50 protein-coding genes (1 of these 50 only partly in view) are annotated in these 57,156 nt (G+C 67.4%); 21 read left to right on the plus strand and 29 right to left on the minus strand.

All coding sequences use genetic code 11. From position 1 onward, the window contains the following. Positions 1-174 precede the first annotated feature (174 nt). The 6 genes from Pla123a_RS20490 to rimO form a co-directional block, all read right to left on the minus strand. Complete coding sequence (locus Pla123a_RS20490) at positions 175-3,570, minus strand: efflux RND transporter permease subunit (RefSeq protein WP_146590481.1); 3,396 nt, start codon at positions 3,568-3,570, stop codon at positions 175-177. 42 nt (positions 3,571-3,612) lie between these two features. Further along, positions 3,613-4,938, minus strand: coding sequence for an efflux RND transporter periplasmic adaptor subunit (locus tag Pla123a_RS20495; RefSeq protein ID WP_146590483.1), 1,326 nt, complete (start codon positions 4,936-4,938; stop codon positions 3,613-3,615). Between the two features lie 149 nt (positions 4,939-5,087). Beyond that, a complete protein-coding gene (locus Pla123a_RS20500) occupies positions 5,088-5,396 on the minus strand; it encodes a DUF167 domain-containing protein (protein ID WP_197528154.1) in 309 nt (102 codons plus the stop codon). Positions 5,397-5,408: 12 nt separating this feature from the next. Then, positions 5,409-6,452, minus strand: coding sequence for a CPBP family intramembrane glutamic endopeptidase (locus Pla123a_RS20505; RefSeq protein WP_146590485.1), 1,044 nt, complete (start codon positions 6,450-6,452; stop codon positions 5,409-5,411). A 23-nt stretch (positions 6,453-6,475) separates the two neighbouring features. Continuing rightward, the gene (gene pgsA, locus Pla123a_RS20510) at positions 6,476-7,054 is read right to left on the minus strand and encodes a CDP-diacylglycerol--glycerol-3-phosphate 3-phosphatidyltransferase (protein WP_146590487.1); all 579 of its coding nucleotides are present in this window, start codon (positions 7,052-7,054) and stop codon (positions 6,476-6,478) included. 30 nt (positions 7,055-7,084) lie between these two features. Continuing rightward, complete coding sequence (gene rimO, locus Pla123a_RS20515; RefSeq protein ID WP_197528155.1) at positions 7,085-8,473, minus strand: 30S ribosomal protein S12 methylthiotransferase RimO; 1,389 nt, start codon at positions 8,471-8,473, stop codon at positions 7,085-7,087. Positions 8,474-8,605: 132 nt separating this feature from the next. On the opposite strand from rimO, the gene Pla123a_RS20520 reads away from it, so the two are divergent. Together Pla123a_RS20520 and Pla123a_RS20525 are read left to right on the plus strand one after the other, a co-directional pair. Further along, a complete protein-coding gene (locus tag Pla123a_RS20520) occupies positions 8,606-9,376 on the plus strand; it encodes an ImmA/IrrE family metallo-endopeptidase (RefSeq protein WP_146590492.1) in 771 nt (256 codons plus the stop codon). Between the two features lie 54 nt (positions 9,377-9,430). Continuing rightward, positions 9,431-9,844 carry a hypothetical protein gene (locus tag Pla123a_RS20525; RefSeq protein ID WP_146590494.1) on the plus strand — a complete coding sequence of 138 codons (414 nt, stop codon included), beginning with the start codon at positions 9,431-9,433 and terminating at the stop codon, positions 9,842-9,844. 49 nt (positions 9,845-9,893) lie between these two features. Here the strand turns inward: Pla123a_RS20525 and Pla123a_RS20530 are convergent, their stop codons facing one another. Further along, positions 9,894-10,694 (minus strand): hypothetical protein, encoded by an 801-nt coding sequence (locus tag Pla123a_RS20530; protein ID WP_146590496.1) that lies wholly within the window; start codon positions 10,692-10,694, stop codon positions 9,894-9,896. 211 nt (positions 10,695-10,905) lie between these two features. Here Pla123a_RS20530 and Pla123a_RS20535 point away from each other — a divergent pair, with 211 nt between their 5' ends. The 4 genes from Pla123a_RS20535 (at position 10,906) to Pla123a_RS24790 (ending at position 14,589) form a co-directional block, all read left to right on the plus strand. Then, positions 10,906-12,153 (plus strand): hypothetical protein, encoded by a 1,248-nt coding sequence (locus Pla123a_RS20535; protein ID WP_146590498.1) that lies wholly within the window; start codon positions 10,906-10,908, stop codon positions 12,151-12,153. A 23-nt stretch (positions 12,154-12,176) separates the two neighbouring features. After that, the gene (locus tag Pla123a_RS20540; protein ID WP_146590500.1) at positions 12,177-13,184 is read left to right on the plus strand and encodes a DUF6268 family outer membrane beta-barrel protein; all 1,008 of its coding nucleotides are present in this window, start codon (positions 12,177-12,179) and stop codon (positions 13,182-13,184) included. 139 nt (positions 13,185-13,323) lie between these two features. Further along, positions 13,324-14,316: an acyl-CoA desaturase gene (locus tag Pla123a_RS20545; RefSeq protein WP_146590501.1), complete on the plus strand. Its 993-nt coding sequence runs from the start codon at positions 13,324-13,326 to the stop codon at positions 14,314-14,316. 117 nt (positions 14,317-14,433) lie between these two features. After that, entirely contained in the window at positions 14,434-14,589 is a 156-nt protein-coding gene (locus tag Pla123a_RS24790; protein ID WP_197528156.1) for a hypothetical protein, read from the plus strand. Positions 14,590-14,599: 10 nt separating this feature from the next. Here the strand turns inward: Pla123a_RS24790 and Pla123a_RS20550 are convergent, their stop codons facing one another. The 3 genes from Pla123a_RS20550 to sucC all read right to left on the minus strand — a co-directional run bounded on the left by Pla123a_RS20550 (position 14,600) and on the right by sucC (position 17,539). After that, positions 14,600-15,376 carry a hypothetical protein gene (locus tag Pla123a_RS20550; protein ID WP_146590503.1) on the minus strand — a complete coding sequence of 259 codons (777 nt, stop codon included), beginning with the start codon at positions 15,374-15,376 and terminating at the stop codon, positions 14,600-14,602. Positions 15,377-15,394: 18 nt separating this feature from the next. Next, positions 15,395-16,273, minus strand: coding sequence for a succinate--CoA ligase subunit alpha (gene sucD / locus Pla123a_RS20555; RefSeq protein WP_146590505.1), 879 nt, complete (start codon positions 16,271-16,273; stop codon positions 15,395-15,397). A gap of 81 nt (positions 16,274-16,354) precedes the next feature. Next, positions 16,355-17,539: an ADP-forming succinate--CoA ligase subunit beta gene (gene sucC, locus Pla123a_RS20560; protein ID WP_146590507.1), complete on the minus strand. Its 1,185-nt coding sequence runs from the start codon at positions 17,537-17,539 to the stop codon at positions 16,355-16,357. Between the two features lie 796 nt (positions 17,540-18,335). Here sucC and Pla123a_RS20565 point away from each other — a divergent pair. The 8 genes from Pla123a_RS20565 (at position 18,336) to nqrM (ending at position 25,942) form a co-directional block, all read left to right on the plus strand. Then, positions 18,336-19,712: a Na(+)-translocating NADH-quinone reductase subunit A gene (locus tag Pla123a_RS20565; protein ID WP_146590509.1), complete on the plus strand. Its 1,377-nt coding sequence runs from the start codon at positions 18,336-18,338 to the stop codon at positions 19,710-19,712. 87 nt (positions 19,713-19,799) lie between these two features. Then, a complete protein-coding gene (locus tag Pla123a_RS20570; RefSeq protein ID WP_146590511.1) occupies positions 19,800-21,065 on the plus strand; it encodes an NADH:ubiquinone reductase (Na(+)-transporting) subunit B in 1,266 nt (421 codons plus the stop codon). Then, the gene (locus Pla123a_RS20575) at positions 21,055-21,936 is read left to right on the plus strand and encodes a Na(+)-translocating NADH-quinone reductase subunit C (RefSeq protein WP_146590512.1); all 882 of its coding nucleotides are present in this window, start codon (positions 21,055-21,057) and stop codon (positions 21,934-21,936) included. The genes Pla123a_RS20570 and Pla123a_RS20575 overlap by 11 nt, the downstream gene beginning before the upstream one ends. Further along, positions 21,929-22,555 carry an NADH:ubiquinone reductase (Na(+)-transporting) subunit D gene (locus tag Pla123a_RS20580; RefSeq protein ID WP_146590514.1) on the plus strand — a complete coding sequence of 209 codons (627 nt, stop codon included), beginning with the start codon at positions 21,929-21,931 and terminating at the stop codon, positions 22,553-22,555. Before Pla123a_RS20575 ends, Pla123a_RS20580 begins: the two co-directional genes overlap by 8 nt. Before the next feature lie 57 nt (positions 22,556-22,612). Then, positions 22,613-23,254 carry an NADH:ubiquinone reductase (Na(+)-transporting) subunit E gene (gene nqrE / locus Pla123a_RS20585; protein WP_146590517.1) on the plus strand — a complete coding sequence of 214 codons (642 nt, stop codon included), beginning with the start codon at positions 22,613-22,615 and terminating at the stop codon, positions 23,252-23,254. A 105-nt stretch (positions 23,255-23,359) separates the two neighbouring features. Further along, positions 23,360-24,580, plus strand: coding sequence for an NADH:ubiquinone reductase (Na(+)-transporting) subunit F (nqrF, locus tag Pla123a_RS20590; protein WP_146590518.1), 1,221 nt, complete (start codon positions 23,360-23,362; stop codon positions 24,578-24,580). After that, positions 24,573-25,712 (plus strand): FAD:protein FMN transferase, encoded by a 1,140-nt coding sequence (locus tag Pla123a_RS20595; protein ID WP_231956574.1) that lies wholly within the window; start codon positions 24,573-24,575, stop codon positions 25,710-25,712. The genes nqrF and Pla123a_RS20595 overlap by 8 nt, the downstream gene beginning before the upstream one ends. 11 nt (positions 25,713-25,723) lie before the next feature. After that, positions 25,724-25,942 (plus strand): (Na+)-NQR maturation NqrM, encoded by a 219-nt coding sequence (nqrM, locus tag Pla123a_RS20600; RefSeq protein WP_197528157.1) that lies wholly within the window; start codon positions 25,724-25,726, stop codon positions 25,940-25,942. Between the two features lie 34 nt (positions 25,943-25,976). On the opposite strand, the gene Pla123a_RS20605 is transcribed toward nqrM, so the two are convergent. The 12 genes from Pla123a_RS20605 to Pla123a_RS20660 all read right to left on the minus strand — a co-directional run bounded on the left by Pla123a_RS20605 (position 25,977) and on the right by Pla123a_RS20660 (position 40,119). Continuing rightward, positions 25,977-27,284, minus strand: a complete 1,308-nt coding sequence (locus Pla123a_RS20605) for a glycosyltransferase family 87 protein (RefSeq protein ID WP_146590522.1) — start codon at positions 27,282-27,284, stop codon at positions 25,977-25,979. Beyond that, positions 27,274-28,248, minus strand: a complete 975-nt coding sequence (locus Pla123a_RS20610) for a polysaccharide deacetylase family protein (protein ID WP_146590524.1) — start codon at positions 28,246-28,248, stop codon at positions 27,274-27,276. Before Pla123a_RS20610 ends, Pla123a_RS20605 begins: the two co-directional genes overlap by 11 nt. Then, positions 28,211-29,644 (minus strand): NAD(P)/FAD-dependent oxidoreductase, encoded by a 1,434-nt coding sequence (locus tag Pla123a_RS20615; RefSeq protein ID WP_261342770.1) that lies wholly within the window; start codon positions 29,642-29,644, stop codon positions 28,211-28,213. Before Pla123a_RS20615 ends, Pla123a_RS20610 begins: the two co-directional genes overlap by 38 nt. 1 nt (position 29,645) lies before the next feature. Beyond that, on the minus strand, positions 29,646-30,485 hold the full coding sequence (locus Pla123a_RS20620; RefSeq protein WP_146590526.1) for a glycosyltransferase family 2 protein: 840 nt from the start codon (positions 30,483-30,485) through the stop codon (positions 29,646-29,648). Positions 30,486-30,532: 47 nt separating this feature from the next. Next, a complete protein-coding gene (locus Pla123a_RS20625; protein ID WP_146590528.1) occupies positions 30,533-31,432 on the minus strand; it encodes a WecB/TagA/CpsF family glycosyltransferase in 900 nt (299 codons plus the stop codon). 76 nt (positions 31,433-31,508) lie between these two features. Then, positions 31,509-32,501: a glycosyltransferase gene (locus Pla123a_RS20630; protein WP_146590530.1), complete on the minus strand. Its 993-nt coding sequence runs from the start codon at positions 32,499-32,501 to the stop codon at positions 31,509-31,511. After that, entirely contained in the window at positions 32,498-33,889 is a 1,392-nt protein-coding gene (locus tag Pla123a_RS20635) for an O-antigen ligase family protein (protein ID WP_146590532.1), read from the minus strand. Before Pla123a_RS20635 ends, Pla123a_RS20630 begins: the two co-directional genes overlap by 4 nt. Positions 33,890-33,900: 11 nt before the next feature. Next, on the minus strand, positions 33,901-35,211 hold the full coding sequence (locus Pla123a_RS20640; protein WP_146590534.1) for a hypothetical protein: 1,311 nt from the start codon (positions 35,209-35,211) through the stop codon (positions 33,901-33,903). A gap of 74 nt (positions 35,212-35,285) precedes the next feature. Beyond that, the gene (locus tag Pla123a_RS20645) at positions 35,286-36,014 is read right to left on the minus strand and encodes a CpsD/CapB family tyrosine-protein kinase (RefSeq protein ID WP_146590536.1); all 729 of its coding nucleotides are present in this window, start codon (positions 36,012-36,014) and stop codon (positions 35,286-35,288) included. A 51-nt stretch (positions 36,015-36,065) separates the two neighbouring features. Beyond that, positions 36,066-37,619 carry a GumC family protein gene (locus Pla123a_RS20650; RefSeq protein ID WP_146590538.1) on the minus strand — a complete coding sequence of 518 codons (1,554 nt, stop codon included), beginning with the start codon at positions 37,617-37,619 and terminating at the stop codon, positions 36,066-36,068. Between the two features lie 65 nt (positions 37,620-37,684). Continuing rightward, positions 37,685-38,998, minus strand: coding sequence for a glycosyltransferase (locus Pla123a_RS20655; RefSeq protein ID WP_231956575.1), 1,314 nt, complete (start codon positions 38,996-38,998; stop codon positions 37,685-37,687). Positions 38,999-39,045: 47 nt separating this feature from the next. Continuing rightward, positions 39,046-40,119: a sugar transferase gene (locus tag Pla123a_RS20660; RefSeq protein WP_231956576.1), complete on the minus strand. Its 1,074-nt coding sequence runs from the start codon at positions 40,117-40,119 to the stop codon at positions 39,046-39,048. Between the two features lie 340 nt (positions 40,120-40,459). On the opposite strand from Pla123a_RS20660, the gene Pla123a_RS20665 reads away from it, so the two are divergent. The 3 genes from Pla123a_RS20665 to pth2 all read left to right on the plus strand — a co-directional run bounded on the left by Pla123a_RS20665 (position 40,460) and on the right by pth2 (position 45,365). Next, a complete protein-coding gene (locus Pla123a_RS20665; RefSeq protein WP_146590543.1) occupies positions 40,460-41,263 on the plus strand; it encodes a GGDEF domain-containing protein in 804 nt (267 codons plus the stop codon). Positions 41,264-41,410: 147 nt separating this feature from the next. After that, entirely contained in the window at positions 41,411-44,536 is a 3,126-nt protein-coding gene (locus Pla123a_RS20670) for a DUF4332 domain-containing protein (RefSeq protein ID WP_146590545.1), read from the plus strand. 433 nt (positions 44,537-44,969) lie between these two features. After that, a complete protein-coding gene (gene pth2 / locus Pla123a_RS20675) occupies positions 44,970-45,365 on the plus strand; it encodes an aminoacyl-tRNA hydrolase (protein WP_197528158.1) in 396 nt (131 codons plus the stop codon). Positions 45,366-45,432: 67 nt separating this feature from the next. Here pth2 and Pla123a_RS25210 read toward each other — a convergent pair whose 3' ends face one another. Beyond that, the gene (locus Pla123a_RS25210) at positions 45,433-45,561 is read right to left on the minus strand and encodes a hypothetical protein (protein ID WP_261342771.1); all 129 of its coding nucleotides are present in this window, start codon (positions 45,559-45,561) and stop codon (positions 45,433-45,435) included. 310 nt (positions 45,562-45,871) lie between these two features. Here Pla123a_RS25210 and Pla123a_RS25215 point away from each other — a divergent pair, with 310 nt between their 5' ends. Together Pla123a_RS25215 and Pla123a_RS20680 are read left to right on the plus strand one after the other, a co-directional pair. Further along, on the plus strand, positions 45,872-46,000 hold the full coding sequence (locus Pla123a_RS25215) for a hypothetical protein (protein ID WP_261342772.1): 129 nt from the start codon (positions 45,872-45,874) through the stop codon (positions 45,998-46,000). Positions 46,001-46,281: 281 nt separating this feature from the next. Beyond that, positions 46,282-47,841, plus strand: a complete 1,560-nt coding sequence (locus Pla123a_RS20680) for a PQQ-dependent sugar dehydrogenase (RefSeq protein ID WP_146590547.1) — start codon at positions 46,282-46,284, stop codon at positions 47,839-47,841. A 54-nt stretch (positions 47,842-47,895) separates the two neighbouring features. Here Pla123a_RS20680 and Pla123a_RS20685 read toward each other — a convergent pair whose 3' ends face one another. The 5 genes from Pla123a_RS20685 to Pla123a_RS24800 all read right to left on the minus strand — a co-directional run bounded on the left by Pla123a_RS20685 (position 47,896) and on the right by Pla123a_RS24800 (position 54,299). Then, positions 47,896-51,312 carry a beta strand repeat-containing protein gene (locus Pla123a_RS20685; RefSeq protein ID WP_146590548.1) on the minus strand — a complete coding sequence of 1,139 codons (3,417 nt, stop codon included), beginning with the start codon at positions 51,310-51,312 and terminating at the stop codon, positions 47,896-47,898. Positions 51,313-51,873: 561 nt separating this feature from the next. Beyond that, positions 51,874-52,038 (minus strand): hypothetical protein, encoded by a 165-nt coding sequence (locus tag Pla123a_RS24795; protein ID WP_197528159.1) that lies wholly within the window; start codon positions 52,036-52,038, stop codon positions 51,874-51,876. Between the two features lie 189 nt (positions 52,039-52,227). Then, complete coding sequence (locus tag Pla123a_RS20690) at positions 52,228-52,425, minus strand: cold-shock protein (RefSeq protein WP_146563169.1); 198 nt, start codon at positions 52,423-52,425, stop codon at positions 52,228-52,230. 683 nt (positions 52,426-53,108) lie between these two features. Continuing rightward, positions 53,109-53,348 (minus strand): hypothetical protein, encoded by a 240-nt coding sequence (locus tag Pla123a_RS20695; RefSeq protein ID WP_146590550.1) that lies wholly within the window; start codon positions 53,346-53,348, stop codon positions 53,109-53,111. A 369-nt stretch (positions 53,349-53,717) separates the two neighbouring features. Beyond that, a complete protein-coding gene (locus Pla123a_RS24800) occupies positions 53,718-54,299 on the minus strand; it encodes a methylated-DNA--[protein]-cysteine S-methyltransferase (RefSeq protein WP_197528160.1) in 582 nt (193 codons plus the stop codon). A gap of 218 nt (positions 54,300-54,517) precedes the next feature. Here Pla123a_RS24800 and Pla123a_RS20705 point away from each other — a divergent pair, with 218 nt between their 5' ends. Together Pla123a_RS20705 and Pla123a_RS20710 are read left to right on the plus strand one after the other, a co-directional pair. Further along, positions 54,518-55,261, plus strand: coding sequence for a hypothetical protein (locus Pla123a_RS20705; RefSeq protein WP_146590552.1), 744 nt, complete (start codon positions 54,518-54,520; stop codon positions 55,259-55,261). Between the two features lie 161 nt (positions 55,262-55,422). Beyond that, entirely contained in the window at positions 55,423-56,058 is a 636-nt protein-coding gene (locus tag Pla123a_RS20710; protein ID WP_146590554.1) for a hypothetical protein, read from the plus strand. Positions 56,059-56,292: 234 nt separating this feature from the next. Here the strand turns inward: Pla123a_RS20710 and Pla123a_RS20715 are convergent, their stop codons facing one another. Then, positions 56,293-57,156, minus strand: the 3' portion of a protein-coding gene (locus tag Pla123a_RS20715) for a sigma-70 family RNA polymerase sigma factor (RefSeq protein ID WP_146590556.1). It continues 807 nt past the right edge of the window; 864 of the gene's 1,671 nt are visible here — the last part of the coding sequence; the start codon falls outside the window, past its right edge — the gene reads right to left on this strand; the stop codon is at positions 56,293-56,295.

Consider the following 57,156-nt stretch of genomic DNA (forward strand, 5'->3'; position numbering starts at 1 on the left):
CCACACACAGCCGCAATAGCGCAAGTTAAAATCGTGTGAAGGATTTACCGGACGCTACTGGGCAGAGCCAGTGGCACCCGAAAGGAAGCATCTTGGGTGCAATCTGGCATATCCAGAAAACCAAAAAGCTCTCTCTATCGCCTTGTCGAGAGCGGCTCCTGCCGCTGCCCTTCCCTACGCCGGGTTCCGATCCCACAACAACGCCTCGCCCTCGTTGCGGGCCCGCATGAACTCGATGCCGGCGAACGCCGCGCCGGGGAGCAGCACGCAGGCGGCCGCGGTGATGCCGACCGCGGGGCTGATCGACGACGTAGCGGCCAACGCGATCAGTGCGATGAAGAGCGCCGCTAGCGCCCGCCAGATCCACAGCGGGATGTTGTACGCGATCAGGTAGCAGCACGGGATTACCACCAGCGTCAGCACCGTAGCGAACGACAGGCCGAACACCACGGCGCCGGTGAGCGGCTGCCAGAACTCGGCGCCGCCGGAGATATTTAGCAAGAGCGGCAAGAGGCCGCCGATCGTGGTGACCGTGGTCAACAGCACCGGCCGCAGGCGGTTGACGCCGGCCTCGATCAGGGCCTCGCGGACCGGCAGGCCGCGCTTGCGGGCCTGGTTGGCGAAGTCGACCAGCACGATGGCGTCGTTCACGACGATGCCGGTCAGGCTCACCAGCCCGATGAACGACGCCAAACTGAACGGGAAGCCCGACGCCCACATGCCGATCACCACGCCGATGAACGACAGCGGCACCGTGATCATCACGATCGCGCTCTGGCGGAAGCTGTTGAACTGCATCGCCAGGATGGCGGCGATCAGCACCACGCCGATCACCATGCTCCACAGCAGGTAGCCGAAGTTCTCGTCGCGTTCGTCGTTCTCGCCGGTGAACTCGGCGTGCACGCCCTCGGCGGGCGTGGTGGGGCGGCCGATGTGGTTCTTGGCGAAGCCCTCGAGGCTGCGTTCAGAGTCCTGGACCGGGCGGAAGCCGAGCTCGGGCAGGATCTCGTTGTTGATCCGCCGGAACACGTCGGCCGCGGTGGTCGGCGCGACGACATTGCACTTCGCCACCACCGCCCGCTCGCGCTCGTAGCGGTTGATGCTGTACAGGCCGGAGTCGCGCCGCAGGTCGGCGAGCTGGCCGATGGTCGCCCGCTCGCCGCCGGCGCCGGTCAGGGTGAGCCGCTCCAGCTCTTCGGGCCGGCGGCGGTACTCGGGCGCCAGCTGGATGCGGATGTCGACATCCTCGTCGTCTAGTGTGATCTGGATCCGGTTGTCGCCGGCGATGGCGGTCTGCACCGCCTGGGCGATGCGGGCCTCGTCGAGGTCGAACAGGCCGACCATGTTCGGCATCGGCTCGATGATCAGCTCGGGGCTCTCGTCGCGGAAGTCGGTTTTGACGTCGACCGCGCCGCGGACCTGGCCCATCCGATCGGCGATCTCATTCGCGATCTTGCCGAGTTGGGTCAGGTCGTCGCCCGTCAGCCGCACCGACACGTCCGCGCCGCCGGGCGGGCCGTCCTGGATCTCCTCGACGCTGAAGGTCATGCCGGGGATCGGGCGGATGTTGTCACGCAGGTAGCGGATGACCTCCTGCTCGTGGATGTCGCGGTCCATGGGCGGCACCAGCTCGACCTGCACCTGGCCGAACTCCGGGCCGGTGGCGGGGTCGTCGTCGACGCGGACCGCCAGCCCGCCGGAAGAGCCGGCGGACGTGACGTAGTGCGAGAGGATGCCGCTCTTGTCCCACCGCTGGAGCGGCTCGGTGATCACCCGCGAGGCGTCGAGGGTCTCGTCGATGCTGTAGCCGAGCGGCAGCTCGTACTTGACGATGAACTGGCCGCGGTCGCTGGTCGGGAAGAAGTTGAAGCCGAGCTGCCCGATCAGGATCTTGGCGCCCCACATCGCCATCAGGCACCAGATCATCACGAACCCGCGGTGGGCTAGCGAGAAGCGGAGCACCCGGGCGTAGAGCCGCGTGAAGAAGCCGATGTCGGGCCGGATGCGGGCCCTGTGCTGTGGGACTCCGTGCTGGGGGCCGTCGCCGCCGGCGGCGGTGAGCGTGTGGAACGACTGCGACTCGTCGTTCACGGGGACGCGTTTCTTGTACCAGCGGGCCGCGACGGTCGGGATGACGAAGTGGTCGACCAGCACCGAACCGAGCAGCGCCACGCTGACGACCTTCGGCATGACGCTCATGAAGTCGCCCATGATGCCGGGCACCAGCAGCATCGGCAGGAAGGCGGCGATGGTGGTCAGGTCGGCGGCGATAACCGGGACGCCGACCTCGTGGATGCCGTTCTTGGCGGCGTCGAGCGGCTCCTCGCCGCGTTCGATGTGCCGGTAGATGTTCTCGGCGACGATGATCGCGCCGTCGACCACCATGCCGAGCACCAGGATGAACGAGAACACCACCATGTTGGACACGGGGATGCCCGAGAAGAACAGGAACTGCAGCGCCACGGCCATGCTGAAGGGGATCGCGATCAGCACCAACAGCGAGATCCGCAGGCCCATCGTCCACGCCAGGATCACCAGCACGAGCATCGCGCCGAACACCGCGCTGGAGCCCAGCACGCGGAACATGACCCAGATCTCGGACGAGGCGTCGCGGGTGATGGAGAACTCGAAGTCGGGGTACTCGTCCCGCAGCCCGGCGACGACCTCGCGGACGCCACGGGCGGCGCCGAGCGTGTTGATGTCGGCCTCCTTGTTGACCATGATCAGCGCGCCGGCGCGGTTGTCGAACTCGGCCAGGTTCATCACCTTGCGGTGCGCGTCGAGCACCTCGGCGATGTCCGAGACCCGGATCACGCGTCCGCCCTGGCTGCTGACCACCGCGTCGCGGATGTCGGACACGCCACGGAGCTCGGTCTCGTTGCGGAGGCCGCGGTCGAACTCGCCGGTGGTGAACTCGCCGGCGGGCACCTCGGCGTGGAAGTTGGCCAGCGCCTGCCGCACCTGGGCCAGCGTGATGCCGTACTGGCTCATCAGGTCCGGGTTCACGTTGACGTGGATCTCGCGTTCCTTGCCGCCGAACAGCTGCGTGTTCGCAACGCCGTCGACGGCCTCGAGCTCGTCCTGCACGTCCTCGGCGATGGTCTTGAGGGTGCGGTCGTCCAGGCCCGGGGGCGCCGTGATGTTCAGCAGCATCAGCGGCATGTTCTCGAAGTCGATGTCGGTGACGATCGGCTGCACCTCGCGGCCGGTCGGCAGCTCGTTGGTGATGCGGTTCACCAGGTCCTGCACCTCGGCGCGGGCCTCGTCCGGGTCGACGCCGTCCAGGAAGATAACCTGCGTGACCGCCGAGCCCCGCATGCTGGTCGACGCGATAAAGTCGACGCTCTGCAGCTCCTTGAGCTCGTCCTCGACCTTGCGGGCGATGTTGTTCTCGGCCTTAGACGGGTCGGAGTCCGGGTACGGGATCGCGACGATCACGACCGCCTTGGTGATCGCCGGCGAGCGCTGCACCGGTGAGAAGAACGCCGCGTAGAAGGCCAGCAGGATGACCAGCAGCGTCAGCACCGACACCGTGCGGGGACGTTCGATGGCGAGGTCGGTGACGTTCATGCGTTGGGGCGCGGCGTCCGCCGCTGCTTGACCTGGGGGCCGCTACTTGACTTCGGGGGACGCGACGGCCGGGCCACGGGCCGGCAGGCTGGCGGTGGCGTCGGCGTCTGAGGCGCCGTGCAGCGCGTCGGGGTTGACCACCCGCACAAACTGCCCGTCGGTCAGCCGCTGCTGCCCACGCGTCACGACCGGACGGAGCTCGAGGTTCTCGGCCGGCACGATAATCGCCTCGCCCTGGTCGACCCACTGATCGAGGTCGACCCGGTTGGCGACCCGCAGGTCGGCCTGGCCGACCTGCCAGAAGAGGGCCTCGACCGGGGTCGGCTCCTCGCGGACGGTGAACAGGAACGCGGCGCCGCCGCGGAACATCACCGCGACGTCGGGCACCCGGTAGGCCAGGATCCGCTTGGTCACCAACTCGGCGGTAGCGACCATGCCGGGCCGCAGCAGCCGCTCGCTGTTGTCGATGCGGACCTCGACCTCGAACAGCTTGGTGCGGTCGTCGGCCACCTGCGCGATTTGGTGCACCTCGGCGTCGATCGCCGGCGGGCGGTTGCCGAAGGCGTCGCGGCCCTCGAGGTGCACCCGGGCGCGGAACACCTTCTCTTCGGGGTCGGTGGTGCGGTTGTCGCTGCTGGCCTGGCGGACCTCACGCATGCGGGCCTCGAGCTCGCGGACCCGCGACTCCGGCACGTCGACCACTAGCAATAGGTTGTCGTTCTCGACCACCTCGAAGACGGTCGAATGGGCGGCGACCGACTCGCCGGCCTCGATCATCCGCCGGGAGATGGTGCCGTTCACCGGGGAGACGAGCACGCTGTCTTCGAGGTTCTTGGTCGCGACCTCGAGCTGCGCCTTGGCGACCGCCTGGCGGGTGAGGGTGTCCTGGTACTCGGCCTCGGTGAGGGCCCCGCGGCCCTGCTCGAACAAGCGGCGGTCGCGGCGGAGGTCGGACGCGGCCTGCTCGAGGTTGGCGACCGCCTCGGCCCGGCGGGCGGCGTAGATCCGGTCGTCGAGCCGGGCCAGCATCTGCCCGGCCTGGACCTGATCGCCCTCGTCGAGCGGCTCGCCGCGGTCGTTGAGGCCGAGCTCGAGCACGCGGCCGGCGGTTTCAAAGCCCAGGGAGTAGTCCTCCCACGCGCGGATCTTGCCGCTCTGCTTGACGGTCAGCTCGGTGACCTCCGGCCGGATTGCCGCCACGCTCACCAACGCCTTGGAACGGGCCGCGACCGCCGGCCGGGCGACGCCCGCGCCCTCGTCGTGCACGCCGGCGCCACGGGAACTGACGTACCACATCACGCCGCACGCAAAGACCGTGATCACGATCAGCACGACGTATTGGCCAACTTTCTTGGCGACTTCTGTCACAGCGGGAGTTCCGAGAGAGGGGTCGGCGAGGTGAGATCGCGGGGCGTAGGGCCGACACTACGCATGATAGCCCTGGCCGAGGGGCCCGACAACGCTTATCCGCGTCGCTCGTTTGACCGACGACGGAGCCGGCGGCGGGTTCGCCGCCGCTAGCCGCCCGTGACCGCCGCGACCGATTGTCGCACCGCGGCCTCGTCCGCGCCGACCAGCAGGAACTTCTTGTGGGGGTTGGTCTCGCCGGACGCGATCTGGATTTCAGATGCCCGCAGCCCGAGCTGCTTCGCCAGCACCTTGGCGATGGCCGCGTTGGCCTTGCCCTTCTCCGGCGCCTGCGTAACCGAGACCAGCAGCTCCCCGGCCCGGACGCCGGTCACCGCGTTGCGGCCCGCTCCGGCCCGGGCCTTGACCGGCAGCAGCAGCCCGCGGGGGTGCGCGACGAGATCGAGCGTGTCGGCCACGGCGTCCGCCCCCTAACCGAGGTGGGCCGACGCGTAGGCGGCCGCCAGCGAGATCGTGTTGAAGGTCATGTGCGCGAAGATCGACGGCGTGATCCGGTGGGTCCGCTGGTAGAGGTAGCCCAGCATCAGGGCGAAGAGGAACAGCGGCCCGATCGCCGCCCCCTGCGAGATGTGCACGAGAGCGAACACGAATGAGCTGATCATCACCGGACCCCAGCCGTGCGGCAGGCCGGCGACGGTCTCCTGTGGCGGGGTGGGCGGGGCGCCCCGCCGACGACGCAGCCGCCGCAGCGTGTGGATCTGCGGCGACGAGAACGGGTTCTCGTCGTCGGGCTGGACCTGCTCCAGGCGTTCTTCGATCTCCAAGTCGCCGTCGCCCTCGGCGTCGCCTTCGAGCTCGAGCTTGCCGGCGACGCCCAGCGCCTCGTCCTCGACGCGCTCCATCCAACCCTGGAAGAGGAGGCGGAAGACAAATTCTTCGAACACCGGCGCGACCAGCCCCGCGCCGAACCAGGCGACCGCCAGCACGAGCGGGTTCGACTCCTGCAGCAGCATCAGCAGGGTTGGGTGCTCGGACTTGATGCCGACGCCGAACACCAGCGCGGCCTGCAAGAGGTAGATCGGCAGCAGCGATGCGAAGGCCGTCAGCACGCCGACGCCAAGGTCCTGCAGCAGCACGCCGCCGCTGGTTGGCAGCCCGAGGTCTTCCCAGCTGGCTCCCCGCCCGCGGTGAAAGTAGATGCAGATGGCGGCGACAAACAGCAGGTTGAGCACCGAGGAGATGACCGTCATCTCCATGAACTGGGTGGAGGTCACCGGCTCGCGCTGCGTGAGCTGGTCGACCGGGCCCGAGCTGACGCCGGCCTCGAGGAACGCCAGCAGCAAGAACCCGAGCGCCAGGAACGCGCCGATCGGCCCCCACGGCGCCGGCCAGCGTCGCGTGTACGGCAGGAACGACCCGGTGCGTAGCTTCCGCCACAGCAGCCAGGCCCAGATCGGCGCGCCGATGAGGGCGACAACCGTGAGCTCGACAACCGCCTCGTTTGTCTCCGACATGTTCGCTTCCCGCGGCCGATCGGTTAGGCGTCGGGGCGTTGAGCGTGCTGGCTCAGCGCGAACGACGCAACGGCGCGGACATAGACCACCCCGGAATACAAAGTCAACAACACGGCGCCCCACAGCGAGACGCGGAACACGAGGCCGAGCCACTCGGGCCGCGGCGCGGTTTCGATCAGCAGGTACAGCCCGGCGATGATCGCCGCGCACTGCAGGGCCATCTTCCACTTGCCGATCCACTTGGCGGAGAAGTCGCCGCCGGCGGTCTCGACAAAGCTCCGCAGCGCGGTCACCAGCAGCTCGCGGCTGAGCACCACGACCGCCATCCACGGGGCCACGGCGAGGGTCGGCTCGGCCGCCAGATAGACGAACGCCCCGCACACCAGCAGCTTGTCCGCGAACGGGTCGAGGATCCGCCCCAGCTGCGTGACCTGGTTAAACCGCCGGGCCCAGTAGCCGTCGAGCCAGTCGGTGGCGGTCGCCACGACGTAGAGCACCAGCGCCGCGGCCGGCAGCCGCAGCTCGAGCGCCGCGAAGCACAGCACCGCCATGACGATGCGGGCCGCGGAGAGCGTGTTGGGGACGTTCCAGACTTTGGCCATCAAGCCGCCGAGGGTGCAAACGAGAAGGGTTTAACGGGCGTCGCCGACCGCCACGCCGACGAGGTCGTAGTCGCTGCGGGCGACAATCTCGCACGGGACCAGGTCGCCCGGCTTGAGGCCCTCGCCGGTGACAAACACCGCGCAGTCGACGTCCGGCGCGTCGGCGCTGGTGCGGCCGAGCCAGACGCCCTGCTCGCCCGGCAGCGGCGCGTCGATCAGCACCTCTTGCTGCGTGCCGACCTGCTGATCGCCCCACGCGAAGGCGACCTCCTGCTGCGCCTGCATCAGCCGCGCCTGGCGCTGCTGCATCACCTCTTCGAGCACGTGGTCCGGGAGTCGGGCGGCGGGCGTGTCGGGCTCGTTCGAGTAGGTGAACACGCCGAGCCGCTCGAACTTGGCGTCCCGGACGTAGTCGACCAGCTCCTCGAACTGCTCGTCGGTCTCGCCGGGGAAGCCGGTGATCAGGGTGGTGCGGAGCACGAGGCCGGGGATCCGCTCGCGGAGCTTGCCGACCAGCTCTTCGGTCTGGGCGCGGTTGACGCGGCGCTGCATCCGCTTGAGCATCCGGTCGTTGATGTGCTGCAGCGGCATGTCGATGTAGGGTACGATCTTCTTGCTCTGGGCGATCGTGTCGATCAGCTGGTCGGAGAAGTACATCGGGTACAGGTACATCAGCCGCACCCAGTCGAGGCCCTCGACCTTCTCCAGCTCGCCCAGCAGCTCCACCAGGCGGGGCTCGCCGTACAGGTCCATGCCGTAGTAGGTGGTGTCCTGGGCCACGACGACCAGCTCGCGGACGCCGCTGGCGGCCAGCTCGGTCGCCTCGGCGATGATCTCCTCGATCGGCTTGGTGGCGTGCTTGCCGCGCATCTTGGGGATCGCGCAGAAGGTGCAGAGCCGGTCGCACCCCTCGGAGATCTTCAGGTAGGCGTAGTGGCCCGGCGTGATCCGCAGCCGGTTGCCGTCCTCGAGCGGCTTGGACGGCGCGGGGCGGAACACCAGCCGCTGCTCCTCCATGCCGCCGATCAGCCGGTCCGCCACCTTGGTGACCTCGTCGCGGCCGAACACGCCGACCAGGTGGTCGATGTCGGGGCGGTGCTCGAGCAGCTGCTCCTTCTGGCGCTCGGCCAGGCAGCCGCTGACGATCACGCCCCGCAGCAGCCCCTGCCGCTTCAGGTCGAGCATCTCGTCGATTGCGCCGAACGACTCGAGCCGGGCCTGCTCGATAAACCCGCAGGTGTTCACCACCGCGAAGTCGGCGCCCTCCGGCGAGTCGACCAGCTCGTACCCCTCGAGCCGCAGCAGCCCGAGCATCCGCTCGCTGTCGACCGTGTTCTTGGGGCAGCCAAGGCTGATGAACGCGTAACGGCCCTTGGGGCCGGCGGCGCGCTGCAGGTCATTCGTGAAGGTAGAAGCCAAGCTCTGTATCTCTGCAAAGGGGAAAGTCTAATCCGTCAATTGTCGCGGCGCGGGTGGCTATCTGGCAAGCGTCCAAATGCCAACCTTATCCGGTTTTTGGCTTGCAATCCTCAAACCCGGCGGATAGTGTACATGCATACACGCAACCCCGCAGGGCAGCTGCCAATGACTGGCGAGATCTCAGTGGACGAAGTGCTGGCGGCGGTCGAAATGGTCGCCCGCGAGGTCTTGTGGGAGGCCGGAGTCGACGCCCCGCCGGTCGACGCGATCGACGTCGCACGGCGGCTCGGGTGCCGCGTCGTCGCGGTGGCGGGGCACGAGGGCCGGGCGTCGCGGGTTGCGCTGAGTGGCTTGCGGGTAGGCGGCGATGTGATCCGCCTGCGCGCCGACGACCGCCCCGAGCGGCGGCAGTGGAGTGTCGCTCACGAGCTGGGTGAGCTGCTGGCCGGACGCGTCTACCAGCGGCTGGCGCTCGAACCGGCCGACACGCACGACTCGGCGCGTGAGGAAATCGCCAACCAGTTCGCCAGCAGCCTGCTGCTGCCACGCCGCTGGTTCCTGCCCCAGGCGAGCCGCCTCGACTGGTCGATCGCTGGGCTGAAGTCGGAGTTTGCCACCGCGAGCCACGAGCTGATCGCAAGGCGGGTGCTGGCGCTCTACACGGGGCCGATCGCGGTCACCGTGGTCGACAACGGCTCGCAGACCTGGCGACGCGGCTGTCGTTGGCGACCGCCGCCGCCCTGCCACGCCGAGCTCGAGGCCTGGAAAACGGCGTTCGACTCCGGGCAGCCCGTGGTTTCGTACTGCCGCGCCGACAAGGTCCGCCGTGTCCGGGCGTGGCCGGTGCACGAGCCCGACTGGAAACGCGAGATCCTGCTGACCGATTTCGAAGAGGCGGCCTAGCGGGAATCGGAGGTGCTAGAATCGTGGCTGCTCTGACTCCACGCTGGTAGCGCCATGCCCGATTCGTTCAACCCGTTCGCCTCGCCCGCGACCGACGCCGAGTTCCGGCCCGACGGCCTGAGCGACAGCGTGCTGTCGCCGCGGCAGCGCCGCCAGATGCAGGTGGGCGAGGTGGTGGTCGCTTGGGAGTGGCGGCGGCTGTGGTACAACCTGGTCCTCACCGCGGCGTGCCTGCCCATCGTGGCGACCGGCCTGGTCGCGGGGAACGTCGATCCCGATGAGGTGACGATGCTGATCCCGGCGGCCATCTTCGCCAACGCCTGCTTCTTGGCCGGGCCGCTTATTGAAGGCTACTGGACCTGGCTGCTGGGTCCGGCGCGGTGGATGCGGAACCTGCTGTTCTGGGCCGGAACCGCGCTGGCGACCGTCCTCGCAATCGCAACCTGCTGGATGATGGTCTCGGCGTAGCGTCTGCGAGGGCCGGTCGGAACCGACATTGCAGCTGGGCCGTGGCCGATCAGGCGGCTTGCCGACTGGGATCCGCCGCCGGAATCGATGCCGACGCGGCCGGCGCAACGGCGACCGCCAACGCGCGCTCCAGGGCTTCTAGCGACCACGGTCGACCGACCACGGCGCAAGCGCCTAGGTCGAGCGCCGACTGGACGACGTCGCCCCGCGGGTAGTCGAACACCGCGACCACGCGGGCCCCGCGTCGCCGACGTCGGCGGCAAAACTCGGCCAACGCGTTGGCCTCGCGTCCGTCGAGCATATCGCCGTCCCACACTGCGATCTGCTCTCCACTGTGGATTGGTTCGGGGCGTCCGCGTCGCGTAGCGAGGACGCCGTAGCCGAGTCTCCTCAGCACATCGACCCACATCTGGCCGGCGTCGTTGGTGAGGGTGGCCACCAGGACCAGCGGCTTTGATCCCGTCGAGGCGGGCGAACCGCCGCCGAGGAGCTGGTGCCAGTAGACGCGGGGGACGTCCTGCCAGGGCCTGCCGGACCGAAGCTCCCCCTCGCACCAGTCGCCGGCAAGGCACATCAACTCGGCCCCCGGCGCCCAGGCGGCAAGTTGCTGCGGGCTTGTCGGGGGGAGTTCGCCCGGCCGCGACTGCGCGAGCAGGACGCGGTCGATCGGACGCTCTCCCAGGATCTGCTGAGCGTGCAGCAGGCTCTCGGCCCGCTGCCACAGGCGGCTGGCCGGGATAACCCGGGCGATGACGGCCTCTTCAGCACGGCTGAGCGCGCCGACGCAGAGCGTCCGGGCGGCCGGGCTGCGGGCCTCGAGCTCGGGTTGGGTGGTAGCATCAAAGTTCATAGCGGGCGGATCGTACTGGCCTACTAACCACCGGGCCAGACCTCTTTTTGGGCGACACTTCGGCCGCTAGCTGCTGCTCGGACTACCGCTTGCTGGCCGTTTCGACTTGACCGGCAGTGCCGCAACTTGATACCTACCGCACGCCTGTAAGCCCTTGTTTGACTGCGTGAGGAGAAGCGAGCTGTCGCCAACGCCTACCACCTTCGGACTCTTGCGGAGCCTCGCGCTGGCCGTCCTGATGACCGCCGCCGCGTGGTGCCCTGCGCAGCGGGTGCAGGTGCCGGAGTACAACGGCGCCTACGGGGCGGCTCCGCAGACGTTCGCCCCGCCGGCGGTCGGCGCCGCGACGCCGATGTACGGCGCGCCGCTCGCTGGCCCTGGGTTTGATCCCTACTCCACGCCGGGCGTGGGGCTCCCCCCTGCTAGCACGCCGTACACCGCTGCGCCGCCGGTTTCGCCCTACGCCCCCTACGGCGGCGCGCCCGCCTACCCCCCTGCTCCGGCCGCCCCGTACGGCGCCACGCCCTACGGCGCCACGCCCTACGGTACTGTCCCGCCCTACCCGGCTGCGTCGCCTAGCGATGCTGGCGCCAGCCCGTTTGCTTGGGAACAGGGGACCTACGGCTTCGAGACCGCCGACGGCGGGACGCTTGAGTTCCAGAAGTTCTTGCAGGAGCTTAGCTTCGAGCACACCTACCTGTACGGCGACCACAGCTTCGACGCCCTCGAGCTGCACCGCTTCGAGATGAGCAGCACCGTGGCGCTGCCGCTAGCAGGCAACATCAAGTCGCCTTTGCTGATTACTCCGGGATTTGCCTTCAACTGGTTTGAAGGACCGGTGACGGTCCCGACGATGACCTCTTCTGGGGCGGACCTTCCCCCCCGAGTTTACGACGCTTACCTCGACCTCGCGTGGTACCCGCCGCCGAGCCCTATGTTTGGCGCCGAGCTGGGGGTCCGCACCGGGGTCTGGACTGATTTTCAGGAAGTAAACAGCGACTCGGTCAGAGTACTGGGCCGCGGACTGGCGAAGGTCCGCGTCTCCCCGACGCTGGAGCTGCTCGTGGGGGCGGTCTACCTCGACCGGCTGCGGGTGAAGCTCCTGCCGGCCGGCGGTTTCCACCTCCGCCCGAACGACGTCTGGGACCTGTACATGGTGTTCCCCAACCCAAAAATCCGCCGGCGACTGGCCCCCTACGGCACGGTCGATTGGGTGTGGTTTGTCGCGGGCGAGTACGGCGGGGGCTCGTGGACAGTCCAGCGACTCACCGGGCCCGACCGCGTCGACTACAACGATGTCCGCGTTTCCACCGGCTTTGAGTGGGAGAACCAACGACAGGTGAGCGGCCACTTTGAAATCGGCGTCGTGTTCGACCGGGAGCTCATCTACCAGTCGGACGACCCGTACCGGTTTGCACCGGACACTACGATCATGCTCCGCGGCGGCGTCGACTTCTAAACCCCACCCCAGCGGCTACCCTCATGCTGTCCGCACGAATTACCGTTGGCCTGCTGACCCTGCTCGCCGGGGCGGCGGCCAGTGCGCAAACCGTGACGGCGCCCTCCGCTGAAATGCAGGCGCCCGGGTTCCCCGCCGTCGTGCTCGACGACCCGTACGTGCAGCCGACCCAAGCGACCAGCGCCACCAACGGCCACCTCCTCGGCCCCACCAGCGGACAGGCGTCCGAGTCGATGCTGCCACCGGGAACCAGGGCCGGGTTCTTCCAGAAGCTTAACGTCTGGTCGGAGTGGATGCCGCGACTCGAGGACGACTCGGTCGGCGTGACCGGCCTTGGGGCCGATGTCGTGTTCGGCGTGCCGCTGCTTAGCCGCGAGACCCCGCTGATCATCACGCCGGGCTACCACGTCAACTTCCTCTCGGGACCCGACTTCGTCGACCTCCCGTCCCGCGTGCACGACGCGCAGATCGACTTCCACCACTTCCGCAAGCTGAGCGACAACTGGCTGTTCGACGGCGCCGTCACGCTGGGCGTGTACGCCGACGACTACAACTTCGACAACAGCGACGCGTTCCGCGTCACCGGCCGGGCGCTGGGGGTCCGCGACTTCCACAACAACTGGAAGGGCGTCGTCGGCGTCGTATACCTGAACCGCGCGGGGTACTCGGTCGTTCCGGCGGCGGGCCTGATGTACGACTGCGGCGACCTCAAACTCGACCTGGTGTTCCCGCGTCCCCGCCTGGCGGTGCGGACCTACAACGCGTGCCCCGGGTGCGACGAGCGGTGGGTCTACCTGCAGGGCGAGTTCGGCGGCAACCGCTGGGCCGTGCGGCGGGACAGCGGCCTCGACGACACGCTCGCTTATCGGGACCTGCGGGTCCTGATTGGCACGGAACGGAAGCTGGTAGGCGGGGTTTCTCGCCGGTGGGAGCTGGGTTACGTGTTCAGCCGAGAGATCGAGTACGAGGATTCGGCCTTCGAGGCGTCGCTGGACGACTCGCTGTTTGTGCGTGGCGGGCTTTCGTATTAGCTAGCCGCGGCCAACCTCTGGGTGGCTGAGCCACCAACGACCAACTAGACTGGGGACCTGCCAGCCGTAGGGCATCGCACCCCGGCTCGCCGCAAGCGGGTCTGCACCGCGCGACTCGCGTCGCCCCCCGGAAACCAAGATGGCCGCCAACACGACGCTCGAACGCTCTGAAGTCGATGAACCCGACGCCGAATTGCTGGGCGCCGGCGAGGTCGCGGGGCTGCGTCCACTCGCCCGACCGCCAGGCGTAACGGGTAAGATTTTCTGGCCCTATGCTATCGCGTTCCTGTTTGTGCACGGGATGGCGCTACTCGCATTCATGCCCCGGTTTTTTAGCTGGTCGGGAGTGACGCTCGCGGTGCTGGGCTACTACTGGATCGGCGCTATTGGAATCAACCTTGGCTACCACCGGATGCTAACGCACCGGGGCTTCATCACGCCCAAGTGGCTCGAGCACACCATCGCTATCCTGGGCGTCTGCAACCTGCAGGACGGGCCAGCGCGGTGGGTGGCGATCCACCGGATGCACCACCAGTTTTCTGATGAACAGCGTGACCCGCACAGCCCGCTGGTGGACTTTCTGTGGGGCCACCTAAACTGGCTGGTCTATCAGAACTCCTACCTGGCCAGCGCCGACTTTTACGACCGCTACGCCCGCGACCTGCTCAAAGACCGCTTCTACATGAAGCTCGAGAAGAACCTGATGTGGTTCTGGGTCTACGTGATCCACGGCGCACTGTTTTACGGCGTCGGACTAGCTGTCGGCTGGGCCTACACGGGCGGGTTCTCCGGTGGGGTCCAGCTCGGCATGAGCTGGCTGGTCTGGGGCGTGTTCGTCCGCACGGTCGCGGTGTGGCACGTCACTTGGGCCGTGAACTCGGTGACCCACTTGTGGGGCTACCGCAACTACGAGACCAAGGACCAGAGCAAGAACAGCTGGTGGGTCGCCCTGCTGACTAGCGGCGAGGGCTGGCACAACAACCACCACGCCACGCCGCGGTGCGTGTCGCACGGGCACCGCTGGTGGGAGATCGACGCCACGTACTGGGTGGTGCTGGTAATGGAACGCCTGGGCCTGGCAAAAGAGGTCGTCCACCCCAAACGGTACGACCCCTCCCAGGCGGGCCGGTAACCCGCGTAAGCGGCGCACCCACTACGTGAGCCCCCTGAAACGGGGGGGAATTTCTCCTCCGCGCATCGCCGCAACAGGAGTCTGGCGCATAGACTTTCAGTAAGGAGCCTCACCCCTATGCTGAAAGCCACCGCCGTTGTCGCCGGCCTGCTCATGGTCGCGACCCAGAAGACCCTCTTCGACGCTACCGGCGTGCACATCTCAACAAACCCGTTAGTCGAGTTGACGGTCTGCGTGCTGCCGCTCGTGTTGATTCTGGCGAGCGATAGATAGCCAGCGAACGCTAACCCCGCCGCGTCCGAGAGTTCATCAGCTCGCGGGCGAGGGATTCCCGGTCGACGTCGGGCTCGGTGAGCATCTGCTGGAGTACCACCAGCATCCAATCCAGACGCTCCTCCGGCAGCAGCATCCCGAACTTGATCACGCCGTTGGCGTTGATCTTGATAACCGGCGTGGACTGGTCTTCCGACTTCAGGCTCGACTTGTCGAGCGCGACGCTCGTCGTTTGATCGGCGTCGAACCGGCGGCGGTACGACAGCCATCCGATCCCGGTCGCGACGCTCGAACCGACGCCAGCAATCGCTACCTCGACCCGCCCCGCGATTGTGAGCAGCAGCACGGCGATCATTGTCGCACCAATCGCGACAAACGGGATCAGGAACACGCACAGGAAGAGCGTCTCGCCAAAGCTCTTAAGGCCTTCTTCGGGTCCAGGAAACCAAGCGGGTGGCGGCCCAATGAAGTGCCGGTAGAGCCCCGAGGCGGCCAGCAACACGAACACCGAGACAATGCCGTTCCAGAACAGCGTGATCGCCGCGGCGCCGACGGCCCCTTTTAACGATCGCAGCGACGCGCGGACGCGGATCTCGTGGCCCCAACGTTCGACCCGGCAGCCGGCGGGCGGGTCGTCCAGCACCGCCTGCACCGGGCGACGGCGGGCGGCGACATCCGACAAACGCGACAGACGCCCGCACGCGTCACAAAGCGCGACTCCTTCCGCCACGTTGATAGCGTCGCGAGGCAGCGACTCGCCACAGTTCGGGCAGGGGTTCTCGCTCATCGGACGTTCCCCGGCGGGCTACTTGGCGTTGGCGATCGCTCGCTTCATGGCCTCGCCCATGTCGGCAGGGCTCTCGGCGACCTCGATGCCGGCCTCCTTGAGGGCGGCGATCTTGTCCTCGGCGGTGCCCTTGCCGCCGGAGATCACGGCTCCCGCGTGGCCCATCCGCTTGCCGGGGGGCGCCGTGCGGCCGGCGATGAACGCGGCCACCGGCTTGGTGATGTGCTCCTTGACGTAGGCGGCGGCCTCTTCCTCGGCGGTGCCGCCGATCTCGCCCATCATCAGGATGGCCTCGGTGTCGCCGTCCGCTTCAAACAGCTTCAGGCAGTCGACAAACGACGTGCCGTTCACCGGGTCGCCGCCAATGCCGACGCAGGTCGACTGGCCGATGCCTAGGCTCGAGAGCTGCCACACGCCCTCGTAGGTCAGCGTACCGCTGCGGCTGATCAGGCCGACCGGGCCCTTCTTGTGGATGTAGCCCGGCATGATGCCGATCTTGCACTCCTCGGGCGTGATGACGCCGGGGCAGTTGGGGCCGACCAGGCGGACCGGCTTGTCCTTGATGTACTCCCAGACGCTCACCATGTCCATCACGGGGACGCCCTCGGTGATCGCACAGATCACCTTGATGCCGGCGTCGACGGCCTCGATGATAGCCTTGGCGGCAAACGGCGGCGGCACGAAGATCATCGACGCGTCGGCGCCGTGCTTCTCAACCGCCTCGGCGACCGTGTCGTAGACGGGCCGGTCGAGCGAGGTCTGCCCGCCCTTGCCCGGCGTCACGCCGGCAACCAGGTTGGTGCCGTACTCGATGCAGTTGCGGCTGTGGAACTCCCCCGCCTTGCCGGTCATACCCTGGCAGATCAGACGGGTCTCTTTGTTGACTAGGATCGACATGCGTAAACGGCTTTCGGCTGTCAGCTCTCGGCTGTCGGCTTGTTTGGATGGGTGGGTGGTGAGGGGGTGCGGTTCGCGGCCTTAACCGGCGGCGGCGACCACCTTCTTGGCCGCGTCGGTCAGGCCCTCAGCCGTGATGATGTCGACGCCCGACTCGGCGAGTATCTTGCGGCCCTCCTCGACCTCGGTCCCCTCGAGACGCACCACCAACGGGACGTTGAAACCGACTTCCTTGTAGGCGGCCAGCACGGCGTTGGCGATAGTCGTGCACTGCATGATGCCGCCGAAGATGTTCACCAGCACCGCCTTGACGTTCTTGTCGCCCAGCAGGATGCGGAAGGCCTCGGTGACCTGGTCCTTGTTGGCGCCGCCGCCGACGTCCAGGAAGTTCGACGGGTGGCCGCCGTGCAGGTTCACCAGGTCCATCGTGCTCATCGCCAGGCCGGCGCCGTTGACCAGGCAGCCAATGTTCCCCTCCAGCTGCACGTAGCTCAGGCCCGCCTCGCCGGCGCGCAGCTCGTTCGGGTTCTCTTCGCTGGTGTCGCGGAACTCCAGCACGTCCTTGTGGCGGAACAGCGCGTTGTCGTCGAAGTTGACCTTGGCGTCCAGCGCCATGATGTCACCCGACCCGGTCACGACCAGCGGGTTGATCTCGGCCAGGCTGCAGTCGAGCTCGACGAACAGCTTGCAGATCGACTGCATGAACGTGACCGCCGCATCGACCGACGCGCCCTCCAGGCCGAGTTTCCCGGCCAGGACCTTGGCGTCGGCGGCGGCGAGGCCGTCGGCCGGCAGGAACCCCTGCTTGTAGATCTTCTCGGGGGTTTCCTCGGCCACCTTCTCGATGTCCATGCCCCCCTCGGTCGAGACCATCAGCACCGGCTTCTTCTCGCCGCGATCGACCACGATGCCGAGGTACAGCTCGCGGGCGATGTCGCAGCCCGCCTCGACCAGCACCTGCTTGACGGTCTGACCCTCGGGGCCGGTCTGGATGGTGACCAGCTCGTTGCCGATCAACGCCTCGGCGACGCGGGCGGCGTCGGCGGCGGAGCGGACCAGCTCGACGCCGTGCTGCTCGGGGTTCGACTTGATGGTCCCCTTGCCGCGGCCGCCGGCGTGGATCTGCGCCTTGACCACCGCCAAGGACCCGCCCAGCTTCTCGAACGCGGCCGAAGCCTCCTGGGGCGTCTTGGCGACGATGCCGTCGGGCTTGGGAATGCCGTACCGCTCGAGGAGCTGCTTGCCTTGGAACTCGTGGATATTCATAAGCTTGTGGTGCGCCGAAGTGGGCCCGGGGAAGGCGTTTAGCGGGGTTTGGTGAGGAAGCTGTGGAGTATAGAGTCGCCCCCGAACGCCTTCAACGGCCCTCGTCGCAACTCAACCTGCTGCTCGTCGCAACTCAAACTGCTGATGATTGCGGCCCCTGCCGCCGCTTGTCTAGCTAACGGAGCTCGCTATGGTACACGCGTCCGAGGCAACCAATGGCTCGACCCTGCGGTCGCTTGGGTTGCCTCATCCAATCGGCCGAGCACCCGGGCGCTTTTTCCGCGGCCAGTCCATGCCCTGCCTGTCAGGCCTGACTGCGTTGTAGGTGGCGCGGCCTCGCCACGCGTGCCGACCGCTAGTCGCGGCGAGCCGAAACCCCGTCCAGCGACAATCAGCAGTTCTTTGCCAGCCGCGGATTGCTGAGCCCCCTTAAATCGCTATCATCATGCGGGCAGAGGGGATACCGGCCACCCGATAGATGACCCACCATGCAGCGCTGCCTCAGCCGCCCCTGCCCCCTTCTTCGATCTTGATCAGATGGCGTAGCTGGGCGATTTGCCACAGCCTGAGCCGGTCTGAGAATCGACGAAAAGTTAAAGCCCCATTGACGTAGCGACGATATCGTGAAAAATTTCACAGTCACACGCGGCCTGATCGTGCGCCTCACCAACGCCCGATCGTGGGCCACCGCTGCGGCGGCCCCGCCGGCGGCGGTTCACGGCTGAAAACCGCGAAAAACTCGCAGTGGGACACGTCTGGTTCCCTACCAATCACTTACTTCAGATCGCGGAATGGCATGACGCGTCGGTTTGAACTCAGCAAGGGTCTCGACATCCCGCTCAGCGGAGAGCCCCGGCAAACGATCGAACAAAGCCCCCCCGTTCGGCACTTCGCCCTCCTTGGCGACGACTACATCGGCATGAAGCCGACCATGGAAGTCAACGAAGGGGACGAGGTCCGCAAGGGCCAGCTGCTGTTCACGGACAAGAAGAACGTCGGCGTGCGGTTCACCGCACCGGTCGCCGGCAAGGTGGTTGCGCTTAATCGCGGCGCCAAGCGGAAGTTCGAGTCGGTCGTGATCGAGCAGGCCGGCGACCTGGAGTTTGTGTTCAACTCCTACCCGGACGCCAACCTGGCTCAGCTGCCCCGCGAGCAGGTGGTCGACAACCTGGTGAACTCGGGCCTGTGGACCGCGCTGCGGACGCGTCCGTTCAGCAAGGTTCCGGCGATCGACTCTGCCCCGGCGGCGATCTTCGTCACCGCGATCGACACCAACCCGCTGGCGGTCGAGCCGAGTTTGGTGCTGGCCGACCTGCAGGCCGACTTCATCGCCGGCCTCGAGGCGCTCAGCGTGCTCACCACCGGCCCGACCTACCTGTGCAAGGGTGAGGGCGTGAGCCTGCCCGGCGAGGACCTGGATTGTGTCGAGAAGGTCGAGTTCAGCGGGCCGCACCCCGCCGGCCTGGTCGGCACGCACATCCACATGCTGATGCCGGCGCACGCCGACCGAACCGTCTGGCACATCGGCTACCAGGACGTCGCAGCGGTTGGCCGCCTGATGCGGACCGGCACGCTGATGTGCGACCGCGTGATCTCGATCGCCGGCCCGGCGACCAGCGACCCGCGTCTCGTCCGGACCACTTTGGGCGCCAACCTGACCGAACTGACCGACGGCGAGCTCCGGCTGGCCGCGGGCGAGAAGGCCCGGGTAGTTTCGGGCTCGGTGCTGTCGGGCCGCACGTCCGAGTCGCCCCGCGATTTCCTGGGCCGCTACCACACACAGGTGTCGGTGCTGGTCGAGGGGACCGAGCGGGAGTTCATCGGCTGGATGCTGCCCGGCTTCGACAAGTTCTCAGCGTCCCGTGCCTACGTGGGGAGCTGGCTCGCCAAGTTCATGACGCCAGACCGCGGCTTCGCCCTGACCACCAGCACCGGCGGCAGCCACCGGGCGATCGTGCCGACCGGCGCCTACGACGCCGTGGTGCCGCTGGACATCGTGCCGACGCCGCTGCTCAAGGCCCTGGCGGTCAGCGACACCGACACCGCCAACTCGCTCGGCGCCCTCGAGATGGACGAAGAGGACCTCGCCCTCTGCACGTTCGTCTGCACCAGCAAGAACAACTACGGCGCCCTCCTGCGTGACTGCCTCACGACGATTGAGCGCGAAGGGTAGTCCGAGAACCGCTTTTTGACCCACCCCTGGCGGGGTGGGCTGTGGCACGTACGCCAGCAGCCAATCGCAATCAGCCAACAGCCATCCATGAAATTCCTTAGGCAACAGCTCGACATGATCGCGCCGCTCTTCGAGAAGGGGGGCAAGCTCGAGCGCTTGTACCCGCTTTACGAAGCGCAGGACACGTTCCTGTTCACGCCGGGCGAAACGACCAAGTCCGCCTCGCACGTCCGCGACGCGCTGGACATGAAGCGGATGATGTCCATGGTGATCGTGGCCCTCGGGCCGTGCATCCTCATGGCGCTGTACAACACCGGCCTGCAGGCCAACCGGGCGATCGCGGCGGGCGCCGCCCCGATCGACTCCTTCCGCGAGACCCTGCTCGCGCCGTTGGGCCCAATGGTCCACGACCCCAGCAGCATCGCGGGTTGCTTTATCCACGGCCTCGTCTGGTTCCTGCCGGTCTACATCGTGACGATGGCGGTCGGCGGCGTCTGCGAGCTGATCTTCTCGCTCGTCCGGGGCCACGAGATCAACGAGGGCTTCCTGGTCACCGGCATGCTGTTCCCGCTGACGCTCCCCCCGACCATCCCGCTGTGGCAGGTCGGGCTCGGCATCGCGTTCGGCGTGGTGATCGGCAAGGAGATCTTTGGCGGCACCGGCAAGAACTTCCTCAACCCCGCGCTCACCGCCCGGGCGTTTCTCTACTTTGCGTACCCGGCCCGGATCTCCGGCGAGTGGGTGGCGAGCGGCGCGTCGAACATCGGCGTGTGGGTCGCCGCCCGGCAGGCCGACGGCATCTCGGGCGCAACGTCGCTCGGCGAGATGGTCGGCGCCGCGCAGGGCCAGGGGCCGGCCGAGGTGATGGGTGGAAACTACTCCTGGGGGACCGCGTTTGTGGGTCTCATCCAGGGCTCGATGGGCGAAACGTCCGCCCTCTGCTGCCTGCTCGGCGCCGCGATCCTGATCGCCTCGGGCATCGGCTCCTGGCGGATCATGGCCGGCTGCGTGCTCGGCCTGCTGGGGACCGGCTTCCTGTTCTGGGGCTTCCGCGGCTCCAGCGACAACCCGCTGACCGCCATCGCCCCGTGGTGGCACCTGGTGATTGGCGGCTTCGCGTTCGGAACCGTGTTCATGGCGACCGACCCGGTGTCGGCCGCGATGACCGAGATCGGCAAGTGGTGGTACGGGATCCTGATCGGCGTGATGACCGTCCTGATCCGGGTGATCAACCCGGCGTTCCCCGAGGGCATCATGCTCGCCATCCTGTTCGGCAACACGATGGCGCCGTTGATCGACTACTTCGTCATCCAAGCGAATGTTAAAAGAAGGATGGCCCGCTATGCAGCGTGACAGTGTTTCGTTCACCTTCACGGTAGCCGCCGTGCTGTGCGTGGTTTGTTCGCTGCTGGTCTCCAGCGCCGCGGAGGCGCTCAAGCCGATCCAGGAGAAGAACAAGCAACTCGACAAGAACAAGAACGTGCTAATGGCGGCCGGCCTGCTGCCGGACGACGCCGACGCGACAACCGTGAAGTCGATCTTCGACGAGCGGATCCGCGAGGTGCTGGTCGACCTCGACTCCGGCAAGGAGATGCCCGAGGCCGAGGCCCCCAAGGGCTACGACCCCCGCAAGGCGGCCAAGAACGCCAGCCTGCAAGAGCCGGTCGAGCCGTCCGACGCCCTCAAGGGCATCCGCTTCCGCGAGCCCTACGCCCCGGTCTACAAGATCACCAAGGAAGGCGACCAGAACGCGATCGAGGGCTACATCCTGCCGGTCTACGGCAAGGGGCTGTGGTCGACCCTGTACGGTTTCCTCGCCCTCGAGGCCGACCGCCAGACCGTCCGCGGCATCACCTTCTACGAGCACGCCGAGACCCCCGGACTGGGCGGCGAGGTCGACAACCCCAAGTGGAAGGCCAAGTGGCACGGCAAGACCGCCCGCAAGGACGGCCAGGTCGTGATCGAAGTGGTTAAGGGCGCCGCGTCCTCGGACCCGCAGGTTGCCCCGCAGCAGGTCGACGGCCTGTCCGGCGCCACGCTCACCACCAACGGCGTCGACGCGTTGGTGCAGTACTGGCTCGGCCCCGAGGGCTTCGGCCCGTACCTCACCGGCGGCGCCGACGCCGGTAAATCGCCGCAAGACTCCGCCGCCCAAGAGGGCGCCGGCCACGCCAACCAAGCCGCCTCCCCGGAAGCTGAGCTCACAAAGGTGAACCATGGCTAAGCAAACCGCCAAAGACGTCCTCCTCGAGCCGCTGATCAACAACAACCCGATCACGCTGCAGGTGCTCGGCATCTGCTCGGCGCTGGCCGTCACGACGCAGATGAAGACCGCGCTCTTGATGTCGCTGTCGGTGATCGCGGTGACCGGCGGGTCGAACCTGGTCGTCAGCCTGATCCGCCACTGGATCCCCAGCAGCATCCGCATCATCGTCCAGATGACGGTGATCGCGTCGCTGGTGATCGTGGTCGACCAGCTGCTCAAGGCCTACTTCTTCGACGTCAGCAAGCAGCTGTCGGTGTTCGTCGGCCTGATCATCACCAACTGCATCGTGATGGGCCGGGCCGAGGCGTTCGCCATGAAGAACGAGCCGGGCGTCAGCTTCATGGACGGCATCGGCAACGGCCTGGGCTACAGCGTGATCCTGCTGCTGGTCGCCTTCTTCCGCGAGGTGTTCGGCGCCGGCAAGTTCTTCGGCTACACGGTCTTCCCGCTCGCGACCGAGGGCGGCTGGTACACGCCCAACGGCCTGCTGCTGCTCCCGCCGAGCGCGTTCTTCCTGATCGGCGTGATCATCTGGGTCTTCCGCACGATCCGCCCCGAGCAGGTCGAGCACGAGTAGCCGGCAGCACGCCCCGCACCCACCTACACCTCCCCTTAATTCCACGTTTGGCTTCCCATGGACGACTTAGTTCAACTGTTCCTGAAGTCGGTCTTCGGCGAGAACATGGCCCTGGCGTTCTTCCTGGGCATGTGCACGTTCCTGGCCGTGTCGAAGAACGTGAAGACCGCGCTCGGACTGGGCGTGGCGGTGATCGTGATCATGTTCATCACGGTGCCGGCCAACAACCTGCTGTACCAGTACCTCCTGAAGGAGGGCGCGCTGGTCTGGGTCGCCGACACCTTCCGTCTGGGCACCGACACCCGCGAGTACCTGCAGACGCTCGACCTCAGCTTCCTGGGGCTGATCAGCTACATCGGCACGATCGCGGCGATGGTGCAGATCCTCGAGATGGCGCTCGACCGCTACTTCCCGCCGCTCTACAACGCACTCGGGATCTTCCTGCCGCTGATCACGGTCAACTGCGCGATCCTCGGCGGCTCGCTGTTCATGGTTGAACGCGACTTCAACTTTGTAGAGAGCATGGTCGCCGGCTTCGGCTGGGGCTTTGGCTGGGCGTTGGCCATCGCCGCCCTGGCCGCCATCCGCGAGAAGATGCGTTACAGCGACGTCCCCGATGGCCTCAAGGGCTTGGGGATCACGTTCATGACCGCCGGACTGATGGCGTTGGCCTTCATGTCGTTTGGCGGCGTGTGGTAACCCAGCAGGCGCAACCGACCCGTTCCCCGAATCACCCTAGCAAGTTTCCAGTGCGGCCGCCGTCTGCCTAGCAGCACCAGCGCCGCGGAAAGCCGGTAGCGACAAATGACGACCGTCCTTCTTGGCGTCTTGATGTTCACGCTCATCGTCCTCGCGCTCGTGGCGATTATCCTCGCCGCCAAGAGCCAGCTGGTCGCCAGCGGCGACGTCGAGATCGTGATCAACGAACAGAAGACCATCCACGTGCCGGCCGGCGGCAAGCTGCTGAATGCGCTGGCCGACCAGGGGATCTTTGTCTCCAGCGCGTGCGGCGGCGGCGGCACCTGCGCCCAGTGCGAGGTCAAGATCCACGAGGGGGGCGGCGACATCCTCGAGACCGAGAAGGCCCACATCAGCAAGAAGGAAGCCCGCGAGGGCTGCCGCCTGTCGTGCCAGGTCGCGGTCAAGCAGGACATGAAGGTCGAGGTACCGCCCGAGGCCTTCGACACCAAGAAGTGGGAGTGCACGGTCCGCTCGAACAACAACGTCGCGACCTTTATTAAAGAGCTGGTGCTTGAGCTGCCGGCCGGTGAAGAGGTCGCGTTCAAGGCGGGCGGCTACATCCAGATCGAGTGCCCGCCGCACGTGGTGCACTACAAGGACTTCGACATCGAGGAGCGGTTCCGCGAAGACTGGGACAAGTACAACGTCTGGCAGTACACCTCGAAGGTCGACGAAGAAGTTGTTCGCGCTTACTCGATGGCCAACTACCCGGGCGAGCAGGGCATCATCATGCTCAACGTCCGTGTGGCGAGCCCCCCGCCACGCATCCCCGACGCCCCCCCCGGCAAGATGTCCAGCTACATCTTCAACCTGAAGCCGGGCGACAAGGTCACGATCTCCGGCCCGTACGGCGAGTTCTTCATCAAGGACACCGACGCCGAGATGGTCTACATCGGCGGCGGCGCCGGCATGGCGCCGCTCCGCAGCCACATCTTTGAGCTGTTCAAGAACCTCAAGACCGGCCGCAAGGTGAGCTACTGGTACGGCGGCCGCAGCTCCCGCGAGCTGTTCTACGTCGACCACTTCCGGAAGATCGAAGAAGAGTTCCCGAACTTCAAGTTCAACATCGCGCTCTCCGAGCCGCTGCCCGAGGACAACTGGACCGGGTACAAGGGATTCATCCACCAGGTGCTGCAGGAGAACTACCTGAAGGACCACCCGGCGCCGGAAGACATCGAGTACTACATCTGCGGCCCGCCAATGATGAACGCGGCGGTCTTCAAGATGCTCGACGACCTGGGCGTTGAGAAAGAGAACATCGCGTACGACGACTTCGGTGGTTAGCGTGCCGGCCCGGAACCAATCGCGTCTGGCCGCGCTGCTGATGCTGGCGGCCCCGCTGGCACTGGCGGTGCTTGGCGTTGCGGGCTGCGGCTCGCAGTCGGACGCCCCATCACCAAGCACGCCGGCCCGCAACTCGTCGGCCCCTAATCCGGCAGGGCCGAGCGCGAACGCCCCGGTCGGGGTCGTCTCGTTCACCGGCCCGACGATGGGCACGCGGTACTCGGTCAAGGTCGTCATCGACGACGCCGACGAGCGGCTCGAGGAGCTGCAGCACCGGGTTGATGAGCGGCTGGTCGAGATCAACAAGCGGATGTCGACCTACGACCCGCGATCGGAGCTGTCGCGGTTCAACCAGTCCGATTCCGAGGACTGGTTTGAGGTTTCGGCCGAGACCGCCAAGGTCGTGGCGTACGCCCTTGAGATCGCCGCCGCTACCGGCGGCCAGTTCGACCCGACCGTTGGCCCGGTAGTGAACCTGTGGGGCTTCGGGCCCGACGGGCGGCGGAGCGAACCGCCCACCGACGACGAGGTCGCCGCGGCGCTCGCGCGGATCGGCTACCAGAGCGTGGAGGCCCGCCAGGAGCCGCCCGCCCTCAAGAAGTCGCGCCCCGATATCTACGTCGACCTGTCGGCGATCGCCAAGGGCTACGGCGTCGATGCGGTTTCGGAGCTGCTGACCGAGCTCGGCGCCGCGGCCTCGATGGTCGAGATCGGCGGCGAGGTCGTCTGCCGCGGCCGCAAGCCGGACGGGTCGTCGTGGAAGATCGGGGTCGAGAAGCCCGACGAGAGCGGCCGCGTGCTGCAGACCGTCCTCGACATCGACGACCACGCCATCGCCACCAGCGGCGACTACCGCAACTTCTTTGAGGACCACGGCGAGCGGTTCTCGCACACCATCAACCCCGCCACCGGCAGGCCGGTCACGCACCGGCTGGCGACCGTCAGCGTGCAGGCGCCGTCCTGCATGCGGGCCGACGCGTTGGCCACCGCCCTGTTGGTCATGGGCGGGGACGAGGGGTACAATTGGGCGAGCGAGAACGGCGTCGCCGCGATGTTCATCGAGCGGACGGACGACGGCTCTAAAGAGCGGTCCACGGCCGAATGGCGTGGCCCGCGCAACCGCGGCGAGTAACCCCAAGCACCATGACCACCGCCCTGATCTCAGTCGCCGTCTTTGCAGTCGCCCTGGCGGGCATGGCGGTCGGCGTGCTGATCAGCAACCGGCGGATCAAGGGCTCGTGCGGCGGGCTGGCGAGCATGAAGGACAGCAACGGCAACTCCATCTGCGACGCCTGCACCAACCCCTCGCCCGAGTGCCGCGGCGAACGTGCTCGCGAGGGCGCGGCCTCGGCCTCCGAGTAGCGTCCGCCCCGCCGCGTTGTCCGGCCGCCGCTGCTCAATCTTCCGCCGCGGGCCCAACGCCGGTCTTTGGGCGGCTCATCACCAGCACGGTGAGCGTGACGAACGCCGCCGCCAGCAGCACGCCATTGATGCTGGTGACGAACTGGAACCCAGATTCGGGAGCCTCGAGTCCAACCCGCTGGATGAAGGACCGGGTTGAGAGGATGTTGAACGAAGGGCCCAGCAGCATCGCGGCCACGGCCCATCGCCCCCACAGCGGGAACCACCGCCAGGCGGGCCGCGGCAGGCCGGTCACGAGGCCGGCGATCGCACCGGTCAGCAGCAGCGCGTCGTACGACTGGTGGAACACCGACGCCACGGTCCCCAACGCGATGACCGCGCCCGACGGGGTCGCCGCGCCGGCGAAGTCGCCCTCTCGCCGCAGCCGACGCAGCGCGAACCCTAGCGGGACGAGCAGCACCAGCATCACCGCCATGCTAGTCCCGTAGCCCGGATTCCAGTCCATCCACTTGCTGACCAGGCTGATCAGGTCGATCTGCGTGAAGCTGTTGATCGGCAGCTGGTCGTCGAGCGACTGGCGGAGCTCGGCCCGCTCGGTCAGCGACCGAAAGAACGCCGGGAGGCCGTTCTTGAAGGCCATCCAACCAACCGCCAACGCCGAAACGGCGCCCGTCAGCACCCCGCCGCCCAACGCGGCCCGCCAGTTGCCCCGGCAGGCCAAGAGGATCAGCAGCGGGAGCAGGTAGGTTGGCTTGCCAGCCGCCAGCAGCACGCCGCAAGCCGCCAGCCACGGTCGGCTCGCCGCGTAGTGGATCGCGACCAGCCCGCCGAGGACGAGCTCGAGCGTGAAATAGCCGGACGCCATCGTCGCCTGGCCGCCGCGGGTCATCACGATCAGGCACGCGATGATCGGCCACGCCCGCGGGACGCACGCCGCGCGCGCAGACAGCCGGGCGATAGCGTACACCATCAGCAGGATCAGCAGGAAGTAGAAAATGCTGGCCGGCAGCAGCGGCAGCGCGACCAGCGGCGCGTGCAGCAGGAAGTGCGACGGTGTGTACAGCGGCACCGACATGTCGACCGGGTAGCCTTCGATGAAGTCGCGGCCGTAGGCGCTAACGCCGTCGACAAACGCCTGGCACGGGTAGTAAACGCCGTGCGTGAAATCGAAAAAGCCGTCCTGCGCTGCGTCGTAGGGCCCTGAGATGTACCGGCCCTCGAATGCCCGGTGGGCGCCCAGGCAGACGCCGGCGGCGATCATCACACCGACGACGACTCGCAACCACTGGGGAGGCGCCCAGTCGCTCGCCGGCGGCTTCGGCCCGCTGCTCTCAGCCGACATCGCCGGCCCCCGAGACCGAAGCGACCGGCTCGATCGGTTCCCATTGTGGAACCGCCTGGCCGGCGTGCGCGGCGACCGTGCCGAGCTGGAAGTGCTCGGCAAACCGCTCGAGCATCTCGCTCAGCAGCTCGCGTTTCGCGGCGCCGGGCAGCTGCATGCCGGGGAAGAAGTTGAGGTCGGGGTCGTCCTCGACGCCCATGAAGTCCAGCGGGTGCAGCAGCAGCGACGGCGCCACGCCGCGGAGCCGGCACAGCCGGGCCGCGGTCCGCAGGTAGGCCGAGGCCGCGCGGCGGGAGTACTGCGCCAGGTGCGAAAGGTAGGTCATGTGGATCGGCGTCCGTGCGAGCGGCATGGTCGTCACCGGCATCTCGACAATCGGGCCGTCGGCGGTGTCGAGCCGGTGCGGGCGGAGCGCGCCGAAACCGTCGCGGACCGACCCGAAGGTTTGGGTCTCGGTGTCGCTGGACCAGAACGAGCGGACCGAGCAGTACAGCCGCGCGGCGGGCGCCGTGACCGCCGGCAGGACGCTGGCGTCGTAGCGGTAGCCGCGGCGGGCGAGGGTCGCCACGAGCGACTGGGAGAACGCAAACCCTGGGCCCCGGAACCCGATCGGTCGTTCGCCCGCGATGAGGGTGATCGCCTCTTCGGCGTCGGCGATCTCGCGCTCGACCTCGGCGTCGGAGAGCGTCGCCAGCCAGGGGTAGTGGTTGTAGGTGTGGTTGCCGAGCTCGAAGCCCGCGTCGGCCAGCGCACGCACGGCGTTCCGGCCCGACTCCTGGTCGAGGTCCCGGCCGACTACAAAGACCGTCAGGCCGAGGCCGAACTGCTGCATCACCTCGATAATGCGGGGGGCGACCACCTGCAGGTAGCAGGGGTACGACTCCCACCGCCCCGGCCCAAGGGTCCGCAGGTAGGACCACTTGTTATCAAGATCGAGCGACAAGCTCGCGATCGGCTTGCGCATCGCTACCTCCCGTCGGGGCTGGGCGTGACGGACGGCGGCCGGCGGCAGGACCGAGCTCGGACGCTAGCACGCCGGTGATGGCCTCGTCGGCGACCTGCACGGTCTCGTTGACGTTCAGGTTGCCCTTGAGGATGTGGGCCGAGTTGACCGCGAACACCCCGGGGACCGAGGTCCGCAGCGGCGGCAGCTTCTCCGAGTAGCCGATGGTCGGCATCGCCATCACGTTGCGGGCGCGGCAGACCTGGAAAGCCTGGACGTCGTCGCGGGAGAAGTGCGGGTACATCTTTTCGAGCGTGCCGATCCAGCGCTCCTGGAGCGACTCGTCCGACTCCTCGAACAGCGGGTCGTCCGAGGGGACGTACTTCGGCAGGTACACCAGGGCCGAGCCGCCCAGCTCGTCGCGGTCGACGATCGTGGTCATCTCGATCACCGCGGTCAGGGGGACCCACGCATCGGTGATGTTGGTGACGTAGTACTTAGAGATCGGCTTCTTCAGCAGCAGCGACGCGCACACGATCCCCAGGTACCGGACGCCCTCGAACCGCTGCCGTTCCTCCGGCCGCAGCTCCGGCACGGCGTTGACGATCGACGGCGTCGGCGTGGTGAACACCACGCGGTCGAACCGCTGCGGCGGCTGGTCGCCGGCGCTGACGCTGACGGACCCGTCCTCGACGGAGAGCGCCTCGTGCACGGGCGACGAGCACTTGATCTCAACGCCGAGCGGATCGAGCGTCTGGGCGAGCCGCTCGAGGATCGCGCTGTAGCCGCCCGGCACGTAGCCGAACATCTCTTTCTTGAGCCCCGACCGGCGCGCCGCGTACATCCGGTTGATGTGCGCCCAGATGAACGCCGCGGAGGTCTGCTTGTAGGTCTCGCCGAGCTTGGCCTTCAAGAGCGGCAGCCAGATCTTCTCGAATACCCCGCCGCCCGAGTACCTGCGGAGCCACGACTCCACCGAGACCTTCTCCAGCCGCCGCCAGTTCTTCAGCTTCGAGGCGAGGAAGATCGTGCCGCCCAGCCGCAGCTTCTCGATCAGCGTGAGCGGCGGGAACCGCAGAAACTCGACCGAGTTGGACATCGAGTGCAGCCGGCCGCCCGAGTAGAAGCCGGTCTTGGTCTCGATCCACCGCATCGAATCCTCGAGGCCGATCTCCGCGAGCAGGCCGCGGAGGCTCGAGTCGGAGAGCAGCGTGACGTGGTAGAAGCGATCCCAGGTGACGTCGCCCAGCCGCCAGGCGCTGGCGAGTCCGCCGAGCGTGGGCGCGGCCTCGAGCAGCGTGACGCGCTGCCCCTGCTGCGCGAGCCGCAGGGCGAGGGTCATGCCGAGCATGCCGCCGCCGACCACCGCCCAGTGGCGCCGCGAGTCGTTGTCGTCGTTGATGTTGTTGGCGTCCACGTTACCTCCCCAGCCGGCGGCGGATGATCAGTGAGAGCGTCTGCCCGACGGTGCGAAGCACCCGCATCTTGCTGGCGCCCGGCTTCTGGTCGTAGCGGAGGATCATTGGCGCCTCGCCCATGACCAGACCGCGTCCGCGGAGCTTCAGCAGCACGTCGACCATGCAGGAGAAGCCCCGCTCGCTGACGAAGCGGTCGCCGTAGTCGAGCATGGCGTCGCGGAGCGGCTCGACCCGGTACGCGCGGTAGCCGCAGGTGTAGTCGCGGACGCCGCGGATCGGCAGGGCGACCTTGAACAGCACCAGCGACGCCTGGCTCAGCAGGTTGCGGTACAGCGGCACGCCCACCACCTGGGCGCCCGGCTGGAAGCGGGACGCGATGACCACGTCGTGGCCCTCGCCGATCATCGCCAGCATCCGCGGCATCAGGCCCGGCGGCTGCGTGTTATCGGCGTCCATGGTGATGATGATGTCGTCTGGGTGCGCGATGCCGACCGCGGTCTCCAGGCCGGTCCGCAGGGCCGCGGCGAGGCCGCTGTTGCGTTCGTGTCGGACCAGACGCACCGGGTACTCGAACGACGCCCGGCTGACGACCAACGCGGTGTTATCGGCGCTGCCGTCGTCGACTACGATGATCTCGTAGTCCGCGACGCGGCCCTCGAGCGTCTTGGCGATCGACTCGAGCAGCGGCGGGAGCGCTTCGCCCTCGTTGTAGGCGGGAAGCACGACCAGCACGCGCGCCGGGCGGACCTGCCGGTCACGGCTCCCGGCCGACGCCGGCGCCGCGTCGAGCGTGGCGACCGTGTCTTCTGTGCAGTTGATTTCGTCTTGGGGAGTAAGCATTGGGGCGGGCGCTGGGTAAGGTAGATTCGAGGCGATCCGACGATCAATCAGGCGAGCGTCTCTTCGGCGAGCACCGCTGCGGGCAGATCGGCCCGAGCGGGACGACCTTTCGCGAGCTGGCGGGAAACAAGCATCAGGAAGCGGGGGTTGTTGACAAGGTACCGCCGCCACAGCCGGCGGGGCTCCATGCAGAGCCGGAAGAACCACTCCGTGCCGCTCCGCTGCATCCACCGCGGCGCCTGGCGGACCAGGCCGGCGTGGAAGTCGAACGCCGCGCCGACGCCGAACATCAGCTTGGTGTCGAGCGCCGGCAGCAGCTCGACCATTAACCGCTCCTGCTTCGGCGCGCCAAGGCCGACCCAGATGCAATCGGGGCGCAGCTCGGCGATCTCGTCGATCAGGTCCTGCCGCTCCTGTTCGGTAAACGGGCGGAACGGGGGCGTGCACTTGCCGACGATCTTGAGGCCCGGGATCTTCTCCTCGAGGCGTGCGGCCAGCTGCTCGGCGACGCCGGGGCGGCCCCCCAGCAGGTAGTGCGTGCGGCCCTCGGCGACCCCTTGGCGGCAAACGCCGAGCATCAGGTCGGGGCCGTAGACGCGGTCGATCTCGGGGTAGCGGTTCCACTTGCCCATCCACACCATCGGCATGCCGTCGGGCGTGGTGAGGTACGACCCGTTCAGGATCCCGCGGAACTCGTCACAGTCTTGGGCCGCCATCAGCGAGTTGACGTCGGTCACGCAGACGTAGCCCTTGCGTCCGCTGCGGACCGCCGAGTCGACGGCCTCGACCGCCGTGTCGAGGTTCAGCACGCTGATGCCGACGCCCAGCACGTCGTGCCGGGGCGGGGAGCAGGGCTGCTCGACGCTGTCGGCCGCGGGCGGAAACGTGGGCGGATCAGCCGCGGGCGCGAGCCCGACCTCGGCAGCGATTGCTTCCTGAATTGCCATACGATCAACCTTCGCTCGAAACGGTTTCTTGATGTCTTCTTGGTAATGCCTGGTCCGCCCGTTACGACTCCAGCGGTCACGCGTGACCGACCTCGGACGCACGCGGCGCCCGGGGCGCGGCGACCGTGGTCTTCCCGCGGCGTTTGTCCCCCGCGACGACCCTGATCAGCCGGTGCAGGGTGAGCTTCGGCGCCAGCGCCGCGGCCATGGCGATCTTCGCCCTGCCCCGCCACACGCGTCCGCCGTACATCTCGCCAACGCCGGCCAGGTAGCTCGACTTGGCGTAGGCGCTCACCCACTCGCGCGCCCGCGCGACGGGCGGCGCGGCGTCTAGCCGCTCGGTGAACTCCGCGTAGCCGATTGCCGGGCGCCGCGACCGGCGTCGCTGCGCGAGCTCGATCGAGTACTTGATGCCGCGGATTATCGACCGCATGTTCTTGCCGTTGAGGCTGCCCGCGTGCACCCGGTACTGGAACAACACCGGGCCAACGTTCGCCATCTCGGCGGCCTCGCTAAGTCGCATGAACAAGTCGTGGTCCTCGCTGACCAGCCGCATCGACCAGTACCCGCCGACCCGCCTCACCAGCTCGGTCCGCGCCATGATGCTGGGGTGCACTAGCGCGTGCCGCCCCTCGTCCAGGGCGCGGCAGATGTCACGGTGCGTGGTCGGCATGTGGAGCCCGCCGCCGATCTTCGCGTCGCCGAACTGGGCGGTCTGGCAACCGACACAGCCGACCGCCGGTTGTTCATCGAGGAACCTCACCTGCCGCCCGAGCCGCTCCGGCAGCGAGATGTCGTCGGCGTCCATCCGCGCGACGTACTCGCCCCGGCAGTTCTCCAATCCGACGTTCAGCGCGACCGCCAACCCGGTGTTCGCCTGACTCACCACCCGCACGCGCGGGTCGCTGAGCGACTGGAGGTAGGCCGGGGTGTCGTCGGTCGAGCCATCGTCGACGATGATGAACTCGAAATCCGTGAAGGTCTGTCCGAGGATCGACTCGACCGCTTGGGGCAGGTACGGCGTCGCGTTGTAGGCGGCCATCAGGACCGAGACTCTCGGTGTGCTCATGCTCCCCCCTCCAGGCCGACCGGCCCCCACACGGGCGCAACCCTGGCCGGTTCGGCCGCCCGTTCTTTCGACTCCCCGGGGGCGTAACGCAGGGACGCCGCCGCGGCGAACATCATCGAGAAGATGGCGAGCTCGCGGGGCAGCGCGAATCCGCCCTCGGTCATCGTGTTGATGATCGCGGCCACCATCACCGCCGCCAGGACACGGCAGGGCGTGGAGTCGTACGCCATCGCCCAGTAGCACATCCGCGACGTCGAGAGGAGGAGGATCAGCAGCATCAGCGTCAGGCCGACCGCGCCCAGGCCGATGAGCGTCTCGACGTAACCGCTGTGGGCGTGGCCCGGGATCCAGCTGACTTGCTCGGCGATCGACTCGTTGTTGTCGGCGGTCCAGAACGCGCCGAAGCCAAACCCCTGCACCCGCCGCGACTCGGAGCGCTCGAGCAGGGCCTCCCACAACGGCAGCCGGCCCGTGAGCGAACCCACCTTGTCGTGCCGGCCCATCGTGACAACCTCCCCGGAGGTCTTCAGCACGGCCGAACCGCCCACGCCGAAAAAGATCATCCCGGCGCCCACGACCGTCAGGGCCACGGCGCCCTGCAGCGCCAGCTTGCGCCAACCGGGCGTGAGCACATACACCATCGCCATGCCCGCCACGCAGCACGCTAGCGCGGTGCGGGACTTGGTCAGGGCGATCACCAGCAGCGACGCGCCCAGGATCAGCAGCCACAACCAGCGGCGCTCCTTCGCTACCCGGGCGTAGGCCAACGCGGGTATTGCCACCATGGCGGTGAAGCGGCCCAGCGGGTTGGGGTGGAGCGATCCGGCCAGCCGCCACGTGTTGTCCAGCTCTCGGGCCGAGCCGAACACGACCTCGTGGCCGCAGGCAAAGGCGACCGTCATGGCCGAGGTCAGGAAGACGATCGAGCAGATTTCTGCGAGGTCGTAGCGCACCGCCAGCCCGACCGCGAGCCCGAAGTAGACCGTGATCCGGACCAGTTCACGGGCCGTCTTGCCCTGGTCGATGCTCCAGAACCACGAGGCGCAGGTCCACGCCAGTGCGGCCAGGATCAGAGCGGCGAGCAGGGGAGAGCCGATCCGCACCCCGCCCGGGGCGGTCGCCAGGCAGTAGGCCGCCAGGACCGCGGACAAGACAAAAGCCGCCTTGCGTTCGGGGTAGGCGGCGGTGACGTCCTGCTCAAAGCGGTTCATCTCGTCGAGTGTTTGCTCTAGGAGCTGGTCGTGCGTGAGGCCGGCCGAGCGGAAGTCGTGCATCATGCCCATGAACATCAGGCAGAGCATCACCGACATGCCCACCACGGCCGACCCCAGCTTGGGGATGCCGAGCGCCGCGGTACGCTGCTCTGAGTTGTCGTGGGAGGAATGCATGACCGTTCGAATCAGATGCTTGCGGGTTGGGTGGCGTGCAGCATGCCCTGCTTGCTGCTGGCGCGGAGCAGGGCGTCCCAGCTGACCAGAAGGATCGGCAGCGACCGTGCGAGCATGGTCCAGCCAACCCCGGAGGCGCCGTAGAGGTACACCAGCGGCAGGCCGACAACCAGCGTGACCGCGAGCTGCGAGATCGACGCCAGGCTCATCTTCTTGCCGAGCTCGAGGGCGGTAAGCGCAGCGTCGACCGGTATCGAGGTGGCCTGCAGGCAGATCGCGGCCGCCAGCAACATCACGAGCCGCGGGTCGGCGAACTGCGCGCCGAAGAACGCTTGGATCAACTTGTCGCCGAGCCACGTCATCGCGACCATCGCCCCCACGGCCAGCACCACGGAGGCGAACGTCAGACGCACCGTGTGCGAGAGCAGCCCGGCCGTGCCGTCGGCTGCCCGCACCCGCGCCGCCCACGAGCGGGCAAACGAGGTCATCGCGAGGATCAGTGGGTTGGCGAGCATGACCACCGCAAAGGCCGCGCTGAAGACGCCGAGCACGTCGATCCCGTGGATCCCGACCAGCATCCAGCGCAGGGCCCCGTCGCCAATCAGCCACGCGACGGCAACCAGCAACAACCAGCGACCGAACCCCCAGTTAGACCTGGCGTCGGCCACCACCCCCGCGTACGAAACGCCCGCGCCGCGGAGCAGGCCCCACACGAAGGGCAGGCATGGCGCCGCCGCCAACGCGGTCGCGATCAGCGCCACCGCCGGCGTCAGCCGCTCGGTGTAGACCAGCAGCAGCAACGCCGCGAGCGTCAGCACCCCAATTGGCAGGTCGAGCAGCAGCAGCCGCGCGCTGCTGAAATCCGCGATAAACACACGCCGCACGTGCTCACGCAGCAAGAACGTGACCGACAGCGGAGCCATCGCGTAGGCGAACGGCGCCAGCCACGAGTCCGCCGGACCGAACGCCTGCGTCAGAGCGCCGGCCGCGATGCAGAGCAGGCACAACGCGGCCGCCATCGCTGCCGCCATCACGGTGTTGTTGGCGAGGTAGACGCCGCGTTCAGAGCGGCTCAGCCGGCACGCCCGCGAGGTGTAGGGCACCCACACCACGGCGTTGACGAGCCCCGCCACGAGCCAGAACAGGAACGGGCCCAGGGCGTAGACGCCAAGCGCCTCTTTGCCGAGCGTGCGGCCGACAATTACCGTGGCCGAGAAGCTCGTCAGGCTGACCACCGCCTGATCCGCAATCGTCCAGACGCCCTGCACCGACGCGTTGGCGCGCGGCTCTGGAGCGAGTTTTGGATCGTTGCTGACAGGCATCTTCGCGTCAGGACCGGATGGGTGAGTGGCGGCCCGGTGAGAGGCGGCCCGGCGGGCGTAAACGGCGGCGAGGTCTACAGCGACGCTCCCAGCCAGCGGGTGGCGAAGCTCTTGCGCCGGGTGACAACCGAGCCGATCACAGAGACCCCGTCCTGACGGAGCTTCTGCAGGGCGTTGCTGGCGGCCCGTCGGCGGGTCGCTTCACTCCGCAGCACCAGCAGCACCGCGTCGGCCTGCTGGGCGATGGGCAGCAACGCGCCGAGCGACTTGTCGGCCGGCGGCAGGTCGAGCATCACGACGGAGTACTCGCTCCGCACCTCCGAGAGCAGCGAGGCGAACTGGCCGGCGATGCCGGCGCCGCCGCCCAGCGACTTCTGCGCGCCCAGCGGCATCACGTCTAGACCGTCGACACGGGTGGCGTGGATGCACTCAGACAAATCGGCGCTGCCGGTGACGGCCTCCGTGAGTCCGGCCACCCGCCCCAGACGGAACGACTTCGCGAGACGTGGTGCAACCGGGTTGCACTCGACAAGCAGCACCGGCCCCAAGCCGTGGTCCGCGTAGCGGATCGCCACGTTGGCCGCAACGGTCGTCGCGCCGCAACGCCGGTGGCAGCCCATGACGCCGACGGCGAACCCCTCGGTGGGGTTGTCTTCATTGCTGCGCAGCCGCCACACGATGGCGTCGAAGGCGTCGGCGCCCCGACGGCTTGGCACGGCCTTGGCGCCCGCCACGCGGTGCGCCCTCGGATCCGAGGGGCGCTCGAAATCCAGGGTTCTCCCCGACTCGGTATCTGTGTTCATACGTTGGTTCCCTGCGTTGTCTACGCGTTGTCCGTCCGGGCCGAGCGCCGCCTATCGATTCAACACCCGTTCGTGGCCGCGTCCCTCGGGGACTTCGGCGAACACCGGGAGCCCTAATTCACGCTCCACGTCCTTCCCGGTGCGGAGCTGACCGCCCAGGCCCTCGCTGGCCACCACCGCGGCGATCGTCCCGCCGAACGCCAGCATCAGGGCCCCGACCCCGACAAGCGCCTTGGAGGGGCTGACCGGCTTCTCCTGGAACGTGGCCGGCTGGGGCAGGCTGAAGCTCGAGATCCGCTGGTCCTCGAGCGCCTCGTCGATCCGGGCCTGCTCGAGGTTCTCCGAGTACTTGTAGTACTTGTCGCTGGCCAGACGCACCGCGCGGTTCAGCTCCTCGATCTCGACCTCGAACTGGTTGAGCTGCTTCATGTCGCTCACGACCAGCAGCTTCTGTTCGTTCAGGGCCTGCAGCCGGGCCGTGAGTCCGACGGCGAGGGTCTCCTGACGCTGCAGCTCGAGCGACAGCTCCCGGTGCACCGGGTTCACGTCGTCGACGGTCTCCTCGCGCTGGCCATCCTGCTGGTCGACAATGTCCTGGGCCTTCTCGACCTGGGCGCTGACCGACTTGACCATCGGGTGGTCGTCGCTGTAGCGGGCCTGGTAGTCGATCTGCTTGACCTGCAGGGCGTAGAGCTGCTCACGCAGCAGGTCGGTCCCGACATTCGGCACCGAGGTCTTGGACGCCACGAGGCGTTCCGGGATGTCGGACAGGGCGCCGCGGATGCCCCTGATCTTGGCGCTGGTCGAGGCGAACTCCTGCTCGGCCTGGTACAACGAGAGCTCGATGGCGCTGATCTGGCTCTCGTAGCTAGAGCGCCGGCCCTGAACGCTCGCGAGCTGCATCCGGTTCTTCGCGTCCCGCAGGCTCTTCTCGGCGTCTTCCAGCTGCTGCTTAAGCTGCTTGGTCTGTTCAGAAAAGAACGCCAACGACTGGGGGTTCCGGAAGATCTTCGAGTACTCACGCTGGTACAGTTCGACCAGCGTCGCGAGGATGTGCTGGGCGCCGTCGGGGGTGTCGGTCTCGTAGGAGACGACAATCACGGTCGAGTCACGCTCGGACTTCACCTCGAGGTTCTTGGTGAATTCGATGATGGCGCGTTCGCGGTCCGAGACCTTGTCGATGCTGCGGGCGAGCGACACAAGGTTCTTCAGCGGCGTGAGGATGGCCTCGACGATGGGGTTCGGTTCCGACTCGTCGGCCGGACCGCCCTCCAGCACGTACTCGGCGCCAACCTGGTCCACGACCTGCTCCACCAGCCCGCGGCTCATCCAGAGGTCGACCGCCGAGCGGACCTCCGAGTCACGGCCGTGCTGCTGCAGCTCCATGAACTGCCCGGTGGTGGCGGTTGGATCGATGCCGACGGACTCACGCCCTACCCGCATCAGCACCTTGGCCTCGGACACGTAGGTCCGGGGGGCAAAGAAGATGATGGCCACGCCCATGGCGATCACCGCGATCGGGATAAACACGATCTTCCACTTGTGGCGGAAGAGCAGTTCCCCGAACTCGCGGGGGTCGGTGAACAGGCTGGTTGTGTCTTGCATACGGTTCTCTCCAGTAGACCGCCCGCCCTACAAACGGGGCGCCGGCCAAACTTTTCTCGGTTTCCCTACTTGCCGATGGCCTCGAGGGCCGCCAACTCTCCCCGCACCGCCGGAGACTCCGCCGCGATCTGCTCGGCGTTGCGCGTGGCCGCCTCGCGGCGGGCAGTCGCGATCGCCGACTCGTACACCAGGTCCATCACCTGCCGCCGGGTCTCCCAGACAAAGCCGGCGGCCCGGCGCGTCGCGCCGTGGCTCAGGCTGAGCAGGAACTCGTTGTCGGTCGCCAGGCGGGCGAGCGCCTCGGCAAACCCGGCGACCACGCCGCTCGGGCTCGTCGGTTCAACCGGGATCGCGCAGCGCTCCGACATGATGTCCGCGGCGCCCTGGTGATCGATCCCAATAATCGGAACCCCGGCGGCAAGCGCTTCGAGCATCCCAGCGCCGGAGGTGTCTCGCAGGCTCGTGAACGCGAAGAGGTCTGCCCATTGGTAGTGGGGCAGCGTTTCCTGATACGGACCCCAGCCCACCCACTCGATTTGATCCGCGATGCCGAGCCGCTCGGCCAGCCGAACGAGCCGGGCCTTGTCGGAGCCTTCTCCCAGAACCCGGACCTCAAACCGCGCGGTCCGCGACGCCTGGGCCAGCGCCCGCAGCAGCAGCGGCAGCCCCTTCCACGCCCTCAGGCGGCCGGTCCACAGCACCCGCAGCGGCTGGTTTGGGTCGCGCAGCTCTCGTTTCGGCAGCACCGGGTAGCTCAGCCCGGCCTCGAGCTCCACCGGCGCGCGGACGCCCAGCGCGTCCGCTAGGTCTCGCTGCGCTAGCTGGGTGGCCGCCAGCACGCAGGCCGCCCCGCGGGCCGCTTGGTGCACCCGCGGGCTGAAACGCAGCTGCAGCGTGTTCATCAGGTTGCGGGCGACTTCGCGGGCCCCGCTCGCCAAGTCGGCGACGCCGAGGAACCGGAGTGGGAAGTTCTGCGTGCCGCCTAGCGGCCCCCACACGAACGGCGCGTCGATCTTCCAGCCGTACCCCGGCTCGCGGTAGCCGCAGAAATTGATCTGGTGGACGAGGTCGAACGGCTGATGCGCGTGCAGCTGTTTGCCGAGCGCAGCGGCTCGGCGGTGCCACAGACGATACCCAACGCTGTAGACCAGATCGATGGTGCAGTCCCAATCCATGCAGGCGAGGTGGGGCACCACGCGGAACTCGATGCTCTCCCCCGCCCCCGCGGCGATCGCCAGCTCGCGCAGCTCCTCGGCGCTGAACCGCGACCCACACAGTACGGTGACGTGGTGATTCTGTGAGGCGAGGATCACCCGCGCCCATCCAACCCGGCTCTCGGCGGACTCCTCCGGGTGGCACGCGTACGCAATCGCCAGCACCCTGGCGGCACGTCGTCCACACGATTGAGGCTCGAGGGCCCGCTGGATCATCGGGGCCCCCGCGCTAGCAGGATCGAAGGCCCGGTGCAGGCCAGGAGCCACAGGTCCTGCGCCAGGCTGCGGCGGCGGGCGTAGCGGAGGTCCATCCGCATCCACTCGTCGAACGTCACGGTGTTGCGGCCGGTGACCTGCCAGGTGCAGGTGATGCCCGGCGTCACCTGCAGCCGGCGACGCTGCCAGCGGGAGCACGCGAGCGACTCGTCAACCGGCAACGGGCGCGGCCCGACCAGCGACATGTCGCCCCGCAGCACGTTGATCAGTTGCGGTAGTTCGTCCAGGCTGGTCGCCCGCAGGAACCTCCCGACTGTGGTGACCCTCGGGTCGCGGTACATCTTGAATGCCGGGCCGTCCTGGACGCTGTGGTGGCGGAGCGACGCCTTCTGCCGGTCGGCGTCGGCCACCATCGTGCGGAGCTTCAGGATCTGGAAACGTTTGCCGGCCAGGCCCTCGCGTTCCTGCCGGTAGAACGCGCCGCCCCGCGAGGTCAGCACCACCGCGCCGGCCGCCGTCAGCAAGAACGGGCCGGCGACGATCAGCCCCAGCGAGGCGCCCGCGATGTCGACCGCACGCTTCCACCCGGGCATGGCCTGGAAGAAAACGCGGTCCCCGATCCCGGCGTCTACCCCGGCCCCTACCGGGCTGTCGACCCCGACCGGCTCCTTGGCTTGCTGATGGCTGTCGGCGTGATCGCTCTGATCCGGGTAGATATGGATTTCGAAGGCCGCGTCGACGGCGTGCTCGCCCAGCTGCTCGGCAATGGCGTCGGCCACCACCTCGGCGCCCTCACGGGACGTGTCTGGCAGGAGCAGCCCGAGCCGCCCATCGGTCCGCCAACCGACGGTGTCGGTCTGCCGGAGTCGTGCATAGAGAAAATCGTCGAGGGCCAGCAGCCCGCGGCCGTCGCAGACCTCGGCGGGCAGCGAGACCGACAGGATCGCAAGCACGGACCCATTGCGGTCGACGCGCATCCGCTCGCACTCGGCGACGCGGATCCAATGATGGCTATCGAGGAACCGGGAAGGTGAGGTTTGGCGATGCGAGAGGCGGGAACGAAGCCGCATCAACCAGGCGGGTGGTGTCATGAGTTAGTGCAGGACAGGTAGGGAAAACGGCGCCTGACTCGGTGGGACTGCGCACGGTCAGCGAGTAAAACCGAACTCAGAGGAGAAGGGCGACGCCATGCGTTCACCGACATGAGCAACTACGACCCCAACGGGCCACCATGCCAGTTCCGCGCCTGATTCCCCCCTCCCAGGCCGGAAAACAGTCGAGACCGTATGAAGGGCGATTATAGTTGCAGAAATCACATTGTCGATTTTCCGTGCGATCGATTCCCCAAAAATGCTATACATTGCATAGAGATAACTCCCCAGCTGCTCCCCTCTTCCCGCCCCGCCCACCATGGAATACCCGCAACGGGACTCCGCCGACGCTCCACCGCAGGCACTTCGCGAGATAGCCACCTGGGAGGCCTGGCGCTACGCGACCGACGCGGTCGCGATTCTGGCGCAAAGCGATGGCACGGCGTTGCTTAAGAACGCCGCGTTCGATCGGCTGTGGGCCGCTATCGACGCCGAGCCGGAGTCGATAGCCGAGCGATTCGGCGCCGAACTGCAGGCCGCCGGCACGGACACAATGGTGTGGTTGTCGGTGACGGTCGCAGCAGGCCAGACGGTCCGCGTCGGCATGCTTCGGCTTCCCGGCAGCTCATCGGCTGTGCTTGTCACGATCCCCAGCTGTTCGGTTTCTCCCCCAGACGCCGTCACCGGGCTGGCCGACCGTCGGCAGTTGGAGGACGACCTCAAGCGTCGTTTCCGCTCCGGCCGCCCCTTCGCCCTGGCCTTTGTGGACCTCGATGGCTTCAAACAGGTAAACGACGACCTGGGGCACGTCGCCGGCGACCTCGCGCTGCGTGAAATTGCCCAACGGATGCGGGCCCTGCTACGCGAGCACGACACCGTCAGCCGCTACGGCGGCGACGAGTTCGTCGTGCTGCTGGACGGCACGTTCGATTTGATTGCCCTGAGCCAGATCGGCGAGCGGCTCAGGAACGCGGCGGCCACGCCGCTAGATTCGGTCAACGGCGCGTCTCAACTCTCGGCCAGCATCGGCTGGGCTACCTCGGACGAGAACTTCCCCACCCCGGCCGAGATGGTCTCCGCCGCCGACCAGCGGATGTACGACAGCAAACGCCAGAGCTGCTAGCACGCCGGCGTCCGCTCGCTGTTTTTCTTGTTCCCGCTGCCGCGACCCCGAGATTGGCATCGCCAGCATGTCGGTGATCGCGCAGAATAGGCGCTCCCGTGAAGGACCCACTCCCGCTCCTAGCAATGATGCCGAGGACCGTTGATCATGAGGATCACCCGTCTGCAGCTGGACGACCGCGCCCACGAGCCGCTGCTCGAGGCCGCCAGCGTTTCTGACTCTCTCAATATTGTTCCGCTCACCGACGACAACCACGGCGGAGCGATTCTGGACCTGTTGCAGGTCGTCCTCTACGGCCACGGCGGCTTGGCCCGCAAGCCCAAGTTCGACGGCGCGTTCGGCGAGGTCGACCTGACCGCCGACGCCGGCCGCTTCCGGTTGCGTCGCCGCCACCAGGCCGACGACACCGAGCGTCTGACGGTCGCCCGGCTGGACGGCGGCCCGACCCCGCCCCGCGCGATCGAACAACTCCTCTCGCAGCTGCCGGTCGGCGTGGTCGAACGCGTCTTCCACGCCAACGGCCGCCGCGGCGACCAGCTCAGCGAGCTGCTCAGCGAGGAGGTCGCCGAGGTATTCCTGGACCTCGACCGCGGACGCCCGGCCCCGTCGACCCAGTCGACCAACGCCCTTGCCACAGGCCGAGCGGACCGCGTCGCTCAGCTGCGCCGCCGCGACGAATTGGCGCTCGCCATCGAGGACCTGCTCGGCAGCCGGCGGCTCCGCAGCACCGAGGTCGAGACCGAGCTGCACGAGCTCGAAGCCGAAGCCCAGCATTTGCTCGAACGCCGCGAGTCGGTCGACCGCCGCCGCATGTCGGTCGAGGGCGAGCTCTCTGCCCTTGAGACCCGCCTCCGCTACCTGGCGATCTCCGAGACCGTCCAGCGCGAACAGAACCAGACCGACCCCGAGTCGACCGGCCATCAGCTCGACGAGCTCGAGGGCCAGATCGACCGCTGGCGCCAGACCCTGGCCGAGCTCGAGCTGCGTGAATCGCACGTCCGCTCCGAGTTGGCCGCCATCCACCCGGACGACGCGTCGCCGTCGATCGTGCTGTCGGACCAGCGCGCCGGGCTTGCGGTCGCCCAGCGTCTGATGCACGACCTCGAGGGCGAGGTCGCCCGACTGGCCCGCGCCGCCGACTCTCAGGCGTGCGTCTGCCGTGACGCCCACCCACGGATCAACCCGCTGCTGGAAACCCTCGCCAAGCAGATCGACCGCCTGACCGATCTCACCGCTCAGCAGCAGCTCGCGTTCCGCGCCCAGCAGCTGAAGACCGAATCGGAACACCTGGCCCGCAGCCAGATGGACCTGCAGCGTCAGCTCGACCACCTGCTCACCCGCCGCCAGGAGCTGTACCGCGCCAGCCGCCTGAAGCGGACCGACGGGCTCGACGTCGTGCCGGCCGAGGGCTGCTGCCCCCGCACCCGCACCGAGCTCGAAGCCGAACTCTCCTCGGTCCAGGCCGAGCTGAACTCGCTGAACGAGTCACTGGAACGCGTCTCGCGCAAACGACGCGAGCTCGACGAGCAGCGCGGGCGGCTGCTCTCGGGCAGCCAACTCGAGTCACTGCAGCGAGAGCTGGCCGAAGTCGAGCGTCAGCTTACGTTCACCGAATCACCCCAGCCGACCGCCGCCCCGGCCGCCAACCGCTGGCGGGCGTCCGAGCTGTTCGCCCGGCTGACCGACGGCAAGTGGGTCGGCCTGCGGCTGGTGCTCAACGGCCGTGAGTTGGCCGCCACCGACCACCGCGGCCAGCAGTGCCTCGCCCGTGAGCTCGACGCCTCCGAGCGTCGGCTCGCGTCGCTGGCCCTGCGGCTGTCGATGGTCTGGACCGCCGGCCAGCGCGGCGTCCGACTGCCGCTGATCCTCGACGAGCCGTTCGCCGGCCTGACCCGCGACCAGATCGCCTCGCTCGCCACGACGCTTGAGGACTACGCCCGGGCCGGCCGCCAGCTGTTTGTAGGCACGGCCGAACAGGACGCGTTGTCGCGGTTCACGTCGCTCGGCGTGCACTGGCTCAGCTACGCCGCCCCGGCCCGCCGGGAGTACGTCGTGGAGCAGGCTCCGGCCCCCGCCCCGCGCGCCGTCACGCCCGACCTGCCGCTGCAGCGGGTCACCACGACCAAGCGGGTCGAGTCGACGGAGTACCTCCTCTCGCCCGAGGACAACATCGAGCGTTTCCCGGTCCCGATCCGCAACCGCGAGACCGTGTTCCTGCGGTCCCGCATCCGCACCATCGCCGACCTGCTCGGCGCCGACCCCAGCGCCGTGGCCGAGGAGCTCGACCGCGACGACGTCACCGCTGAGCTGGTCGCCCTGTGGCAGACGCACCTCGGGTTTGTCTGCTTCGTGCCGCACCTCTCGTTCGACGACGCCGTCGTGCTGACGGGCGCCGGCTACTACTGCCCCGACGACCTGGCCGACGCCGACGACACCGACCTGCACGAGCGGGCGAGCGCCTACCTGGCGAGCGACCGCGGCCAACGCCTGACCGACCGCGGCTACCGCTTCGACAGCGAGCGGGCCGGCCGCTGGACCTCCGACGCCCGCCGCGGCCGCGACCGCTGGCGGAACTCCTCGGCCTGGTCGGGTTGGCAACGCCACCGCGGCGAACGCCGCCAACGCACCAGCCGCAACGGCTGGTACGAACGCAACGGCTCGCGCCGCAACGGAACCGACGGCTCGCACCTCCGGCTGCGGACCGACAGCTCGCACGACCAATCCCCCAGCCTATCGTCCCGCCGCAACGGATCGTCGAGCAGCAGCGAGAGCTCCTCGACGCGCACCAACGGCAGCTCCAGCCGCAACGGTTCGAGCAAGTCGACGACCAAGCAGCTCAAGTTCTACCTCGAAACCTCCAGCCCAATCGTCGACGCCCCGTCGATCGGCCCGAAGACCGCCACCAAGCTCGAGAAGGCCGGCGTCCGCACGGTCGCCGACCTGATCGCCGCCGACCCGGAGCTGCTGGCCGAGAAGCTCGACTCCAGCCGCATCGACGCGGAAACGCTCGTCGCCTGGCAGCACCAGGCGCAGCTCGTCTGCCGCATCCCCCAGCTCCGCGGGCACGACGCCCAGATCCTAGTCGAGTGCGGCTTCACCCGCCCCGAAGAGGTGGCGTCGATGAAGCCGGCCGAGCTGTTCGGGTTTGTCGAGCCGTTCTGCGGCACCGCCGAGGCCGAGCGGATCATCCGCGGCGGCAAGGCGCCCGACCTGGCCGAAGTGACCGACTGGATCAACTGGTCGCGTCAGTGCCGCGTGCTGGGCGCTGCTTAGCCTGACGGTGCGGGGCCGGCCGATGGGTGACTTTTGTCCCTAGCTACCACAACGATTCCTAAGGTCTAAAGTCGGGGCCCGTTTCTCGCACCGACTGCCGTAACCCTCTATTTCGCAACGCGTTGGGGCGATGGCCATTTCGCCCAACGCCCGACTCTTGTCCGTTTTTGCACGTTCAGGCGGACAAAAGTCACGGCCAATCGAAACAAGCTGGCTCCCAGCAGGCGTCGCGCAAGAGCGAACCAAACCGGGCAGTCGCAGCTCTCCTATTGGACCGCGCTTGGGCGGTGATTTCTACAAAGAAATGGCCAGCAAGCCATGTCTTTGGGAACGCTAGTCAGCGTTCATTTCCGGATGTCGCTTGCCCGGGCCTGCTGAAGACGATCGGGATTGGCGGCGTTAGGAACCCTCGGAGCAATGGACGGAGCCACGCGTGGAAAACACCCCCACCTGGATCAAGCAGGTCATCGTGATGCGGCACGACCTGAAGATGCGCCGCGGTAAGCAGATAGCCCAGGGGGCCCACGCGTCGATGTCGTTCCTCTGTCGGCGGCTGCAGGCGGGCGGCTCGGTGAGCACGCAGGACTTGTCCGAGGCCGAGCGGGCGTGGCTCGAAGGGGCGTTCGCCAAGGTCTGTTGCCGCGTCGACAGTGAAGAGGAGCTGATGGAGATCTACGACCGGGCCAGCGAGGCCGGCCTGGAAGTGCACCTCATCACCGACAGCGGCAAGACCGAATTCCACGGACACCCCACCCGCACCTGCCTGGCGATTGGCCCGGACGACGTCGACAAGATCGACCCGATCACGTCGCACCTGGGGCTGTTGTAGGTCGGCGATCTACCACAAGTGGTGCTGCAGCGGCGTTGCGAGCAGACTCGAGCTCCCCTGAGAAAAGCTAAGGCAAGTTCAGCATCGGTGGCGCAGTGAAATCTAGCGGCGGGAACTCGAGCAGCGGCTTGTAGCCGGGCAGCGGCCGCGGACCGGGCGGCAGGAACGATTCGAGGAAGTCGTCGGCGTTGGGCATCTCAAGCTCTGGCAGCTTGCTCGGCTTTTAGGGCTTGGCCTGCTGCAGCTCAGGCGCCTCTGGCGTCGGGATCCTCGGGTCGAGTGGCGAGCGGCCCGGATTGAAACGCTGGAGGTCCCCGGGCTTCCTTCCATTCCACCACTTCTTGCTGCCGGGCAGCGGCGATAAGGACCCTCCACCTGAGTCCCTGCCGCCCGGCGTCGTAGCGGGCGGCGTCGGGTAAGGGTGCGGACCAATGGGGTGGTTGAAATCGGGCAGTAAGCGCCACTCTTTCTGGTAGTTGGGCTGACTCCAATTGGGCGGCTTGACGTTGGGGACGTCCAACGTCAAGCCGCCGAACGACGGCGCCTGGCTGCCCAGCGGCGGCACCGACGGCCGCGCGTTCGGCGCTCTTGGCGACATCCACGATGGCTTGCCCACCGACAACGCGTCGCCCTGAGCAGCAGCCTGGGAGCAGACGCCAAGCGTAACCACACAGGCGGTTATGGATCTGGCGGCGACGAACCGGATTGTCGACGGGGAGTTCAACATCGCTTCACCCGCGCTCTCGCCGCGGCGCGAGGAAAGGCAGCATGCAACTTCCCGCATCTCAGCCGTGCGGCCTGCCGCTAAGCAAGCCGTATTCCTGTTTTGTCCGCCGGAACCGTGTGCTGGAGTCAGGCAGCCGGCGGGCTTGGACGGCTACTTCGAACTTGCCGGCCCAGTCGCTACGCTGCTCGCATGAATGAACCCGAGAGCCTACGCCCGTTCCTCTTCCAGATGGCCGCCGCCCTGATTGGCTGCATCGCCGTGGTGGCCGCCGCCGCGGTATTTTGGCCCGAGGTGGAGCCTTCTTCTCCGACGCGGCCAATCGAGCAGCAACTCCCCGGCCGGCCGCTCCGTGTCGAGGTGATTGCCGATGACCTGCGGGCGCCGTGGTCGATCGCGTTCCTCGATGACGGGCGGGTGCTGTTCACCGAGCGGCCGGGCCGCGTGCGGTTGGTCAATACCGACCTCACGCTGCAGGACGAGCCGGTGCTGGAGGTCGACGACGTGCTGGCCGACGTCAAGCTCGGGCTGATGGGGATCGCGCTCGACCCGGACTTCGCCGAGTCGCCCTACGTCTACACCGCATGCGGCTACCGTGACGGCGATCAGAAGCGGGTGCGGATCGCCCGCTACCGCTGGACCGGCGACGCCATGGTTGATCCCGAGACGCTGCTCGAAGGGATCCCCGCTCAGTTCAACCACTCGGGCGGGCGGCTGCGGTTCGGGCCCGACAAGCTGCTCTATATCACCACTGGCGACGCCGACCACCCGCCCAACGCGCAGGACCTGTCGTCGCTCGGCGGCAAGATCCTCCGCGTCGCCCGCGACGGCTCGATCCCGGCCGACAATCCCTTCATGGGTCAGGAGGGCGCCCGGCCGGAGATCTACTCGTACGGGCACCGCAACCCTCAGGGCCTCGACTTCGAGCCGGAGACCAACCGGCTGATCACCAGCGAGCACGGCCCCAACGGCGGCGACGAGATCAACTGGACCGAGCCGGGCGTGAACTACGGCTGGCCCGAGGTGTCGCACAACCGCGCGGCCGACGGCATGGAGGCGCCGCTGGTGCAGTTCACCCCATCGATCGCGCCGGCCAGCGCCACCTTCTACGCCGGCGCCCTCTTCCCCGATCTGGAGGGCGACCTGCTGGTCGGCTGCCTGCGTGGCGAGGCGATGCTCCGCGTCCGGCTGACCGACTCCGGCGAGATGCAAGAACTCGAGCGTTGGTTCCCGTCGCGCTACGGCCGCGTGCGTGAAGTGCAGGTCGCGCCCGACGGCGCAATCTGGCTGACCACCAGCATGTTCGACCCGCCCGAGGCCCACGGCGCCGAGGGGTACGACCAGGTGCTGCGGATCACGCCCGCCGGCCCCGACGACGCCAACCGTGACGGCTTGACTGTCATCCGCGACCAGCCGGCCATGCTGCCGGCCGAGATGGGCCTCGGCAGCACGCCCGACGAACGGTACGCGGTGCTTTGCGCCAGCTGCCACGGCGCCGAGATGCAGGGCGCTCTGCACCCGCGGCTGCTCGGCGTGGCGTGGACGCAGGCGCGGACCGAGCAGGAGCTGTTCGACGTGATCGCCGGCGGCATCCCCTACCGCGGCATGCCGGGCTCGCGGCCGTTGATCCACGAGGACGGCTGTCGTGAACTAGCCGCCTGGTTGTGGCAGAAGCACGAAGCCAGTCTGCCGGGCGCCAGCCTTCCGGCGGCGACGCAGCCAGCGAACGGCACTCAGCAGAAAGAAAAATAGCCGCGTCCGGCGGGGCCGGACGCGGCGCAGGGTCGGCTTGGAATCCTGCAGGCCTTAGCGGCGCCGGCGGAGGCCGAAACAGCCGGCGGCGGCAAGCAGCAGGGTGCAGGCCATCGGCTCCGGGGCCGCGGCGGCGGCGACCGGCGCGGGCGACGCGGCCACGGCGCCGTAGTTGGCCCGCCACGCGTTGTAGTCGTCGCCGTCGACCATGCCGGGCGTGACGGTCTCGTTGGGCAGGCTGATCGCGAGGCCCTCGTTGTCACGCCACACAGTGTAGTCGGCCGCGTCGACGACGCCGTCGTTGTTGTAGTCGCCGGCCAAGAGATTCACGACCTCTAGCACCACGTTGGTCGGGTTGTAGACCACGTTCCACTGCAGGCCCGGGTCCAGCGGGGCGCCGGAGAAGTCCTCAGTCGCGAACACGCCCGACACGCCGCCGGTCGCCGACAGGATGGTGAAGGCGTCGCCGAGGACCGGGTTGAGGACTCCGAGCACGCTGACGGTCAGGGCTCCGTCGAGGTCGGCCAGGCCGCCGGTGACCAGGCGGTCGTAATCGCCGATGCCGGTCCCGAACAGGTCCACAAGCAGCTGACCGGTCGAGGCCTGCTGGAAGTCGTTGACGTCGGCCCGGCCGGCAGACGCACCCGTGTGAATCTCGAGGTCGCCCTGGTTGTCGAGCAGCACGCCGAGGTTGGCGCCGTCGACCAGCGTCATCACCTGTCCCGACACGTTCCGCAGGTCGCCGCCGCCGTTGAAAACGGCGCCGACGTTGACCTGCGTGTTGGCGTGCAGCTCGAGGTCGTTGCCGAGGGTAGTGACGCTGCCGTTCTGGAACACGCCGGTCCCGCCGAGCTCGATCCGCGAGATGGCGCCGGCGTAGACCTCGATCCGGCCGCCGAAGTCGGTGGCGTGGGTCGAGCGGAAGGAGCCGTCGGAAAGCTCGAGGCGGCTGGAGGGTTCGAATTCGAGCTCGAAGCCGTTCGCGTAGACCGTGCCGATGTTCGCCGAGACCGTGCCGTTGAACAGGAACGGGGCGTTGTCCCGCAGTTCGAGTGTGCCCTTGGCCGCTTCGAGCAGGCCAACGTTGCCGACGCCGTCCCAGTCGCTGCCGGTGTTTGAGAGGACCAGCGTGCCGCTTGATCCGCCCGTGATGCGGTTGTTGTTGATAACCCTGGCCGAAACCAAACCGACGCCGGAGATGGCGCCGTCGTTGGTGATCGTGGCGCCAGAGATCTCACCGCCTTGAAGCAGGACCAGGTCCGCGACGCCCGAGTTCCACGCGTTGGCGACGTTCAGCACCGCTCCGGCGCCCCGCGTGCCGATGCGGCCGACGTCGGTGATCGGGCCGCCAATGGCCAGGGTCCCGTCACTAGCGGTTAAGCGAGAGTCGCCGACGAAGTTGATCTCGGCGTTGATCGTCCCGTGGCCCTGCAGGTCGAAATTGGTCAGGGAGCCGAGCCTGCCCGGGCCGTTGATAACGCCGCCGGCGATCGTGTTCGGCGTGGCGTGGGAGCCGCCGCGGAAATTGAATGAGCCGCCCGCCCCAATCGCGACCGTGCCGGTGATGTCGACACGGGCCTGCTGCGAACTGTTGCCGGTGACCTCGGTCGTGCCGCGGAGCTCGACGTCGGAGCCCTTGAGGTGGAACGAGGTGATCGCACCGCCGAAGCCGTTGAGGTCGAGCAGGCCGTTCATCACCCAGGAGTCGGTCCCCGGCAGGTTGAGCTCGAGGCTGGCGAGCGTGCCGAGTTCGATCTCGTCTCCGTCGAAGACGTTGTCGCTGCTGTCGATCCCGCCGGCGTTGATCACGAGGGCGCCGCTGAGCAGCAAACGGTCCGAACCGTTGGTGAGGCCATCCAGGTCAACAATCCCGGTCGGCATGTTGATTGTCAAACCGCCGAAATTGGTGGTGGTCGAGTCGAACTGGAGGCCGCCGGCGCCGGAGAACACCGCCGAGTTGGTCTGCAGCGAGCTGCCGGTGAAGCGGAGCGTGGCGCCGGCGTTGACGTTCACGTTGGGCGTGCCGCTCATGTTGACCGACGACGAACTAATGATCGAGCTGCCTGTCCCGCCGACCTCGACGTCCCCGGAGATCGAGACGTCGACTCCCGAGAGGACGGGCGAATTGCTGTCGGAGTTGTTCATGTTGAGCTGGCCGTCCATCTGCCACGAGCCGTCGCCCACCCGCACGCTCAGGTCGCCCGAGTTCATGGTGATCGTGCCGTTGAACGTGTCAGTCCCGCCGAGGTCGACGCTGTCGACGTCGATGTCGAGGTCGCCCGCGGCGTTGATGATGGTGTGGCTGTCGGCGAGGCCGACGCCGTCCCAGTCGATAAACTCGCCGGCCTCGGCCGCGCCGGAGCCGATATCGACCGCACTGTTGACGATGATTGTAGAGCCTTCGCTGTTCACGAAGGCGCGGCCGTCGCTGAAGGTCGCGCCGCCGTTGAACTGGACCGTGGCGCCCTGCGCCACTGTCAGGACGCCGTCGGAATAGCCGGCGGCGTTGGTGTCGGTAAACGACAGCGAGCTGTCGAACACGCCGGTCCCCTGGGTGACGTTGAGCTGCGCCCCCACGCCAGCCACGGTCAGCGCGCCCCCCCGGATGGTCGAAGTCCCCTTATTCAGGTTCACGACCCCGCCCGAGCCGAGGCTCCAGGCGTTGGTGATGTTGACGGTGTCGCCGGCGCCGATGTCCATCGTGCCGCCGAAGCTGTCGGACAGCGGGACCTCGATATTGAGCGTCAGCGAGGTGGCGCCGAGCACGATGATTGGCCCCGTGCCGTCGTCGTCGACGTCGACGTAGCCGTTCTCGTTGTCGCCGTCGAGGTCGACGGTTCCAGTCCCCGAGGCGCCGTTGACGATGTTGAGCGTGCCCGGCAGGTTGAACCCGAGAAAAGCGCCGGGGCGGGAACCTACATACAGCGTGCCGGAGTTCTCTAAGGCCTGGCCGACCGTGGACGAATTGATCAGCTCGATCGTGCCGTGGCCGCCCAGCCGACCTCCCGCGTTAATCTCCAGCAGGCCGCTCTCGAGCTCGATCACGCCGCCGTCTTCCGAGCCGGTCTCGCCGAGCAGCAGCACCGACGCGCCGCTGTTGATCTGGATGCCCTCGGCGTCGAGGCCCTCCTGCGTGGCGATGTCGCGCGGCGTCACCCGCAGGATCGAGTTCGAACCGTTGAGCGTTGTGACGCCGTTGACGATCAGCTCGTTGCCGCTCGTGTTGACCGAGGCGCCGTTGCCGATAGTCAGCGAGTCGATTGTGAAGCCCTGGTCGACGATCGTGGCGTCGCCGGCGGCGTTGGCAACGTTGATCCCCAGCGAATTCACGCCGATGAACACGTCGGAGCTGGTGGGGTCGCCGTCGGGGCTCCAGTTGCCGAAGTCCGACCAGTCCTTGCTGACCGAGCCGCCCGCGTCATCCCAGACGATGTTCTGGGCCAGGGCGGGCGTCGCCATCAGGGCGGCCACGGCCGCGCTCCGCCGCCCCCATACCTGAAGTACATGAGATAGCCGACGAGGTGTCATACTGATTCACTCCTGTGGATGGCGGGCGGGCCGGTCGATTGCCCTGTGCCTGACCGACGCCCGGGACTCGTGCCGGCAGCGTCGCTGCTGCTAGCAAAGAGAGCCCACCCACGACGGGTGCGAGGGCTCTAACGGGCCAATCAGAAAACGCGGCAGAAGGCCGCCAAACAAAACCAGGAATCCCCAGAGAGGCTGCGAAGCAGGCGAGTAGGCCACCGCAGAAACAGGACCCTGCAGAGAGCTACGCCGAGCAGCGGCGAAAAGTGAGTGCGTGCGCGTGGACGCGCAGCTAGCGGCGGCCCACGAACCGCAGCGGGCCCGATTGATGCGGGCCGCTAGCAGCTGCGGTGGGACTACCGGAAACGGACAAAGAGGGGGACCGCCTTGGGGGGTCAGGGAGGCTAGCCGCCGGCTTAATTGACCTGTGGCTAGGCTTGCTGTCCCGGTAACTTGCTGTCCCGTGGCCTGCTGATCCAGCGGCCTACCGGGGCTCAAGCAAGCGGCCTAATAGTCGCCCATGAGGTCGAAGCGGTCGACCACCGGCGCTGGTTCGGTGTTCTCAGAATCGGAGTCCTTGCGGTCCTCACGGCGCTCGCGCTTTTCCTTCGCCTTGCGCTTCTTCTCTTGTTCGCGCCGCATCTTCTCGAAAGTATTTTGATTTTTCGCCAAAACGTTAGCCCTTGGGGTTGGGAAACCGACTCACTCATTGAGCCGCTGCTGCAACTCGCCTCACTAGTGGTCATCGGTCATTCGCTCCGAAGAACGATGTCCGACTGTCGAGGCAGTTCAAAAAAGAAAGCCGCCCGGCGGCCAAAGCGGCGCCGGGCGGCTTTGCGTTATCGTGGTTGATCTGGCTGTTTAGCCGATCACCTTGACGTTCTCAGCGCGAGGACCCTTCGGGCCCTGGCCTTCGGTGTATTCCACCGACTGCCCCTCGCGGAGGTCATCAAAGTTGGCGCCACTGACGGACGAGTGGTGGAAGAAAAGCTCCCCCCGATCGCCCTGAATGAAGCCAAAACCCTTTTCCGTCAACTTCTTAATCGTACCCTGCGACACGTCGCAACTCTCCTAGCACGCGCAATCAGAACTCGAAGCGAGCGAAGTCCAGACCGCCGTGCTGAACGACTGGACCCATCGGCGACGCCCTCACACGTGGGCGACTTTCACCGAGGAGAGCAAACTGGTCCAGCGCGGCTGGCAGGCCTAAACCTAGCAGTCGGAGCGGAGCAACATTCGGGGAGCGGCGGGGCAAAAACCAGCGCCGATCAGCGAAAGGTCGAATCGAAAAGAATTGCCACCGGGCCGAACGACCCGCATGCCCTGTTGGGGGCTAGCCCCGGTAGAGGCTGGCCCTAATAGGGATGGGGGTCGGAAAGGCGTCGGCCGGCGAAGCGTCTCGCGTCGGCTTTACTTCCTGAGCATTCACAAAGGTACGGCGCCCAGCAGGGGAAGTCAATGGTTGCTAGCCTGCCCGCCTGGCGAAAGCACAGAATCGAGTCGCAGGGCGTCGATTCTCGCCGCCAGACGCCTACCCAGGCCTCCCAAACCTCCCAACCGAACTCCCCGAATCCGAACCGCCAGACGGTGTTGCGGGCAATGCGGGGACGCAGTGCTCGAAGCCTCGATGCTGGCAGCCCCAGTTGCTGGCAGCCTCGATGGTGGCTGATCCGAGTGGTCTCTAGCCTCAGTGATCGTGAGCCAGAAACCGCAAGCCAGCAAAGCAACCCAGCAACGGTTAACTAGCGAACGGCCGGCGTGGCGTGGCGGCGGCCGTCGGCACGCATCGCCTCAAACCCAGAACGCGTCAGCGAGTAGCCGCCGGCCCGGCCTTCCGGCACGACCAGCTCTTTGTCTTCCAACTTGCTGAGTCCGTCGCGGTGTCGTTCGAGAGCCGGCCCCCAGAAGCAGAGCATCTTGTTCGGCGTCATGAGGAACTGACGGAACGTGGCGAGGGTCTTCTGCTCGGACGGGGATAGCATGCTGAAACCTTCTGCGGGGGGTGCGGGGCGGGACAACCGTTCGACTCAGGAAGCGCCGTTCGCTAACTCGGCGAGCCGGGATTGCATGCATCGCGTTGCACGCCAGCTGTACCGGGAAATACCAACAAACCAGCGAGAGCAAACAGCGCTGGCCGAGTACTGGCCCGGCACTGCATCCGGAAGACGGCTACGCGAGCCGTCCAGCGAAGGGTCGAGTCGAATAAGAGGCGCCGGCTCACGCGCCCGAGTAAGGCGTAGATCCCGGCGAAGCGATTCGCTTCGGCTTTACTTCCCAAGTACGCGTCAGACTACCAAATCTAGGGGAAATCGTCAAACGACCACCCCGCCGCCTGCTTCGGCAGACCGCGTTCAAGACATCCGAGCGCCTTCCATCTCGAGCAGTTGCCGCTTCATCGCCACGCCCTGCGGAGCCGAAAAACCGCCCAGCCGCCCCCCGGAGCCGAGCACCCGATGGCACGGCACCACCAGCGGAGTGCGGTTGCCAGACATCACCGAACCGACCGCCCGCGCGGCGCCCGGACGCCCCGCCCGCTTGGCGAGTTCGCCGTAGCTGAGCGTCGCGCCGTAGCCGATGGCCGAACAGAGCCGCGACACCCGCTGGCCAAACTCCGTCAAGTGGTCGCGGTCGACCGGAATCGATTCGAGCGCCACCGGCTCGCCGGCCGCGTACCGCTGCAGCTGATCCATCCACCCCCGCACCTCACCGGGCGGATCGGACTGTAGGCGCGTGTCATTTGGCCCGAGGGCCCGGCGTGCGTCGGACGAACGCCGATGCCCGAAGGCCAGCCGCTCGAGCCGCCAATGGGGACTTCCACCCGGCGTGTTTGCCCAGGTGTCGTGCGGGTCGTCGGAGAGCGAAGCCGACAGCGCCAGCCAGCCTAGATCTGTCGAGAAGCAGGCCGTGCACGTGGCAATCGTCACGATCGGCATGGGGACCTCCTGTCGGGTGGGACGCGGTCCGTGCAAACGGCGTGCGCGGGCTTTGACACCCCCAGATTGCCGATCGTATACTTGCCCCAGGGCGGTTGGCAACCTGCGCAAACTGGTTCTGACCAGGCAATGAAGCCCCCTCCCTGGCGCCTTCTGTGGTCCGCCGGGCCCGCCAAAGAATGGACACCGCACCCCGCAGCGAAAGAGGTACTAGCGGCATGAACCCGTATGCTTCGCTAGCCGATGACTTCTACGTCAACATGAACCTCAACACGGAAATGGAGCTTTCCAACAGCCGTGAGACGCTGCTGCACTTCGCCGAGCAGATGCAGCGCAAGTACCCGGAGATGCGGAACTTCTACGGTCGGGACAAGGGCGACTTCATCCTCGAGGGCGACAAGGACAGCGGCGCCTACCGGTGGTGCTCGCTCGAGCCCCGCCGCGTCGCCTCCGGCCAGGTGAACCCCGACAACATCCAGACCGCCGTCGATCAGCACCTGCACGCTCTGGAGCTGGCCCCGTACGTGCTGTCGGTCAGCGGGTTGGACTGCGAGGCGCTCGACTTCCTGATGGGCTTCGACTTCAACTACCGCGGCAACCACAACGCGCTGGTGGCCGAGGCGATCGGCGTGCCGCCCGGCTTCGCCAAGGCGACCCAGATGCCGGGCGCGTCGTTCATCAACTTCGAGCCGAACCTGACGTTCGCCGTCGACGAGGACTGCCGCGTGCAGTGCCGGCTGAGCGTCGAGAACCGCACCACGCCGTACCACATCCGCACCGGCGAGTTCCAGGAAGATCAGCTCAGCGTGTACGTCACGGCCCGGCGGTACGGCAGCCTCGACCCCGGCATGACCTTTGTCGACGCGATGACCGAACTCCGCAAGCTCTGCCTCGAGGTGGTCGACGACTACGTCGCCGGCGAGGTGCTCGAGCCGCTGGCGCGGGCGATCGCGATGGAGTAGTCACCGTCATCTGCAACGCGGCTGCGTGCTAGCCCATGGCGCCAGCCCTGGGACTGCGTCCGCGACAATTCAGCGAACAGCTCAAACGACCAGCCAACCCCTTAGCTGACCGCGCAGTCTATCGGCTCAAGCCATCCGACCGTCATCGCCAACGATCCCGCATGCAACGCTTCTCGCTTCGCACCGCGCTGCTTGGCTTCCTAGCGCTCTCGCTGATCTCCGCCTCTGCGGTGTCTTGGCGCCGCGCGCAGAACGTTCTCGACATGAGCCACGGCCAAGCCGGCGAGTGCCCGGTCCACCACCGGGCAATGTCGAAGGAGCTAGTCGGGCTCACTTACGGCATGCGGCTCGATGAGCCGATCGATTACGCCCGCAGGCTGCAATTCCCGCACGCCAACGAACCGTACGATACCGGGGCGTGCCTGGGCTCGCGGCAACAGTGGGCCCGCGTCTGGGTCTGCCCTGATTGCACGGCCGAGCGCGAGCTGTGGATCGACCAGCAGCACGTGATCGACGTCACCGCCAACGCGCCGAACGTCTGCCCGCTGCACGGAGAGCCAATGCAGAAGCAGCTCGTGGAACTGATGGCGGGTCTGATCCCGCCCGGCCCGATCGACGCCGCACGGCCGACCGAGTTCCCCCACGCGGACGAGCCGTACCACGCCCGCCGCTGCGACCCGCCCCCACAGGAGCACGCCCGGGTGTATGTCTGCCGGCAGTGCACCGCGGCCTACCAAGCCTGGTGGGCCAAGGCTGAGGCCGAGCAAGCCGGCGCCTCTCAGCCGACTCTCGACTAGGCGGCTGGTGGCTGGTGACTGGAGTTCAGCCTTCGGGCTGCTTGTGGAACGTATACGGCACGCTCAAGCGTCAACTCCAACGACTGCGCACTGCCCACGCAGCGACGGAATAGCCCATGGCGCCAGCCCTGGGACCGCACACAAAAAAGCCCTGCAGGGGATCCCCTGCAGGGCTTGAATCGTTACTCGTATGGCTAGTCCCACGGCTGGCGCCGTGGGCTGCTCAGCGGTTCACTAAGCCGCCGCCTCCAGCGGGTCGAAGCCCTCAACCATCGCGACGCCCTCGGGGACGAAGCTGTTGAGCATCTGGCTGCGGACCGGGTTCTGCAGCTTGCTGACCGCCTTGGCCTCGATCTGGCGGACCCGCTCGCGGGTCACCTTGAAGATGCGGCCCACTTCCTCCAGCGTGTAGCTGTAGCCGTCGGCCAGGCCGTAGCGGAGGCGGATAATCTCCCGCTCGCGGAAGGTGAGCGTCTTGAGCAATTCCTCGATCCGCTCACGCAGCAAGCCGTTGTTGGCCAGCTTCCAGGGGTTCTCGACCGCGTTGTCCTCGACGAACTCGCCGAAGCTGCAGTCGTCGCCGTCGCCGACCGGGCGGTCGAGGCTGACCGGGTGGCGGCCGATGTCCAGCACGCGTTCGGTCTCCTCCAGCGGGATGCCGGCGGCCAGGGCGGTCTCCTCGGTGGTCGGCTCGCGGCCCATCTCCTGCTGCAGCTTCTTGGCCGTGTTGCGGAGCTTGGTCAGCACGTCGATCATGTGCACAGGAATACGAATTGTGCGGGCCTGGTCGGCGATCGCCCGGGTGATCGCCTGGCGGATCCACCACGTTGCGTAGGTGCTGAACTTGAAGCCGCGGCGGTACTCGTACTTGTCAACCGCCCGCATCAAGCCGGTGTTGCCCTCCTGGATGAGGTCGAGGAACGACAGGCCGCGGTTGCGGTACTTCTTGGCGATTGACACCACCAGCCGCAGGTTGCCGCTGGAGAGCTGACGCTTGGCGCCCTCGAAGTCGGAGAACTGGCGGCGCAGCTGGCTGGCCCGCTTGCGGAGGCTCGACGGGCTCTCGAGGGTGCGGCGCATGAGCTGCAGGAGCTCGGC

The organism is Posidoniimonas polymericola, from assembly GCF_007859935.1.
Classification (GTDB): domain Bacteria; phylum Planctomycetota; class Planctomycetia; order Pirellulales; family Lacipirellulaceae; genus Posidoniimonas; species Posidoniimonas polymericola.

What these genes read in the sequence shown, in the direction of transcription:
- sucC (WP_146590507.1), bottom strand. Translation starts at nt 17,539, where the DNA reads ATGAATATCCACGAGTTCCAAGGCAAGCAGCTCCTCGAGCGGTACGGC.
- Pla123a_RS20620 (WP_146590526.1), bottom strand. Translation starts at nt 30,485, where the DNA reads ATGCTTACTCCCCAAGACGAAATCAACTGCACAGAAGACACGGTCGCC.
- nqrF (WP_146590518.1), top strand. Translation starts at nt 23,360, where the DNA reads ATGACGACCGTCCTTCTTGGCGTCTTGATGTTCACGCTCATCGTCCTC.
- Pla123a_RS20645 (WP_146590536.1), bottom strand. Translation starts at nt 36,014, where the DNA reads ATGAACACAGATACCGAGTCGGGGAGAACCCTGGATTTCGAGCGCCCC.
- Pla123a_RS20635 (WP_146590532.1), bottom strand. Translation starts at nt 33,889, where the DNA reads ATGCATTCCTCCCACGACAACTCAGAGCAGCGTACCGCGGCGCTCGGC.
- Pla123a_RS20680 (WP_146590547.1), top strand. Translation starts at nt 46,282, where the DNA reads ATGAATGAACCCGAGAGCCTACGCCCGTTCCTCTTCCAGATGGCCGCC.
- Pla123a_RS20610 (WP_146590524.1), bottom strand. Translation starts at nt 28,248, where the DNA reads ATGCGCAAGCCGATCGCGAGCTTGTCGCTCGATCTTGATAACAAGTGG.
- Pla123a_RS20630 (WP_146590530.1), bottom strand. Translation starts at nt 32,501, where the DNA reads ATGAGCACACCGAGAGTCTCGGTCCTGATGGCCGCCTACAACGCGACG.
- Pla123a_RS20490 (WP_146590481.1), bottom strand. Translation starts at nt 3,570, where the DNA reads ATGAACGTCACCGACCTCGCCATCGAACGTCCCCGCACGGTGTCGGTG.
- Pla123a_RS20705 (WP_146590552.1), top strand. Translation starts at nt 54,518, where the DNA reads ATGAACCCGTATGCTTCGCTAGCCGATGACTTCTACGTCAACATGAAC.
- pgsA (WP_146590487.1), bottom strand. Translation starts at nt 7,054, where the DNA reads ATGGCCAAAGTCTGGAACGTCCCCAACACGCTCTCCGCGGCCCGCATC.
- Pla123a_RS20540 (WP_146590500.1), top strand. Translation starts at nt 12,177, where the DNA reads ATGCTGTCCGCACGAATTACCGTTGGCCTGCTGACCCTGCTCGCCGGG.
- Pla123a_RS24800 (WP_197528160.1), bottom strand. Translation starts at nt 54,299, where the DNA reads ATGCCGATCGTGACGATTGCCACGTGCACGGCCTGCTTCTCGACAGAT.
- Pla123a_RS20710 (WP_146590554.1), top strand. Translation starts at nt 55,423, where the DNA reads ATGCAACGCTTCTCGCTTCGCACCGCGCTGCTTGGCTTCCTAGCGCTC.
- Pla123a_RS20530 (WP_146590496.1), bottom strand. Translation starts at nt 10,694, where the DNA reads ATGAACTTTGATGCTACCACCCAACCCGAGCTCGAGGCCCGCAGCCCG.
- Pla123a_RS20575 (WP_146590512.1), top strand. Translation starts at nt 21,055, where the DNA reads ATGCAGCGTGACAGTGTTTCGTTCACCTTCACGGTAGCCGCCGTGCTG.
- Pla123a_RS20525 (WP_146590494.1), top strand. Translation starts at nt 9,431, where the DNA reads ATGCCCGATTCGTTCAACCCGTTCGCCTCGCCCGCGACCGACGCCGAG.
- Pla123a_RS20650 (WP_146590538.1), bottom strand. Translation starts at nt 37,619, where the DNA reads ATGCAAGACACAACCAGCCTGTTCACCGACCCCCGCGAGTTCGGGGAA.
- Pla123a_RS20545 (WP_146590501.1), top strand. Translation starts at nt 13,324, where the DNA reads ATGGCCGCCAACACGACGCTCGAACGCTCTGAAGTCGATGAACCCGAC.
- Pla123a_RS20520 (WP_146590492.1), top strand. Translation starts at nt 8,606, where the DNA reads ATGCATACACGCAACCCCGCAGGGCAGCTGCCAATGACTGGCGAGATC.
- Pla123a_RS20565 (WP_146590509.1), top strand. Translation starts at nt 18,336, where the DNA reads ATGACGCGTCGGTTTGAACTCAGCAAGGGTCTCGACATCCCGCTCAGC.
- sucD (WP_146590505.1), bottom strand. Translation starts at nt 16,273, where the DNA reads ATGTCGATCCTAGTCAACAAAGAGACCCGTCTGATCTGCCAGGGTATG.
- Pla123a_RS20660 (WP_231956576.1), bottom strand. Translation starts at nt 40,119, where the DNA reads ATGCGGCTTCGTTCCCGCCTCTCGCATCGCCAAACCTCACCTTCCCGG.
- Pla123a_RS20640 (WP_146590534.1), bottom strand. Translation starts at nt 35,211, where the DNA reads ATGCCTGTCAGCAACGATCCAAAACTCGCTCCAGAGCCGCGCGCCAAC.
- Pla123a_RS25210 (WP_261342771.1), bottom strand. Translation starts at nt 45,561, where the DNA reads ATGCCCAACGCCGACGACTTCCTCGAATCGTTCCTGCCGCCCGGTCCG.
- Pla123a_RS20670 (WP_146590545.1), top strand. Translation starts at nt 41,411, where the DNA reads ATGAGGATCACCCGTCTGCAGCTGGACGACCGCGCCCACGAGCCGCTG.
- Pla123a_RS20570 (WP_146590511.1), top strand. Translation starts at nt 19,800, where the DNA reads ATGAAATTCCTTAGGCAACAGCTCGACATGATCGCGCCGCTCTTCGAG.
- Pla123a_RS20695 (WP_146590550.1), bottom strand. Translation starts at nt 53,348, where the DNA reads ATGCTATCCCCGTCCGAGCAGAAGACCCTCGCCACGTTCCGTCAGTTC.
- nqrE (WP_146590517.1), top strand. Translation starts at nt 22,613, where the DNA reads ATGGACGACTTAGTTCAACTGTTCCTGAAGTCGGTCTTCGGCGAGAAC.
- Pla123a_RS20665 (WP_146590543.1), top strand. Translation starts at nt 40,460, where the DNA reads ATGGAATACCCGCAACGGGACTCCGCCGACGCTCCACCGCAGGCACTT.
- Pla123a_RS20505 (WP_146590485.1), bottom strand. Translation starts at nt 6,452, where the DNA reads ATGTCGGAGACAAACGAGGCGGTTGTCGAGCTCACGGTTGTCGCCCTC.
- Pla123a_RS24790 (WP_197528156.1), top strand. Translation starts at nt 14,434, where the DNA reads ATGCTGAAAGCCACCGCCGTTGTCGCCGGCCTGCTCATGGTCGCGACC.
- Pla123a_RS20625 (WP_146590528.1), bottom strand. Translation starts at nt 31,432, where the DNA reads ATGGCAATTCAGGAAGCAATCGCTGCCGAGGTCGGGCTCGCGCCCGCG.
- nqrM (WP_197528157.1), top strand. Translation starts at nt 25,724, where the DNA reads ATGACCACCGCCCTGATCTCAGTCGCCGTCTTTGCAGTCGCCCTGGCG.
- Pla123a_RS20605 (WP_146590522.1), bottom strand. Translation starts at nt 27,284, where the DNA reads ATGTCGGCTGAGAGCAGCGGGCCGAAGCCGCCGGCGAGCGACTGGGCG.
- Pla123a_RS20580 (WP_146590514.1), top strand. Translation starts at nt 21,929, where the DNA reads ATGGCTAAGCAAACCGCCAAAGACGTCCTCCTCGAGCCGCTGATCAAC.
- Pla123a_RS20550 (WP_146590503.1), bottom strand. Translation starts at nt 15,376, where the DNA reads ATGAGCGAGAACCCCTGCCCGAACTGTGGCGAGTCGCTGCCTCGCGAC.